Raw genomic sequence first — 57,671 nt, 5'->3', positions numbered from 1 at the left:
GCGAACAAACCCTCGATGCTGTGACTGTTCGAGGCAATCCCAAGCAATGGGAGCGGCACATGCGGCAGTTTAAAAAGCAACTCTTTGGCGAACCCTTTGGCAGCCAGTGCGTGCTGGTTAACAGTGAAGTGCTCAACTTTAAAGAAGATAAAGAGCATCTGTATGCAACAGCTAATGAACCATTAGTTATTGACAATCAGGCGCTGGGCTACCGAATAATCTATGCACTACAACATTTCGATGCGGCTGCGTCAGGCGATGTGTACTCGGCGGGAACGGCTCGTTTCGAAGAACTAAAACCGGAGAACGAACGGCAGGTCAGCCGGTTTCAGCGGAACCGACTGATGGCTTACAAAGGGTCGATCCGGCACTTGATGGCGAGTTTAATCAATAATACGTTCGAGCAGTCCGGCTTTATGGTCTATCAGGAAGATGTTACCAAGATGATATCCCTGGAGAGTCGAACCCTTACGTTGGCCGCTGCCAGTAATGACCTCAAACGGCTGATTCCCATTAAAACGTCAACGGCCATTCTACCCGGTCGATTAGCGACCGAACGCCGCCTCGTTTCGCCCATGAAACTGATTGTATTCTATACGAATGCGACCTCGAATTTCTCCCCTTATCCCGATGCTCGGTATGCCTATACCGAGATGAGGCTCCCTCGTGGTCAGCTGCAAATGACAGTCGATGGGGTGATTACGATGCCGGAAGGGATGGAAGCGAAAGGCTCGATGGGTAATGACCGACTTTCGACGATGTTGCCCGCCGATTGGAAACCCGAAGGGACTGAGAAAGAGGCACTTGCCAACAGCCAGACAATTACCCATGGAAAACTCCTAGCCTCCGACGCCCGTCTGGAACGGATTACAGCCACTTTTAAAGAACGATTCAAGTTGTTGGCTCCCACCCTGTTTGGGCACATCGATAAATCCTTCTACGCCACCGGCGAAATGTTCAGCTAGGCCGACTCTTTCTTGATAAACAAGGCCATTTTGATCTGGAAGCAGAATCAATGGATAGCAAGTCTCGCAATCCAAATGTGTTCTATGAAGTGCTTGCTCAGCAGTTTGATCAGTACCAGACGGTATTTGCTCAAAGTAAAGAGTATCAGATTCTGGCGGCTCTATTAGCCTCTTTCAATCGAAGCGTTGGGTCATCGACGGGCTTGACTGGTTTGGACGTGCTCACCCGGAATAACCTGATTAGTCGTACAAAGAAGTATTGTACGACTTTGTATGGTTGTCAGACCAGTACGTTGAATAGTGAGACACTACAAGTCAATGAGGCTGGTTTTCCCCTTCGCCCAGTTGCTCCGGTAGGGGTTATGGGTCGGTTTACTTATACAATTACTTACCAGTAGCGGCGCCTACCTGACTACTGTTGGGATAGCTGATTTTAAGAGGAGTGCCAGGCAGAGGCTTTACCGATATAGGCGTTGTTCATACAGGGTTAGAGTTACTTTTGGCTCAGGCAGTCATAAACAATTCGTAAAAGCGATAGCCGTTGCATATTAGTTTGCAACGGCTATCGCTTTATTTATTTCATAAATCGCTCGTACACAAGACTACTGAGACTACAGGCGTCTGCTTTCTGATTGGATCGTTTTGTAAGAAGATCAGGTTTTCCTACCCGTCCAGCGTAATTGGAGGCATATGGTCCGTTCGCCCTCTTCATAAGGCAGCTAACTTTCTCTAAAATTGTATAGATTATATTTAGATATTATAGATGTTTATGATGTATTTTACCTCCAGGTAAGTACACTGGCAAAAGTCAGATTATATGTATACTTTTTTATGCAAAGAGAGAATGAATCGGTTGAACCAGGGGATGACAAGCCAGCTTACACTTATTTCTTTTAGGAAGTGCTCAGCCGCGCTCAACAACGCCCGGCTAGTCACGGACAGCCTCGGGGAAGAGCGCTACTTGTCTGGTTAACGACCAACCCTCCAGCCACCCTTGCGAAATGATTGCTTCCCGACGATCCGGCATCACCCGGTCATGAAATTCTACATACTGATGGTGGTAGTCGCTCCTAATTCAGTCAAATGACTGGCGTTAAACCCAGTTAATAAAAGGGGCCGTATCGGCTGCCCGCAGGTTATAGCCAGACCTGCGGGGCCAGTCGAGCCTCGCGATTTTATGATCGATCATTCAGACGAAGCGGCCCGCATCTCGGCCCTGCGCCAGTACCAGATAGCAACCATTTTACCCGACGAAGCCATTGATCGCGTTACCCGATTGGCTTCTCTTTTCTGTGAAACACCGGTCTCGCTGGTGGTGGATGGGAACCACCGGTGGTACTCCGCCAATACCGGTATGCCGGGCTTCGAGACACCCAGACTGGTGGAATTTTGTCAGTATGTCGTGGCAAACGGGGCTTCCCTGGAAGTACCCGATACCACACTGGATGTGCGCTTTCAATACCACGCCCTGGTCACGACGGCCCCGGCCATTCGCTTTTATGCAGGCTTTCCCCTGATCAACCCCGAGGGCGTCGTGCTGGGTACGCTCTGCGTCATGGATCAGAAACCCCGCCAGTTAAGTCCTCTCCAGCACAACGCCCTCCAGGACCTCAGCCAAACGGTCATGGACCTGATTGACCTGATTGACCTGATTGCCCAACGACGACTCCCGCCGCAATGGCAATCGGTTGACCAACTCACTACGCTGGACAATGACCTGATGGTCGTCGCCAGCCGGAACGGCTACTTCAGGACGGTTAACCCGGCTTTTGAGCGCCTGCTGGGCTGGACGACCGACGAACTGCGTCAAGCCGAATGGTATAGCTGGATCCACCCCGAAGACCGGGACGGCACCCGGCAACTGGTGGAGGCCTTACGGAAGGATTCGGTGGAGCTAACGAACCGGTTCCGCGGTAGCGACGGCACCTACCGGCTCCTGCACTGGGTGATAAGCCCTAAGCCGGGCACCGATACCTGGTTTGCCCTCATCGGAGAAGTGACTCCTCAAATTCAACGGGAAAAAGCTCACCGACAAGACCGTCAGTTGTTGGCGCAAACCACCCTGGAACCGGGGCGGGTAGCTGAGCGCCCAGGGAAGCTTCAGCAGCTCCTGGCCCTGCAACGGGCTATCTTTACCCACGGCGGACTGGCCATTATCGTTACGGACCCCACCGGACTGATTCAGCGGGTCAACCCGGCGGTAGAAAATTGGACAGGGTATCGTCAGGATGAGCTCGTGGGGCAGAGCCGTCACCGGTTGCTGGATCCGATGGACCAGCAGCCGATGGCGGCGCAACTCGGGACGGCCCTAGGCGAGGCTTCCCTAACCGACTTCGAGTGGATGCGGCACTACCTGCAAGGGCACCGGGTGTTACAGGGCAAAACCGCCCTGCTTTCGAAGGCCGGCCAGCAGCGCCCCGTTTTGGCTACCATCACGGGGCTTTACGCTGCTGATCAAACCCTATTGGGGTATGTGGACCTAGCGGTCGATATCTCCTCGTTGAAGGAGGTTGAAAGTGCGCTGCGGGCCAGTGAAGAACGGTTCCAGGAAATAGCTGACTACGTCGGGGAAATCTTCTGGGTTCGGGATGTGCAAAGCCAGCGGTTCATATATGTCAACCCGGCTTACGAGACGATGAGCGGGCTTAGCCGCGCCGATCTGTATACTGACCCACGGGACTTTCTACGGTTTGTGGTGGCCGAAGACCACCCCCGGTTACTGGCCGCTCTCCAGGATCCCCAGCCGGACACTCAGCTGCAGTTTCGGGTTCACCACCGGAATGGGCAGGTGCACTGGTTGCAGGCCCGCATGGTGGAGGTTCTTGACGAGTCAGGCACCTTGATTCGCCGGATTGGGGTGGCCAGGGACATCACGGCGGCCAGGGAGAACGAGCAGCTCCTGGAGGAGCTGTTGCAAAAAGAACGGCGCTTGACCGACCATCAGGCTCACTTCATTACCACGGCTTCCCACATGTTCCGTACCCCGCTAACGGCCATGAGTACCAGCATTCAGTTAGCCCAACTGTATCTGGATCGGCTCCCGGATTCGGGTGTCCGGGCGTGCATCGATAAGCACCTGAAGACAATTACCCGTAATATCGATGCACTGGAGGGGCTACTCCGGGATACGTTATCCCTTGAGTCAGTACAACCCGACAAATTGCTAATCAGTATGACCGCCGTCGATTTAGTAGGTCTGAGCGAGTCATTGATCGAGGTTCACGCAGCGTCTGCTGCTCGCCAGGCGCATAGGGTGGACCTACACGTAATAGGACGGCCGGTGCCGGTAGCCGGGGATGAGCGCCTGTTAACGCTGGTGGTATGCCATTTGCTGCGAAACGCCTACACGTATTCGGACGGCTCGCCCCGCTTGCAGCTCAGCTACGGAGTGAGCGCTGTGGTCGTTGCGGTTAGTGATGAGGGGATTGGGATCCCCTTGGAGGAGCAGCCCTACATTTTCGATCGTTTTTATCGAGCCCGGAACGCGGGTGATTTTCAAGGGCTGGGGCTGGGACTGGCTATTTGTCAGGAACAGCTCAGGGTGTTGGGAAGTGAGCTATGGGTAGAAAGTACCGAAGGGGTGGGCACCACCTTGAGTTTTCAGCTCGGCTATGCCGAAAACCAAGCGGGGTCTACTTAAACGCCTATTTTTCTTTTTCCGGAAGTCAGCCAGCGCGTTAAGGCTTATTTGGAGCCAGGAGGCTTGGAGACGTAAGTCACCTTTTGTAGGTAACAGATTCAGGCGGGTTGGACAATTTTAGCCGTTGACACGAGCACAATCCGCTCTCAACGGAGTGAGGGCCAGTAAGCAGATAGAAAAGAAGCGTATTATGAGACGTATAGTTTAACATCTGTCCAACGCGATCACTAACCAACGCAAACCAAATTTATAGTTTTATTTACCTTGCCATATAACATCCAGTAACCAGGTATGACCGGTGATCAACGGCCCGCTAACTCAACTAGGCCACTCAACGAATCGCTCGATATTGACTTAGCCCTGCAGGCAGCGGGTCTCGGCGTTTGGGAAATGAATCCGATCACCAAGCAAGTACGCTGGGATGAGCGGTGCCGTCAGCTTTTTGGCATCCACAGCCATCCGGTTGTCTTCCAGGATACACTGGCTTTTATCCACCCCGAGGATGTCGATCGGGTCAATCTAGCGGTGCAATGGGCTCTGAATCCGGCGTCCGATGGAAACTATCAACTAACCTACCGCACCCTAGGGGAGGATGGCCGCGTCCGCTGGATTCAGTCAACGGGGCGACGGTACCTGGATCAGACGGGCCAGCCCATTCGCTTTGCGGGCGTTGCCCAGGAGGTAACTGAGCAGGCAGAGACCCGGCAACGGGAAGCCGCGGTTCATCAACTGGCCCAGCGCCAGCAGCGGATCTATGAAGCCATTACGGCCAGTACGCCCGATTTGATGTATGTCTTCGACTTTACCTATCGCTTCACCTACGCCAACCAGGCACTCTTGGCCATGTGGGGCAAAACCTGGGAGGAATCCATCGGGAAAACCTTACTGGAAAACGGATATGAGCCCTGGCACGCCCGGATGCACGAGCAAGAAATCGACCGGGTGGTGGTCACCAAACAACCGATCCGGGGCGAGGTATCCTTCCCGCACGCGACGCTGGGTAGCCGTATCTATGACTACGTATTTGCGCCGGTACTCAACGACCAGGGTGAAGTGGAGGCCGTAGCCGGTACCACCCGGGACATCACCGACCTTAAGCGGGCCCAGGAAATCAAAGAAGAAGCGCAACGTCAGTTGCTAGCCTTGTTTGAGCAGTCGCCGGTGGGCTTAGCTACCTACAGTGCGGATGAGGCCTTGGTGATTCAGTGGGCGAATGCATTTTTCGGGGAATTGGTCGCCCGCCCCCCCAGGCTATTACCGGCAAACCCTTGCTGGAAGCCTTGCCTGAACTCAAAGGGCAGGGGTTTGATCAACTCCTGAAGAACGTCATTGCCACGGGCATCCCCTTTAATGCCCCTGAGGTAGCCGTCGAAATCCGCCGCGATGACCACCTGAGCACCATCTATGTCGATCTGACCTACCAGCCCCAAAAAGGGGCTCAGGGAGAAGTGAGCGGCATTCTGGTGGTGGCCACGGATGTGACCCAATAGGTACTCACTCGGAAAAAGATTGAAGAAAGCGAAAGTAAGCTACGCGCTATTCTGGCCACGGCGCCAGCGGGTATCGCGCTGTTTGTGGGACGGGATCTGGTGATTGACAACCCCAATCAGACCTTCATCGATATTGTGGGCAAAGGAGAAGCCATTGTAGGGCTGCCGCTACGGGAGGCCATGCCCGAACTGATCAGTGAAGGGCAACCCTTTCTTCAGATTCTGGACGATGTCTTTACCACGGGTGAACCCTTCGTATCGCCCGGTTCCCTGGTTAAGATTGTCCAGAACGGCGTACTTCAGGAGAAGTATTATAACATGTCCTATTCTCCGATACGGAATGGAGCTGGCGAGATCTATGCCATACTGGATGTCGCCATCGATGTGACCCCCCAAGTCAACACCCAGCAGGCCCTGGCTCAAAGCGAGACACACCTGGAACTCTTACGGGACATGGTGCCCGCCATGATTTTTTATCTCGATGCGCAGCAGCGGTATCAGTCCTACAATAAAGTATTCCGGGACTGGTTTGGGGTGTCGGGCGGGGAAGCCCTTGGCAAAACGGTTCGGGAGTTTCTGGGCGAGGCCGCTTACCGGCAAACCGAATCTCACCTGGACAGGGCCTATGCCGGTCAGCCTGAGCAGTATGAGCTGCTGGCCCCCTCTCGCATGCAGGAAAACCGCTGGCTGAGTATCGTCTATACACCCCATACGGATGAGGCCGGTCAAGTAATTGGCATCATTGTGCTGGCGACGGATATTACCGCGACCAAACAGGTTGAACAGCAGCTACGCCTGAGCGAAGAACGTTACCGGCTGTTATCAGCCGACTTAGAGCAACTGGTCCAGCAGCGAACCCAAGAGCTGGCAACGGCGAATGAAGAGCTGGCCGCCAGTAATGAAGAGCTGTAAGAAGCCAATAGCCAGTTAGTTCGTTCCAATGAGAATCTGCAAACCTTTGCCTACGTGGCGTCCCACGATTTGCAGGAGCCCCTGCGCAAGATCCGGCAGTTCGGGGACTTACTCAAGGCCCGTCAGTGCTCCTTCGCAGGAGACGAAGTAGTCAACATTGAGCGGATGCAGTTAGCCGCCAGTCGTATGTCGACGTTAATTCGGGACTTATTAAACTTTTCCCGGATTTCCACCCAGCGTGATCGTGATGAGCCCGTACCCCTCAATGGCATTGTGGATCAAGTACTGACGATCTTTGAGCTGGTCACTGCCGAAACCAAAGCGGACATCCAGGTAAAGCCCTTACCGACCGTACTGGGGGATGCCTCCCAACTCGTTCAGTTGTTCCAGAATCTGGTGAGCAATGCGCTCAAATTTCACCGACCATCGGTGGCTCCCCTCATCCATATACAGGCTCAATCCATACCCGCCCATGAGCTGCCCCCGGGCGTTAAGCCTGCCCGATTGGTTAAGACCTACTATCGGATTGATGTGGCTGATACTGGGGTGGGCTTTAATGAAAAATATCTGGACCGCATCTTTCAGGTTTTCCAGCGGCTGCATGGCAAGCATGAGTTTGCCGGAACCGGTATTGGCTTAGCCATTAGTGAGCGGGTTGTCACTAACCACGGTGGCGCCATCACCGCCCGCAGTCAACCTGGACAGGGTTCCACCTTCAGCGTATACCTTCCTGCTTAGCACGCTTTGGGTTTCCCGTTGCTATGCATGCGCTATACAGTAAATAGCTCCAATGGATACGTATGTTTGACACAACCTTGACTGACTTTTCGCCGTTTCTCCAAACGCCCTATTTTATGAACAGATTCCTTTTTCACGTCTTGTGCTGAAGTTAATTAAGAGAAAGGTGCATAAACAGCTCAACATTATTTTCATAGACCCCATTGTATCACTCGGCACGTGCCGAGTGATACAATGGGGTCTATATTTGCCCAACGCGTCAACATTGGCTATAAGGAGCATCATCGTTCAGGCCATCGTGACCAATATGCCTGAAATAGGTTTTACCGCCAACTCAATGTAACCCTTCTTACTAGGGTTGCTTGATCCTGTCGGGGGTGGGCAAAAGGGCGGTTTTGATCTTGACGATCTATGGCTGTATAACGAATATGTGGACAGATGCCAGTTTCGGCGCAGTACGCTTCTGGGCTGCGGGCGAACTAGGGGTCAAGTGGCTAATTCAGAAAAGGGCAGCCGGTATGAAACCGACCATTAGCTAGAAGTAAACAGCTTGGTTAAGCACAGGAAACAGCTAACAAGTAATCCATTTTTGAGTTAACTTCTAGTCTAACCAATGTCAACTTATGAAGAATCTATCGATAACCATTCTCGTTGCCGGGACTGTATTGGGCCTGCTTTTGTTTTTTACTGTCAATCAAGCCGATAAAAACCTGAGAAAATCGCTCAACGCTGGATAGTTCTCGGCAAGTGAGACAATTCGTCACTTCGCTGAAGCGAAGTGAAACGTAACATCAATAGAACCTTTAAAGAGAATAGATTTTTGGCCAGAGAGTGCTTCTTAAAATATCTCCCAACCAAACGACACAGGAACCCGGACGTTCGCATGATGCTATACAGGCAGATAAATGGTAAAGGTGGCTCCCTGACCGGGTTGGCTGCGAGCTGTAATGGCGCCCCCATGATTGGTGACGACTTTCTCACAGATGGCCAGCCCTATCCCCGTTCCCCCATATTCACGCTTGCCATGCAGCCGCTGGAAAACCTGAAAGATGCGGTCGAGGTACTTCTCCTCGAATCCAATGCCGTTATCGACTACATCGATCCGGTGATAAGCGATGCTGCTCCGGCCTACTCGGATGCCTTCGGGCAGGTGATCACTCGACACCCAGCCAGCCTGAACGGCAATCCGTGGGATGACCCCAGGCTGACGAAACTTAAGCGCATTGGCCAGTAGGTTCTGAAAAAGTTGCTCCAGTTGCGAGCCATCCCCCGGCACGGTTGGCAAGGTATCGATCGTCAACTGAGCCCCCGTTTCCTGCAGCGTCAGCTCCAGGGTAGACAAGACCTGCCCGACCACCTCCGCCAGGGAGACCAACCGGTTGGGTTCTCGCCGAGTGGAAAGGCGTGAGAAGTCCAACAGGTCTTTGATGAGGGTCGACATGCGCTGAGCCGCCGATTGCATCCGTTCGACATAAGCCCGCTCGTTGCCCACCGAATCGGCATAGTGAGTCATCAACAGATCCCCGAACTGACGAATCTTGCGCAGGGGCTCCTGCAAGTCGTGAGAAGCTACGTAGGCAAACTGCTGAAGATTTTCGTTGGAGCGCTTAAGCAGCAAGTTGGCTTCTTTCAGCTCATCATTGATGCTGGCGTACTCCTGGTTGCTGGCGTCCAGCCCTTCATTGGCGGTGGCTAGCTCTTGGGTTCGTTGTTCGACCAACTGCTCCAGGTCAGCCGTCAGCCTTCGATAGCGATCCTGACTGTCGGCCAGCGCCCGCTGAGCCAGCAACTGCTGGGTGATTTCCAAACTAAAGTCAACGATACTCACCGTGCCGTCGGGCTCCTCAACCGGCTCAAAACTGGCATAGAAGTAAGCGGTTTCGTCTTGGTCGTTGCGTCGTAAGGTGATGGGAATTTGCGACGCTTCAAAGCGTTTGCGGGTCTGGCGAACCCGATCGAAGATCTCTTTGAGTCCTTGTTGAGCCAATTCGGGCAGCGCTTCCAGGAGAGGCTTTCCCTGAATCTGGTCAAGGGTTCGTCCCGCCATCTGAGCAATGCGGTCATTGGCCCATTCGAACACATGGTCGTCCCCCCGCAGCAGCCCCAGACCAATCGGGGCATGATTGAATATCGTCTCCAGACGAGCCTGACTGGTCTTTAAGGCTTCGTTTTCGAGTTGAAACCGCTCTTCACTTTCCTGCAAGATGCGCGTTTTCTGGCGTAATTCTAACAGTCGCATCACTTGCCGGGAAAGAATTTGCAGGTTGGCTAGTTGATCGCCCGTTAGTTGGCGGGTTTGCTCATCAAGCACGCAGAGCGACCCCAGGGCAAACCCCTGGGCATCGAGCAGGGGTACCCCCGCGTAAAACACAATATGGGGATCACCCTTCACCAGCGGGTTATCGGCAAAACGTTGATCGGTGCGGGCATCGGCTACGATCAGGGGCTGATAGGGAGTAAGAATAGCGTGCGCGCAAAAGGAGTGCTCCCGAGGGGTTTGGCGGAGGGAGAGTCCTCGGTTGGACTTAAACCACTGGCGCGCTTCATCCACCAGGCTAATGAGAGCAATGGGGGTCTGGCAGATTTGGGCTGCCAGTTGGGTGATGTCGTCATAATCAGCTTCGGGCAACGAGTCCAGGATGTCGTAGCTGGTTAAGGCAAGCAGTCGGTTGGTCTCCTCAGGTGATAAAGGAGGTTCATGCATCGATTCGCGGGTCATTAAACATACCCTATCATTACTCAAAAGATGGCAAATTGTTTCCCCTTTCAGCTAGGCAAGCAGGGCATTAACTAGCTGACTCGGGTTGCTAAGAGCTTGTTATCAGCATCAGTGGCTGACGAACTTAGCCTCAACTTGAGGAGGGTATTTTGAGATTGAGTGAATTGATCATTTTCTTTGGCATCACTTAAAATCATCACATTATGTAGCTATTTTCATTATAGTCGGGCCTGGTTGGCTGCGGCAGGGCGTCCCCCTTTTCCACCAGTGAACATTTATAAACCGCTCCTATCCTCACGGCCTGACCAGTTGGTCTACCTCATGTTTTCCGATTTGGCTTTCACGGGTAAGGGCGAAACGACCAGCGAGAGTAAACCAACCCTTGTAATTTCTTTGGTGTTCTTCGGTAAGTAGCCAACCAAAGATGACTCACTCGAAACAAGGATCGGTCGATTCCGTCAACACTAACGCCCAGTCACTCAAACAAGAGCCTTTTGATTGGCTAAAGATTGAACGCTTCTTTCGTTTGACTGACCTTACGGGTGCGTATCAGGTTATTTCGGATCGAACCTTTCAGGATCTGGATTTAGACGAGGTGTTCATGTTTATTGACCGCACCCGTTCCAGGATTGGTCAACAGTTTCTCTATTATACCCTGCGAACGATTCCCAACCACCCAATTACGGCTCAACAACTCGAAAAAACCATTGCCCATATTCGGGAAGATGTCACCCTAAAAGAAACGATTGAACGGGAACTAGCCCCCTTAAATTCAACCAATAGCTATTCCATTGCCTCGCTGTTTTTACGGGAGCCTATCCAAAAGCCTGGTTGGTTCTGGGCTATTAAGAGCTTATCGGTAGTGAGTCTGTTAATCGGGCTGGTAGGCATCGCCTTTCACCAGGCTTGGCTTTTACTACTACCTCTTCTGACCATTAATTACCTCATTCACTACTGGAATAAAAATAACCTATATGCCTACGCCGGTTCGATTCCGCAATTAACCCGAATGAACCAGGCAGCTAAGGTAATCCATCAACATCAACGGATGAGGGAAGTCATGCCCGAGGTTGGCCAAGCCATTAAGGCGATTGATCAGCTCGGTCCCCAAACCTCATTTTTTAAAATAGAGGCCAAACTGCAAAGTGAAATTGGTCTGATCGCCGATTACTTCCTGGAACTCCTCAAAGCTTTATTCTTGCTTGAACCCCTCATCTTCTATCAGGTACTTCAACAAATTGCTTTAAAGCGAGCCCAAATCCAGTCGGTTTATCAATACGTCGGCTTGATCGATGTGGCCCTCTCACTTCATGATCTTCGGCAAGAACTTCCTTATTACTGCCAACCGACGTTGACCCCCGATCTAAAACAGCTCACCTTTCAAGACGCTTATCATCCCCTTATTGACCAGGCCGTCGCCAATTCAATTCATCTGGCAGGCCAATCGGCCTTGCTAACCGGATCGAATATGTCTGGCAAAACTACATTCGTTCGTACGGTGGGGATCAATGCGCTACTCGCCCAGACCCTCAATACGTGTTTTGCCCGGTACTGGCAGATGCCTCTACTTAACATTCATTCGGCCATCCGAATCAGCGATGATTTGCTGAGCGCTAAAAGTTATTATTTTGAAGAAGTACTTACGCTCAAAACGTTACTCGAAGCGAGCCAAAGCGCGGGCCATCATCTCTTCTTATTGGATGAACTGTTTAAAGGCACCAATACAGTCGAGCGAATTGCCGCTAGTAAAGCGGTGCTGAGCTACTTAAATCAGCCCACTACGTTTGTGTTTGTAGCGACGCATGATCTTGAATTAGCTCAGTTATTAACGGGGGCTTTCGAACTGTATCATTTTACGGAGGTGGTCCAGCGTGATACGATTCTGTTCGACTATAAGCTCAAACCAGGCATTTTAACCGGTACCAATGCGATTCGCATCCTGGAATTGAATCAATACCCCCTGGCGGTCACCCAGGAAGCCACTCGATTGGCTCAGCACTTCTACCAGATCAAGACGAAGCCCGATGTGAACTGAAGGGCCGTTGAACGGACACTCACCGGCTAACCAGTGCCGGTCATTGAACCAAGCGCATACGACGCTTCATTGGCTCGATCTATGAAAAAAATCATTATTACCGTCACCCTACTAGTTGGCTTGACAGCCAGCTATTTTCTGCTGCTGAGGCCCCATAGTTCATTGCCTGAGCACCTATTATCTAAGCTGCCAGCTAAGTATGGTCGAATCGCGGCTTCAAAAAGCTCCTCGTATTTAATTACCGATGTGTCCGTGATTCCCATGAGCAGGGACACCATTTTAGCGCACCAGAATGTGCTCATCAAGCGGGGACATATCCACCAGATCACTCCCTTGTTAGATCGAATCGATACATCCACTCATCCGGTTCGGATCAACGGGCAAGGCCAATATCTCATTCCTGGCCTAAATGATATGCACGTATATATCAACGACGAAAATAATCTATTACTTTTTGTGGCTAACGGCGTCACTACGGTCCGCAATATGGCGGGTGCCCCTTTTGATCTGATCCTTCGACAACAAAGTAGGGATGGGCAAATCCTAAGCCCTACGCTTTACACGGCGAGTCCTATTCTGGAAGGATCTGATAATGTCTGGAAATTCAGTGTGGTACTAAAAAACAAACAGGAGGCCCGCCAAGCCGTTCTGACCTATAAACAAGCTGGTTATGATTTTATAAAAGTCTATCATACGCTACCAGCGGATGTATACAGAGAAATTTTACGGGTGAGCGATTCGCTGGCGGTTCCGGTCGTGGGTCACATTCCCTTCCAGTTGGACCTACCACAAACATTAGCCTTATCTCAATACTCCCTGGAACATGTTGATCTGAGGCCTATTTCGCCCCAGATCCCCCTTTTTAAAAAATTAGCGATGGTTGGTCAATCCAAAAAATAGCTCTGTCCGACCTTGCTGGTGTATAAAAGCATGCAAAAGCATCCCAATGATCCCTCGATACCAATGGCCTATGAAGAGTATGTATACCCGCAGACCCGTATCTTTTGGCAACAACGACTTCATTATTATAGCTTAGACCATTACCGCTTGCAAAAAGATATGGCCAAGCTCATCTTTAAAAGCGGAGGTCGCTTTCTAACAGGAACCGATTGCTTAAATACGTATGTGCTGGCGGGTTTTAGTCTGCACGAAGAGCTTCAGGAACTCGTCAATGCCGGTCTGCCACCCTATGAGGTGCTGAAAGCGAGTACCGTGAACGCAGCCGAATGTCTAAAGCGCCAGGATGAGGTAGGTACCATTGAACCGGGAAAAATAGCTGACCTGGTCCTCTTAGGGGGTAATCCTGTAGCCGATATTACCAACACGAAGCGCATTCGGGGTGTCATGGTATAAGGGAAGTGGTTCGCGGCTGAGGAATTACATTACATGTTGGAAGATGTAAAGAAGATTTATAAGAAGTAGATACACATGCTACGGATAGAAGTTGACAATTATTAAAACACGCTGTTTCATTAAACGCCCCACTTTGGAAGCAGATCATGATACCTTGTCGTCTCTGAAGGTTGCTTATTCAAGAATAATTACTCGTCTCAAGGATGAGCGTTTTCGAGAGACACTCAACTTTTATTTCTGTTCAATTTATCCGCCGCACCCAAAAACTAAACAAAATTAAACCTTCGATGAATGAACGGTTGTCCGTGACCAATCGTCAAAATCAGACGATGATTTCTAAGCCTGAAATCGTTGACCAAAAGCCTTATTTTTCCTTGATTATTATTGCAAAAAACATTATTAGCGGAAATTATGCCCAATTAATAAGGGGGTTGAGAGGTTATTTCGATTTCTTATCTCTTTATCACCTTATTTTCAATCGAGGTGATAAACTCTTTTCGGTACGTGTCGCCAATCGGTATTTCCTGGAGCTTTCCTTGTCTACGAATACTGATCGTTTCTCTGTTAATCACCTCTGCTTTGCTGATGGGAATAATGAATGATTTGTGAACTCGGATAAACTGATTTTTAGGAAGGCGGGCTTCAATGTCACTTATTGGCAAAGCGCTGTAATACCGGTTTGTTTCGGTACAGAACCAGATACCATTCCGCTCGCTCTCAACCCAGCATAAATCATTAAAATCAACCCGCTGGAAATTTCCGTCAACCCGTACAAACGTATATTTGTCTGTTGCTTTTGTATCGCCTTTTGTCTGAATACTCAGCATCTGTTTCACTCGGTGAATGGCCATTGTGAACCGTTCGAACCGAATAGGCTTTTCAAGGAAATCGACGGCATTATACTCGTAACTCGGAGACGCGTACTTAGGATATGCTGTGGTAAATATATAGTTCTGGGAGTCACCCAGTATTCGGATTACATCCAGGCCATCGAGCGCAAAATTGGGCATTTCCATATCCAGGAAAATGACATCCACTTTTTCATGCTCCAGATATAGAAGGGCTTCGTTTGGATTGGTGAAATAAGCCTTTAAGATTAATGTAGGCACTTTTTCAATGTATTTGCGTAACTGATTCACACAAATTTCCTCATCATCGAGGATTAAACACGTTAAAGCCATTAGCTATAAATAGTTAGGTTACAGGAGAAGGTGTCTTCCGTCTCATTGATCTCGAATGTATAGTTCTCATACGCACGCTCAAGCCGACGACGCGTATTTGTGAGACCGATATGATTACTCTCGATCCGCTTCTTCTTATTTTTTAAGTTAGTTGTAAAAAACGCTATTCGATCCTCATTTGCCTGGATATCAATAACCAGGGGATAGCTCGGATCAGTCATATTGCCATGCTTAAAGGCGTTCTCTAACAGGCCAATAAACAGAAAAGGAAGAATATTCAGTTGCTCAATATCACCTGTAACATCAAATTTTATACAGAGTGAATAGCGAACCTGGTGCAGGCTGATAAACTGCTTCATATAATCAATTTCCTCAAAAAGCCGGGCTGTGTTAAAATCCTCCCGCATGCTATACCGCATGATGGCTGACAGTTTGATAATAGATTCAGCCAGTTCAGGGTCCACCTCCTGTGACCGGATATAAAAATAATTTAAGGTATTATAGAGGAAGTGTGGATTTACTTGTGCTTTCAGCGCCTTTAATTCAGCGCTAAGCGTTTCCTGCTGTTGCAACAGACGTCGTTCTTCGGCCTCTTTAGTGGCTTCGATGGCGCCTTTTATATCATCTGTTACTTCAGGAATTACCTTGAAAAGGTCAAGAGCAATGCCCGCAAAAAAATAGGCTGTAGCTGTGGCAACCACGATAAAAATAAACCAGGTGTTGAAATAGCGCGATGCCTGTGGTGGATTAAGACGGTTCGCCTTTAAAACGGCTTGCCGATCTAACGCCCACGCCTGTTGCCTGGTTAAGGCCTTCTCATAACGCGTCGACTCGGCTGGGGTCAGATAGTTGAACTGATACGAATAACTCAATTGCCCAAACGTCACATAAGCCAAAATTACAATGACAACGCCCGACCAAATCAGCATGACGGTTCGACCCAGTAGCATGGCTGCCAAAACAATAAGCGAATGAGCCAGGGCAAAATCGGTCAACAGCGAATCCGTAGAGGGGTTGCCAACACCGGTCATATTGGCTAAACTCATGAACATGACCGACACAACACTTATCCAGCGTAAAACCTTCTCAGCTTGAGAGCCGCGCTTAAGTTTTGAGGTGTCTATCCGTTTACCAAAAAAAGTGATCTGATTTCCCGTCAACGAGACGAAGGCATAAACTCCCGAAATCAAGTTGGCAAACCAAACAAACCCATAAACGAACCAAAGTCGGTTGTCAGGAACATAGAAGCCGGTGGCCATTTTTTCGCCGACCAGAAAGACAGGTGTCAATGTCAGGTAGGTGATGTTAATCACATATAGTAATCGACGCTGTACATTAGAAAAGGGCTGGGATAGCTGTTGTTGGGAGCGTTCAAGTAACTGTTTTAACTGCGTTTCGGCTTGATTCATTGGACAGCGGCCAGCCGCTATTATTTAGTTGGAGGAGGTAATGGGTAATGAGTGCTTGGCGAAATCGGCGTGGTTTATGAATAGTCAAAACTAGAAACGTAAGCTGGCGATCTGCCTAAGTCAATGCTTGAAGGCAGGTCAACGGCTTTAACCATAACATGCGTTGTAACCCCTGGCTGAAACTGGCTGAGACGGCCCATCTGTCGGCTGTTCAGTTGGTTAATCAGTGGATCTTTTTCGTCAATCTGCCACATAGCGGTATGGACATTGAAATGGGACAATACACTTTCCAGCAAAATGGGTAACAGATCTGTTCGTCCGTCCTCAAAAAAAACACCTTCCAGAGCCACAAACGACTGCCTCGACGGGTTGAAGAACCGCCGGAGGCCTGGCACAAAGGGGGCTATATACCGGATAAATGGCCCCAGCTTACCAGGGATATGGATCAGTTTCCACACGATTGGATTGGCCTGAATCCCAGCCACGATGCGGCCATTTTCTTTTAGGGTAAAGTAGTGGTTTCGGTAATTAATGTTCAAAAAATTTCTGAAACCGTAGGTTGCATATTGCCTTCGGATTGCATTCAGAATGCTGTCGGCATCCGCCACTGAAACCACGTTAAAACGCTCATCGATATGGGGGGAGAATCGCCTGAACATGAATGTTTTAAGTCGAGCCACCGACGCAAAATTTTCCCGAAGCGAAGCCGCTATGGAGCGAGTATTCTTACTTTCGATGTATGAGTAAAATAGGAGAGGACCTGAAACGTTTTGGCTGATGTAATTAACCGCAGTCGTTTTAAGTAGTTGTCCGTATCCGTTGCCTTGAGCATCGTCACGCACGGCCAGGTAACGACCGTAATAGCTATTGACCGTGGCACACGGGAAATCAATTGGCCGCTGGTCCAGGCAATATAATCCTATTAACTCTGTCTGGTCGTAAAGATGAAAGAAATTAGGCTGGTGGAGTTGCTTTAGCTTAATTTCCTGACCCAGTTGACGGTAGCGAATACCTTCGGTGCCGTAGGTCGTCTGTTGAAGTAGCGCAGCAGCCTGTGGGTCAGCGTTAGTTGATACACACAGGGATAAAGAGTCACGTTGGAACAGGATATTCTGTCCTAAGAATGCAAAATGATCTGACTTCACAATGAATTACTCGATTGAACAATTAGATATACAAAACAAGTAGAGTAATTGATTCGTTTCGCAGTGGTCCTTTTGTCAACCGGGGAATAGGTAATACGGGTTTGTCCTGACAAATACCCTGTTTGTCCTCAAATCCGGCCGGATTAGCCCGGTAGCCGATAAATAAATTTATTTGTTTGTAAACTTGTGATGCAATTGTAGCAAATGTGCCGTATAAGAATGTTGAAAATCGAGCTACCCTTGCTGTGAAAAGTATGTTATCTGGATCAACCTATTTATTTAGAGTAGACTCTTTGCATCAATTATCGTGTGATCTGGCCGAGCCCAATTTTGTGCCGACCATTGCGCAGAAACTAATTTTTGAGCAGGCACTGCGACTTTTAGATCTGGAGTTAAGTTTTCAGGCTGCTGAACATCCTGATGTCAGCGAAACACTAAACCACTGGTTAGACCTACCAGGGTAGTTACGCTACCGTCCTCTTTAGTTAAACCTCGATATTGGGCAACTGTGAAGGGAACGATGTAGGGTACAACGTTATCATTTTTCTGTCTTGATTATCAGATCAATCGGGCATCTGCTGGAAATACGTTTTTCGGGTCTTTTTCTTGGTATAAAACTGGGTAGTTTCCATTGTTTCATGGCGCAGATGCTGCTGCACATGTTCTAAACTAACACCTTCTTCTAGTAAGAGTTGGCCTACCGTATGCCGTAAACTGTGGGCAGACATACCTGTTCGTTTCAGGCCATGTTTTTTCAATTGCTTATCGACTATATATCGTATTTGATACGTCTTTAGATTATCAAATAGATACTCCCCACGTTGGCCGTAGGGAAGGGGCCACCGGCCTGTTTCTTCCAGATAAGTTTGTATAACCGTACGACATCCGGCGAAAAATTTAATGGCTTTTTTTGTGCTTTTCCCTTTTCCCAGCACCAGTAACTGATGCTTTTCGAAGTCTAAATCACCCAACTTTAGCCGGGTTACTTCAACGGTTCGTAACCCCTCCAGTCCCAATAAAACAAGCACAGATCTATCCCGTGCCGTCTCAATATCTCCTAAGACCTGTTGCCGTTCCTGGGATTCCAAACTGTCTTTATAAAAGGTTCGCTCGATAGCCAATCCCCTTACGTCTCCAATGTCTCGCAATGCATTGAGTTGATCTTCGACCAACTTGATATCCTCGCGTTTTCGGATACACCAGGCTGCTAACTGCTTAATGGCCGACAGATATAGGTTTATGGTAAACGCAGAGTATTGGTTATCTTTCAGCTGCTGCACAAAATCAGAAACTGTCAATCCACTGAATGAGGCCGGTTGACCCTGCGCAAGCTGCTGATCAACATAAATGAAGAAGGCATTTAGTGCTTTGGTGTAGGTTTCCTTGGAGCGGTCACCCCGCAAATTTTTTGCTTCGCGAATAAATCGCAAGATCAGTTCATTAGCGGCTGGCGGTATTTTAGTGGTCTTTGGGTCGGCTACGACCGCTGGACTACCAATGGTCTGATAGAATAGTAAAAATTTACGGATCGGCGATACCCGGTTAGGGGGTAACTCTGTGGTAAATCGGGTAAAGCTTAATCCATCTATTCCAAAACCTTGCTTAAGACAAAACGCTACATAAGCCCTGGCATGTCGGGGATAATTGCTTGCTTTGGGCAGGTCGGCCGCAAAATAACGAATCAGTTGACTAACGGTATATCGGGTGATTGTCTTGCCGAGGGTCTGGTTGCTTCTCTGGTTTTGGGAATGCTGTAGCGAGATGGATGTATCAGCCATAAAGAGAGAATCTACTTGGAACTTAAAATTGGTGAAATCTTGGTTATTCACCAAATCTCGCAAACTATAATTTATAAGACGGTGAAATAGACTGATTTTGTTCGAGTGTCTTGTGACTACCCAACTTACCGCTTTAACAACTTGATCGTATACAAATGAGTTTTTCCGTCAAAGGGGGAGTTGTACTCCGTTCGTTGCCACACCATAGTCTGAGGACTTTGTTCCGTCACGGTGTAGGACAGCGCATCGTAATTACCCTCTACGCGTAGTTGCCGACCGGTTGTACGCCAGTTCGCTGAGGTAAACCCGAAAAGGCTGTTTAACCTGTTCTGGCAATCGGCTGAGGTTGTAAGCTGTAAGGCGCCGTCAGCTGCAAATTTATACCGAGTCGGCCCGACACAATCTTTGCCAATGTTTTGCTGATATAGCTGGAGAACATCTGTGGTTGTCCCATAGGTAGGAGAGGTAACCGCAGGATCAGCCGTAATTGTGGTAATCTGCCAGCTACCGACTATCTGTGCAGAGTCGATTGCTGGCCCGGCATTCTCTTTTGAACAACCGGCTATTAGAAGCAAACACATCAGCGTGCTGGCTCTTGGTAGTGTCAATCGTATCATAATCGTTGAGTGCTAAATTCACTTAACTCACTTGGTAGCCGAAGCTTTCGGTTTTTTAAATAAGATGCCGGCGATGTACCTGGTTGGATTCGTCTTTACATCAATGAACCCCTTCTGGATCAACACGTCGAGCCGAATAAATTCTTGTAGCAGATTCTCATTACTAATGATTTCACGTATCTGGGCACTGGTAAATCGGTAATGTTGTAACAGAACTTGGGACGCTTTACTCTGAAGTTCTTCAGTCGGTTGAGCATACACCATGTCCATTTCCTCATTGAAGGCATCAAACGCTTTGTTGTCTTTACGAGACTGCCTCTTTATCGTAAAGATCAGCGTGGTGATAAAGCGGCCTTCTCTCTTTTCGGTAACAAAAACTTCGATATCCGTCTTCTGGTTGATTTCTTCCATCGCCCGAGCCAGTACGGTCTGCTTGAAGTTGGACCAGCGAACGTACTGTTGGGCGTCAAGAATTTCTTTTAGATCTGTAACGCTAACCCGCCAAATACCCGTGTCCAGGAACTTACAGAGCCTGGTATATAGATTCTGAGCATACTGGCTATTGAGAGACAAAGCCGCCTGAAGCTGGAGCTTAGTATACCCCTTACTCAGATCGATCATATAAGGCACTAAGTGCTTATTAACCTCGACCGTTAGTACACCCCTGCTGTAGCGAGCCATCGGGAAAACGACTACTGAAGTAAACTCATGCTGCGCGGGAGAATCAAGGTACAGCTGCCGGGATGTAAGTCGCTGGGCAACCCGCTTGTAAGTCGAGTAATTTACCTCAGAAGACGAATTAGGCAGCTGTAAATCAGTGATGGGAATCTTGAATGCCGGAAATTCACTTGGTAGGGTTTCCACCTCAGCGGGTCTCAAGATCTGGAGCTGCTTAATGTGTCTGAGTATCAGCCAATACACTCGTCTTTCTAGTAAATCGAAATTATTTCGAGACAATAATAGCCGGAGCGGCTCTTGAATATGGACGAGTTCTCCCATGTTATTCCTTGGTAAGTCTAGCTCAAAAATATGAATAATCACTACCAAAGCAATATGTAAAGCACCTATCTTGCTTTACGGTACCGCGTAAACCTACTTTTATATTGCTTTATTTATCTATATGTCTGATTATTAAGATTTTGCGTTTAGTTGGTTTTGCCAGCTGCACTTGTCGAAATTTAACGAATAATATGCTACACATATTGTTATCAGGTACTAAAAATGGCAAGTATATAATTAATTAGAATCCACATTTAAAGCATCATGACTGTATATCTTTCTTGCTTTAAACCTACTTCTATCTTGCTCAAACCTACTCCCATCTTGCTTAAGAGGTCAATTGTGGATACTTCTGTCTTGCCTGAACCTACTTTCATCTTGCTTAAACCTACTTTCATCTTGCCTAAACCGACCTCTATCTTGCCTAAACCTACTTCTATCTTGCTTTGTGCTAATCAAAATCATCGCAACTAGTTGTCCCATAGAGAGCTAACTATATAAAAAAGGGCCTACAAGTATCAAATAATCAAGTTTTCAATTTCAGAACAATTAAAAAAAAACAAGTTGTAATTGATCAAAAGGGGTATTGAGGTAGAAGGTATGCTCATGAGTTTGGGATCAAATTTTTAAATCAAAAATTGAAAAAGTATTCCCTTAAAATTAGTTTTACTCTCAGGGTAAAATAAAGAATCGTTTACCTTTATACTAAAACGACTGCTCACCCACTATGAAGAAAAAGACAAAATTCACCGATAAAGAGTACCAGTACCTACTCACAGGCTTATCCGAGCAAATTACTAAAGTTCCAAAGCTGAAGCCCAACAGAGATGAATGGGACATAGAGGGTAATTGGCAGGAATGTGGGGACATTCACTTTGTCGACAGTAAATACATGGCCGAGTTCGCCACTTGGCGGGACTTTGGATGCAAAACCGTGAAACTGATCAACTATGGCCGACCAGCTGTACGCATGAGTTTCTTTAGTAAGCATAAATATTGGCTCAAAAAGCCTCATGACCTCACCGAAGAAGAACGCGATGAACATATTAATGACTATCTTAATGGCTTGTCATTATCAATTAACCAGCTACAGAATAAGATAGACCACTTACCGCCACTGGCCCAGGCTGAATCTCGTCGCAAAATATATGATGCCCAACAGGAGATAGAAGCCTGGCAGCAGGTTCAGCAACAATCAGCTCAATATGAGTTGGCCGTTTCAACCTACCAACGGGGTTATGCCTATTTGTACATTAGTTACAAATTCCTGTTACCAACTGGTGAGTATGACAATGCTTCAGAGCATTTGCTTCACCATATCCGTGATCGGGTTGGTAATATTACCCAAAGTAAACAGAACGTTATTTTTGTCAACATGACAGAAATAAATCGGGTACATCCGCAGCAGAATAAAGAGATTGAGAATTATCTGAACCGGTTTTCGCTCAAGAGTACATCAGGGCCTAAATGGCTTTACGCTCGGCCACGGCCCGAGTTAGAAAGCCAGGAAACGTTCGGTTTACTAACGCCAACGAGTGATCAGGCCCAGTTAGATTTGTTTGATGAACCTTGACGAGTTTAGTGTGCTGGCAATACTTACCAGTAACATAAAGGGGGTATAAGTGAACATCAAACCGTTTGCGATCCTGAATTAGTTGCTGGCAGTTTAATTTCACAAGTTAGCTCAGTACCAACTGTCCCTGAATTTTGCCATTCTATGGTTGCTTTTATTGAAACACTTATTGCTGTTATTGAAATCGGTACTAATACTTCGATCGTGTACTCTAGGCCACCAACATCAGTAGGACCTACACCAGCTATAATCTTCCAAATAGCTTTATTGGAGAATTTACGAGCAAATTGGTATTGTTCAACCTGCGAACTCGACTGTTCATTTCCAGAAACTAAGCCTTGAGTTTGTTGCTCCGAATAAGTGGTTTCATTTATTGCTGATCCTTTTACAATACCACTAGCCATTTCACCAGACACAATTCGCTTTTCACCAATTACTTTTTGATGGCTTGATTGACTACTAATTGACTTTTTGAGTCCGATTGTAGAGAATCCAGCTTCTGGAACCATACGTTCTATCGTTATACCAGCAGATGGGGTCGTTATTTCAATGGCTACCGATACGGTTTGTAGTAAATCATCGTTGGTCTCTTCTACCAAAGTTTGTAGCTGTAACCGATACTTATGGTAGCCATCAATGCCAAAACCAACTGGTGTTTCGAGGTAACGGACAGGGTTGATGTGTAGATCTATACTACCAGGTTTTATTCGCTTCCGTAGGTTTTCCTCCAGTGTTTGAAGCTGATTCAGCAAATTTCCTTGAATTTCTAGCAGTGATTCATTTCGCTTTCCCCGGCTCAGGAACCATAGGATGGGGCGTCTGAGCGGTGTATGCCGAATTGCTTCCCAGAAAACAGATATACTGAACAAACCCACTATCGTACTGACATATTCAGTGTCACGGTCTGGATTAATCAAGAATGGACGTAGCAAGCCTAAAATAGTCTGTGGACTGGCCATACTATGTTTACTGTTTTTGACGATCTCTATGAGCTGCTCATAAGCATCTACGGAGTTTCTGGGTTGAAAATGAGAAGGTGCGTTGTTCTCTTCAGCCTGTTCTACATTGGTGTCTTTCACTGATCAATCATTAATCGTTGTCATTACTTGCTCCTTACAATCCCTGACTTTCACGCTCGATGAATGCCTGGAGCTGTTCTTTGTCAGGCAGGTTGGTCAAATATTGCGATACGAAGATGTCGTGGGCCAAACCGCTGGTGGTATACTTGACTAAGGCGTTGTTCTTGCTGGCGCAGAGAATCAGTCCCACCGGCGGGTTGTCGTGAGGGGTTGATTCATTGTCGGCATAGTAGTTCAAATACATATTCATCTGGCCGGCATCGGCATGATCGAACTCGCCGATTTTGAGGTCAATAAGCACGTGGCAACGCAGGATTCGATGGTAAAAGACTAAATCGATCCGATAGTGCCGGTTGTCGAAACTGATTCGTTTCTGACGGGCTTCAAAGCAGAACCCACGCCCAAGCTCCAACAGAAAGTCTTGTAAATGGTCGATGATGGCTCCTTCCAGGTCATTTTCGGAGTACTCGGCTTTCTCCTCGAACTGCAGAAACTCCAACAGGTAGGGATTCCGGATGTAGTCGGATATTCCAGCTGGCTGATCGTCTTTAACGCGCGAGATAACCGCCGATTTATCGGTCGACAGGCCAGTTCGTTCCGCCAGAAGGGTGGTAATGGCTCGATTCAACTCGTGTACTTTCCAGGCATTTCTGAGCGCTTCTACTTCATAAAACCGTCGGCGAAGTGGATCATCGACCTTGAGCAACTCGACAAAGTGGGTGAACGTAAGCCGCTCGAACAGGAGCGCGTAGTTAATGTCAGGTACGTTGGCTGGTGGTACGTATCGGCTTAGTGCCTTTTGTTCAATTTGCTCAAAATCAGGTAATTGAAATTTTGCAGTTAAGAACTGCAAAATGTTTGGGTAGGCCAGATAGAAGTTTTTGAACAGGTACAGGTTACGATCGGAAAAGCCGCGTACCTGCTGTTGCTTCATCGCTTGTGCGATCTTCGGTATTGGGTTCTGCCCGTATGTGGCCCGGTCATCGCCGTGCTGTTCGTATTCGACAATATGAAAACCAATGAGCCAGTTACGAAGGGTCATTAACTGGTCGGCCTGGCGAATGGCTTGCTGACTAAGTCGCTGATGCACATTGGCCAACGTGGTAATCAACTCCGTAAATTGCATAGGTAGGAAAGGGGGATAACGATCATCAATATACAGCCAAACAACCGGCCTACCGACAAGATAACCGAAGAAATAGCGCAAAATAGGCTATTTTTGATGATCTTATAAATAGCTGGTCGTAGCCCTTTTTATGCCGAGTTTACATTGGATTGGTAAAGAAAAAGTTATCAATCACCATCACGACGTACCCTACCGCGTACTTGACAAACAATACACCTTTTCGGCTGAGGAGAAACCGATTAATGAACCGGAAATTTTTGGGAAGGAGAATAAAACGCAGCCAGAGAAGCCAACTAATTTAATCATTCACGGCGACAATCTAGAAGCCCTGAAAGCTTTGCTGCCACAGTATGAAGGGAAAGTAAAGTGCATCTACATTGACCCGCCATACAATACAGGAAACGAAAGCTGGGTTTATAACGACAATGTCAATGACCCGAAGTTAAAAAAGTGGCTTGGCCAAGTAGTGGGAAAGGAAAGCGAAGACCTCAGTCGACATGATAAGTGGCTGTGTATGATGTACCCTCGGCTTGTCTTGCTGTATAGATTATTAGCTAATGATGGTAGCGTCTGGATATCAATCGACGATAATGAGTACTCAAACCTTAAGCTTATCTGTGATGAGATATTCGGTGGCAACAACTTTATTTCGAATATAATTTGGCAGAAGAATTATAGCCCTAAAAATTCCGCAAAGCATTTCTCGGTAGATCATGACTCTATTCTGGTATATGGTAAAAATGGTGAGTTGTGGCGACCGAATTTGATGTCGCGAAATGCAGAACAAATCAGTCGTTACAAAAACCCTGATAATGATAATCGAGGACCTTGGAAGCCTGGAGATCTGTCAGCTCGTAATTTTTACAGTTTAGGTACGTATCCTATCAAAACACCAAGTGGACGAATAATTGAAGGGCCACCAAAAGGTAACTACTGGCGATACTCGGAGGAAAAACTATGGGACTTACACAATGACAATCGGATCTGGTGGGGAAAAGATGGAAACGGAGTTCCAGCAATCAAGCGCTTCTTATCAGAAGTTCAGGGTGGAATAGTGCCACAAACACTCTGGTTTTACAACGATGTTGGACATACGCAGGATGCTAAGAAAGAAGTGAATAAGGTATTGCATGATGTAGAGACGTTTGCAACTCCTAAGCCTTCAAAATTGATTGAACGTATTCTGCAATTAGCAGCAGGTGAAAATGATGTTGTTCTTGACTCTTTCGCTGGCTCCGGTACGACTGCTCATGCAGTTTTAAACCTAAACAAACTAGATGGTGGTAGCCGGAAATTCATCTTGGTGGAAATGGAAGACTATGCGGAAACCATTACCGCAGAGCGGGTACGTCGGGTGATGAACGGGTATGCCGACAAAGAAGGCACCGGGGGGAGTTTTGACTACTACATCCTTGGCGAACGGCTCTTTGATGATAGTGGCAATCTGAATCCAGCGGTGCCTACAAATAAGATCCGGCAGTATATCTGGTTTACAGAAACGAAGGGTATATCCCTACCCCTACCCGATGAGCACCAGCCAGAGCCATATCGGTTGGGTGTGCATGAAGGCACCGCATACTACTTCTGCTACAAGGCCGAGGCCACCACAACCCTCGATTACGACCTGCTGGGTAAGTTCCTGACGCGGGCGGAACAATACATCGTCTACGCCGACTCGTGTCTGTTGCCCGACGAGTACCTGCAGCAAAAGCAGATCATTTTCAAGAAAATTCCACGCGATATTACCCGGCTGTAACTGCCCCGCTCAACCAGTGCTATATGGAGCTTAAATCGTACCAACAGGGCGTGATTAACGACCTGAATTTATTTCTGGAACAATTACAACGCACCAATGGCCGGGTACGTGACTCATTCTATGATTTCTGGCTTGATAAAGGCTACAAGCCATTTCCCGGCACCATAGTCGAACCCTACAAAAACAACGTGCAGTCGCCGGGCGGCTATCCCGTGCCGCACGTCTGTATCAAGGTGCCTACAGCGGGGGGCAAAACTTTTATTGCCTGCAATGCGCTGCGCCCAATTTTCGATAAAATCGAGCCAGGGCGCAAGGGCGAAGTAGCGCAACTAGCCAACGTGGTCGTGTGGCTAGTACCGTCCAATGCGATTCTACAGCAAACCATTCAAAACCTGCGCAATCTGGATCACCCCTATCGGCAAAAGATCAACTCGCATTTTCAACACCGGGTCGAAGTGTTCGACAAGCAAGCCCTGTTGAGTGGTGCCGGGTTTAATGCCACGGCCGTGCAGGGGCAGTTGAGCATCATTGTCATGAGTTTCGACTCATTACGGGCCAAGAATAAGGAAGACCGGAAGCTCTTCCAGGAAAACGGCAGTAACCTGAGTTTTGCCCACGCTGAGGCCACCAACGGCCACGTCTTGGAAGGCATCGACGAAACGGCGGTCATTAACGTCATACGGTCATTGCAACCCGTAGTTGTGGTCGATGAAAGTCACAATGCCGAAAGCGACCTGAGCGTAGAGATGCTGCGAAACCTGAACCCAGCCTTCATTCTTGACCTGACGGCCACCCCCCGCAAGAATAGCAACATTATCAGCTTTGTCGACGCCCTGGAGCTGAAGAAGGAAAACATGGTGAAGCTGCCGGTGATTGTGTACAACCAGAAGCGCGAGCGCACCGAGGTAATCAACTCGGCGCTCAGTCTGCAACGCCGGCTCGAACTATTGGCTACCGAAGAGCGCAAACAGGGCGGTCGATACATCCGGCCTATTGTCTTGTTTCAGGCCCAGCCAAAGACAGCGGAGGATAACCATACGTTTGAGAAGATCAAAGAAACGCTGATCAAAGCGGGTATACCCAGTGAACAGATCAAAATCAAAACGGCCAGCACCGACGAGCTGAAGGGTATCAACCTGATGGCATCGGACTGCCAGGTCCGATATATCATCACCGTGAATGCTCTGAAAGAGGGCTGGGACTGCCCATTTGCCTACATCTTGGCTTCGCTGGCCGACCGCTCCTCGGCGGTCGACGTGGAGCAGATTCTAGGGCGGGTGCTGCGGCAACCCCATGTCATGAAGCATAAATCACCGCTGCTGAATCTAAGCTTCGTACTAACGGCTTCGTCTAAGTTTCGAGAAACCCTGCAACACATTGTTAATGGCTTGAACAAGGCCGGTTTTAGCGCCCGCGATTACCGGGTTATCGACGAGAATACAGAACCGGAGAAAGCAAAGCCAACCGGCGATCCACTCGAACTGCTGCTGACTTTTCCGGGAACTACACCAGCAGGAACTGGTACGACCGTACCGACGGAGTCCCCTACCCCAACTGCCGATGATCTTGACCCGGCCAACATTCAATATGTACAGGGCTCGGAGGGCGATACGCCTACAACTGCCGATGTGGTTATTGACGACATTGTTAAAAAGGCACAGGACGAAGCCGACGAATTTGAAAAACGAGTGAAACAAATGGAAGGTGAAACCTCTCCCTTACCGGTTGCCCTGGCTGATCTGGTCGACAAGTACAAAATCAAAGATCAGTTTCAGGCGCTGGCCGCCACCATAAAGCTGCCGCAGTTTTATCAACGGGTAGCTACGGGTCTGTTTGGTGATGAGGAAGTATTGCTGAAGAAAGAAGCCTTGCTAGCCGATTTTAACCTGAGAAAAGCAGACCGCAACATCGACTTTGGCAGCGTCGATTCGGAACTGTATAAAGTTGATCTGGAAGAAGGTAACAAGAATGAGTATACACCCCGCTTCAGTCATATCGATGGATCGATCAAGGATGCGCTGCTGGCCAACATTCTGCCGAATCAAACCCGCGACGGTCAAATCAAGTCGATGACAAGTCAGATGATGCGTCGGCTGGGCAATTTCAAGCCCATTTCTGATAAGGACGTAGAGTGGTACGTGCGTCAGGTACTGGAAGACTTAACGGAGGAACAATTTCAGGATCTGATAGCTCAGGAATACAGCTACACCCAGCGAATTAAAGCCAAGATTGATGCCTTAACAACTACTTACGCCGAGAAGACATTCGGACTCTGGCTGGACCGCGATAAACTGTTTCTACGGCCTTCTTTCCCGTTCCCGTCTACTATTTCACCAACTGAGACGGGTAAGGACCTCATCAAGTCACTTTATGTTCGAGAGGGGAAAATCAATTCGTTCGAGGAGAAAGTGATCGATGCCATCGCTAATCTGGAGAGCGTTGCCTTCTGGACCCGGAATCTGGAACGTGGTCGAGGCTTCTCGATAAACGGCTTCATCAACCATTATCCTGATTTTATTATCGTTACCAAGCGAGGTAAGATCATTGTAGTCGAAACCAAAGGCGATCACTTGGATAATACGGACACGGCCGAGAAGATCCGCCTAGGTAACCTATGGCGAAGCAAAGCAGGCAATGACTACCGGTACTTCATGGTTTTCGAAACGAAGGAGGTTGCAGGTGCTAACACCCTGGCCGATGTGGCAAATACAATCCGGGAGTTGTAGGTCCTACTGCATGCCTATGATCAAAATAGCCTGATACATTAAGCAAGATAAAAGTCGGTTTCTACAGATTTACAGGCTAAAAATGGGTTTTAACGAATTGGGCAGTTGATAACTGCCCAATTCGTTATCGGTAATGATAATGTCAAAATCATGGGCTATCAACCATACAGACCATACAATTCAGCGATTTATGATGCAGTTTGTATTAGCTCGTTGCAAATCAGCCACACTAGTTAAGCACAAAATCAGCGGGCAGTAGGCTGAAAATTTAAATTTAGCAAGATTCCTGGCAGTCTCCAACGGCGAAAACCTACTTCTATCTTGCTTTAAGGAAGACGCTGGTTTCGATATTAACTTCACATACAACATCCTGTGAATCAACTACTGCACGAGCCTAGCCAAATAATGATTGTACCTGGGAGGGAGTTCTAGCCATCAAATAGACAGGCAAAACTACGGAGGCTGACAATCATCAATTATTAGTGATGCTTTATCCAAATCTAAAAGCAAGATAAAAGTAGGTTTTCGCCCAATTCATTGTTCCAGTTGAAGTTAAGACTACCCGATGGGTATTTTTTCGTATAGATTACCCCAGTGTAAACCGTGATGTACTACTTTACCAACACAATGATTAAGCCCTAGAGTGGCGCTCTATTAAAGATGTAGCATACAAATCAGCTTGCTGGGTTAGTTAATGACCAAATCCAGCTCTGTAATGTGGCTTTAAAGAAAGGTGTTTTGTTTCATGAATAGGTAGGGAGTCCTAAAGTACTTAATCTACTTTTTAGGAAAACCGACGTTTGTAATGCTTTAATGCACGTTGACGAATCGGATAACGAAAGGGGGCGAAGGCTCCGACTATATCTTCCTGAAACCTTGCCATACCGCCTGACAAGCGGTATTTTTATAGTGTTACTTCTGCGCGGCACCGACGTGTTACTTCGGGCAAAACCAGGATGCGTCAACGCCGACATATCCCCGCTGACCTGCATACGGTCAGCCCGCCCAACTGTATCCAGCTTAGTCTGTTCGGGCTTGTCTCATCTGCCAATGTGCTGACTTTATCGCAGACCGGGGACGACTTAATACAGCGTCTACCGGGCGATCCTTTGAGCGACAAACCCAATGTCATTTTACCATTTTCGAGTGTAGAGTCGGGGTTAAACAGCCGAAATTACCAACTGTCCGCTGATACGTTCCACACCCGGACGGTAAGCGAACGTATAAAGGCTAACGTTAAAGCCATCCAGTTAGCCAGGCACCTTGCCAAAGAGAGCCGGGAAACTACTGCCAACGAGAAAGATGTATTGGTGCAGTTTTCGGGCTGGGGTGGTTTGGCTTCTGCGTTCGAGGAAGGTAGCCGCTACTTGTCGGTTATTGACGAAGTGCTGACGATGGGGGAACGGCAAGCCGCAGCCGCTTCATGCTTAACGGCTTTTTATACGCCCCCTACCCTTATTACCGCTCTTTGGCAAGCCGTTGACCAATTCGGATTTTCAGGTTGCCGCATTTTGGAGCCAGGCGCAGGTATTGGGCATTTTTTGGGATTTTCGCCCCCTTCGGTAAACGACCGCGCCGAATGGGTTGCCGTGGAGAAAGACCCGATTGCTGGGCTAATTCTGCAACTACTGTATCCAGATGCTACCGTCGAGATTGGCGGGTTTGAGCAAGCTAATCTAACTAACGGCTCGTTTGACCTTGTTATTGGTAACGTACCTTTTGGAGCCTACAGCGTCTATGACCGGCAAAACTCCGATATATCTGCCTACCCAATTCATAACTATTTCATTGGCAAATCGGCGCGATTAGTGAAGCCGGGTGGTTTGTTGGCACTTATTACCTCGTCGGGCACGCTCGATCAGGGCGGGGCTGAGTTCCGGCAATGGTTAACCCGTCAGGCTGAAACAGAATTAGTTGGAGCTATCCGTTTACCATCTTGCGCGTTCGAGAGCCATAGCGGTACGAGCGTAACGACTGACGTACTATTTCTGCAACGGCGGGACGGAGTAAACCGTCAGTTTGCCAGTCATTCATTTGAACGTACCATAAGTATTCGGAGCCGTACCGTAGTGGCGGAAGGAGAGGAAACGACCAGTAATTTGTCTGTAAACGAATACTTCGCCGGGCGGCCAGATTTGATGCTGGGTGAAATGGTTTGGGCCGATGAAGTGGGCAAGGGTGGACTTTACAGAGCAGACCGGCCAACCCTTTACTTGGAACAACCATCTGAGTTGGTGGAACGGTTAGCGTGTGCAATCAACCAATTACCGAGGGGTTTTTTGTCGGCGAATCAGAACGGACAACCAACGGAGAAACCAGCCGAAAATCAACTAGCTGATCTATTTTCAGGTGTTGTACGTATAAAAGGCCGGTCGTACAGTCAGGCAACTATTATCCGGCAATACATTCGGCTCCGCGATACGTTGACGGGCTTGTTAGAGGCCGAACGGGAAGGAAAAGACGATTGGGAGATTGCCGTGTTGCGTACCCACCTCAACACACTATACGATGAGTTTGCCGCCTTCTTTGGTCCGTTAACGGGCAACCGTCATCTGTCATTTTTAGAAACGTTTGATGGTCAATTCAGCCGTGTTCAGGCGTTAGAAGTTCCTGAAAAAGTTAACGGGAAACAGGTTCTACAAAAAGCGACCATTTTCCGGGAGCGGGTAAACGTAGCCCTCTCCTATCCTACTTCGGCTGCGTCAATAACCGATGCGGTGAATCTATCAATGTGGTTTTATGGAAGCTTGACATTACCGGCCATTACCGGTTGGCTTGGGTTGTCAGTTGCTGATGTCACTGAACAGTTGTTAGCCGCCGGTTTGGGATTCATTGACTCTGTAACGGGCAGTCTGATTGACCGGGATGCTTACTTATCCGGTAACATTCGGCAGAAATTAGCCCTAGCCGAAGAGAAAGCCCGTCACGAGCCGATTTATCAGGCCAATGTGTACGCTTTGGAACAGATCGTTCCTCCGACGATTCCGGCCGCGTTAATATCATTTGGTTTAGGGTCGGTGTGGTTGCCGGATGAATTAGTAACCCGATTTATTCAGGAGACCTTACAACTGCCAGCAGTAACGGCTATTTACAACAACCGTAGCCGACAGTACGAGATAGAAACGCCAACCTATTTTTATTCATCGTTGAACCAGTCGTTGGGTACGTCAAACCGAACGGCCCTACAATTGATTGAGTCTGCCTTAAATAGCCGGAGTGTAGTAATTACCAAAACCATTACCCAGGATGGTAAAGAACGTTCCGTTCGCGACGTAGAAGCAACGAGCCAGGCGATTGCCGCGCAGGAACGTTTGAATGAACTGTTCGTTGATTTTGCCCGACAGCATTATGAACCTGTCATTGAAGAGACGTTTAACCGCTTGTATAACACGCATGTTCCCCGGCGTTTTGCCCGGCCATCGTTCAGCCAGTACCCAAAAGCTAACCCCGCCATTTCATTACGTGACCACCAGTTTCGGGCAGTTGAGCGCATCAAGATTCAGGATACGATGTTGGCCCATGCCGTAGGTAGCGGAAAAACCTACACGATGATTACCGGGGCGATGGAGTTGAAACGGCTAGGTATTGCCCGCAAACCTCTGTTAGTCGTGCAGAACTCAACGGTTGACGATGTGGCCCGCAGTTGGCGGCTGTTATACCCGTCGGCGGTTGTGTATGTGCCACAACGGAGCGATTTGGAGGCATCGGGACGCAAACGGTTCCTGCAACGAATTGCGACCAACCACTTCGACGGGATTATTATTCCGCAAAGTTTCCTCAAGCTGATTCCCGACGATCCGGCCAGCGAACAGGCTTTTTTGCAGGAGGAAATAAACCGGGTAGAAGCCGCCGTTGCCGCAGCGTCCCGGCAGACCGAACGCGGCCCGAACAAGAGTAAGAAGTCATTAGTAAAGCGGCTGAATGAATTGCGGTTGCGGTTAGAAGCCCGGAGACTGCGGCAAGCCGACCGAAAAAAAGATAACATCCTGTCGTTTGATGAATTGGGCATCGACGCGCTGTTTCTGGATGAATGCCACAAATACAAGCGGTTAGGCTTTTTTACGTCCCGGCGCGGCATCAAAGGCATTGACCCGGCAGGATCGGAGGATGCATTGAGCGCGATGTTTAAATGCCGCTTGGTGCAGGCCCGGCAAGGGCGGGTTGTACTGGCTACAGGAACACCAATCAGCAACACAATGGCCGAGGCATGGACAATGTTACGTTTTATCGCCCCTGACCGCTTGGATGAAGCACGGATTGCCACGTTTGACCAATTCGCCGGAGCATTCGGACAGCTAATTGCCTCATTCGAGTTAACGACTACCGGCCAGTTTAAAGCTGTTTCAAGGTTTGCCCGGTTTGTCAATGTCCGTCAGTTGTCAGAGTTATACCGTGCTCATGTTGATGTGGTGCTAAATGATGATGTAGTCGAGTTTCAGAGGGACCAAACCTTGCCGACGCTGAAAGACGGTGGATTTACGAAAATAGTACTACAACAGACCGAAAGCGTACAGGCTGAGTTAGACGCGATTCGTGAACGGCTACGGTGGTTTGATGGATTAACAGGCAGTGAGAAGCGGGAGAGCAGCCATTTGCCGTTGGTACTCTTTGGGCAGGCCCGAAAAGCTACGTTAGACATTCGCTTGTTGAACGCCAGCAACGAAGACGAGCCAGGCTCAAAGCTAAACCGAGCCGCAGCGGAGATTCTAAGGCTGTATCAGCTCTCTGATTCATATAAGGGTACTCAGTTGGTTTTTGCCGACGTATACCAGTCACCGGCAAACTTATTTGCTGATGAAGACGAGCGACTATGTGTTGGGGCTCGGTTTAATCTCTTCGACGACCTGAAAATGAAACTCGTTTCCGAAGGTATTCCGGCCTGTGAGGTGGCCGTTTGCCCTGCCGAAGCAGATAAACGAGAAGCTGTTTTTGCCAAAGTCCGAATGGGCGACGTTCGGGTAATGCTGGGTACGTCCGAGCGAATGGGCGTTGGGGTTAACGTGCAAGAACGGCTAGTTGGCTTGCATCACCTGGACGCGCCGAACCGCCCGACCGATTTTGAGCAACGCAATGGGCGTATCATCCGTCAGGGGAACGCACATGCCGCCTGGAATATGCCAATTGAAATTCTTACCTACGGCGTTGATAAAACACTCGATGCGACTGCCTACGGACGATTGGCGATCAAACAAAAGTTCATTAACCAAGTGCTAAAAGGGCATCTGACCGACGATGCCGAACGCGGCCCGGGTATGAATGACATTTCGGCTGATGATGATTTTGCTGCTATGTCGTTCGATCAGATGATGGCAACCCTTTCGGGCAGTCAGTATGCCTTAGCCTATGCCGCTAAACAACTTGATTTGTCTCGATTGCTGACTGCTCGTAAGAACTGGCAACGGGACGTTTTGGATGCTCAGATGCAGGTAGAACGCGCCCGGCGTACGTTGTCGGTGCAGGTGCCTCTACTGCCAACGCTCCAGGCAGAGAGCGCCATACTAAAGACTCGGTTTATTACTGACGGAGAAGAGTACAGAGTAAATGAGGTGATAATTGAGAGCGAAACCCATACCGAAAAGTTTGGTGGACCAGTGCAACAGATGCTGGACAAAATGCGCGGCCAGCTAAAACGTCGGTTGACACCGCAGGCAATCGTTACGGTAAACAGGCTACCTCTGACATTGACCGGCGAGATTCGGCAAGACCCCGTTTCATTTCGGAACGAGTACGTATTTACCTATCAATGGGGAAGCAGTTTGCAGGGCGAAGTAATGAGTGGTCCCGGTTTGTTTCAGTCCTTACGCCAGTCGGTGGCCCATGCTGCCCACTTGCCCGCGCAATGTCAGCAACGAATTGAACGAGCCCGCGCCGACGAAGCAGCTTTTCTGCAAAAGGTTAATGAACCGTTTCGCCACAGCGAAAAATTAGCTCAGTTGGAAACGGAGATTGCCGAGTTACAAGAAGCCATGTTGGCCGAATCAGAGCCAGAAGTCGAAGCGGTATTGGCAGAGTAAGAAAAGAAACACAGTAGGCCGGGGAACACCCGGCATACAAATAAAATTTGCCTTACACGGTTCGTACCACTGCCCTCCCTTCTATTGTCGGTTAGTGAACCATGCGAACTAATTAGTAGCAGGACATCGCCTATGGCGAAAACCTGCTGGCACGCACACTTCCACCTGCCACGATAAAAACACGGCTAAAGCAACCAAAAAACACTGCAAAAGTACTTGACGAAAGGGATCAGGGTTTTAGTGTAAAATACTATAATTCAGTTAAATAGCTTGTAGGGGTGGCGCTGTTTTCGTATCTTTATAGTGTTCCCATTGCGCGGCACCGACGTGTTACATCGGGCTAATCCATGATGTATTCAGTAGCGACATGCCCGATAAGGCGGGGTATTGACAACCGCCTGAATCGCGACCTGATTGCCCAGGCGCGGGAGCAGGGATTTGTGTTCTCTGACCCTTTTGCTGATGCTGATATGTGGCGGGGACTAGAAGCCGCCGACATAGAAAACCCGGCTCACCAATGTGACCCAGACGAAGCGGATTGGCTATTCGGTAAAGCCATCGAAGCCACCTTGTTTTTCCTTTATCAACAAACCCGTCGAGTTGGCGGCCAATACTCTCAGCTATGAACGGCAACTATTCTATTTGCCAACCGAGACAGGCAATGAAACCATGTGTCCAGGCAATTTATAATCAAATTGGTCAGGTTGCTTTCGCTCGAATGAAGGCAACAACGTTGAAGCCAGATAACCGGAAGAATGCGTTGCAATGGAAATTGAAAGGCACCCTATTTACATCGATTCGGGTGGAAGGTCAGCAGAACGGAGTAGGCTATCAGGTTAGCTTTTTCATTATCAACCATCAGCAGTTTACCGAAATAGTCATTGAGCATATACAGGCGCAGGAACTGATTTCTACGATTGAGCGAATAACGGGTTTAGTACTATCGTACACCCCCACCGATTTGGTGAATGATGTTGATGAGAACTTCACACCTAAAATGTAACTCTCAAGCCCATGGAAGCAGCACAAGCAAATTTATGGAATCGACTAACTGCAGACCCTACTTACGTGGCCTTTCACATGGCCCGAATAGCCCCAGTTTTCGCCATTACCCCGGCTGACCTGATATGCCTTGTAGCAGGGAATGAAAAGCTGATTCGTTTGGCCGCTTATCGGGTTGATGCGCAGATCGGACAAGCATGGATTGAGCAGGTTAGTCAGTATACGGGTATAGACAGTGAAACAATCGATCTATACCTGGTCCCCATGATTCAGGGCTATTTTGATACAGTTACCATGAATGATCACTAAAACCATTTAACGCCTATCTACGGACCGGTCTTCCCTTTTGGAGTTAGGCAACCAAAATAATGGTCAACACACAAAACTCCCAGGGGGCAGCCTACTCCGCTCCTACCCCACTCGCCAGAACGCTGGAAGAATTCAGGATTCGGGTTGCAGGTATGAACAAAGACAACCAACTGACCGTGGCAGGTAAAGACCTGGTCAAGGGGTATGAGTGGAAATTTGCTGGTGAAGAGTACTGGCAGGCGTGGCGCTATTTGTTCAACCGTGCCGGGCAACTTGGTTTAACTTACTGCAAACATTTTAAGCGGTTCTATAAACCACTACCCCCAAAACCAGCCATTGGTGACCGAGTGCGGTTAACTAGTACTGGTTCCACCGGCATCGTGACCGGCTATAGTCGTTTCAATGTTATAGTCAATATCGACCAAGAACAACGCGAAGCAGAAGTTAGCGTCGAGTATCTCGAAAAGATATAGGTAGCGAAAAACGCCTGAGCCAGATAGCATCTGACTCAGGCGTTTTAACTTTCTGCGGGCAGCACACGCGTTTCACGGGTCATACCACTCCTTGCGAGCTGCGGAGCCGTATGACCTAATTCTACATCCCGGATAGCCACTGAAGAGTGGCCCTCCGTTCACGATGCACGCTAACACTAAAGCACATACACCTTTTGCCACTGGAGATACAAAGCTTAAAGACGAAAGGGGGCGAAGGCTTTCGCATAAACTTCTGTATGTCAGTTATATATGTTGTAGGGAGGCCAAAAGTGCCGTATCTTTATAGTGTTCTAATTGCGCTGCACCGACGTGTTACATCGGGCGACTATAATGCAAAATGCAAAGGCTTCCGCACAGCGAGGCAATAAGACCGGGGTCGCGTCCGACCTATACGCCCGTGTTACTGACCTCATCGTTTCTGAACTTGAAAAAGGCTTTATCCCCTGGCGTAAACGGTGGGGCATCCTGCAAGATGGCCGGGTCGAAGTTGCTCAAAATTACATCAGCAAACGTCCATATACAGGGATAAACAGCGTACTGCTAGGGTGCGCAACGTATGAACGCCCGTACTTTCTGACGTTTAAGCAAGCTGCTGAATTGGGTGGTACAATCCGTAAAGGTGCGCCGGGTAATCTGGTTGTTTTCTGGAGCGTTCTGGAGAAAGAAAAGGAGGTAACGAATAACAAAGGCGAGACCAAAACCAAAAAGGTGGGCGTCCCGCTCCTTAAGCATTATTTCGTTTTTAACGTGGCCGACGTAGAAGGGGTAACAATTGATTTGCCAGAGTTGAAAATACCCGATGCCCTTGACGAAGTGTATAGCTACAATGCCTGTGATGCCTTATATGCAGGTTATTCAAATGCACCCGAAATCGTGCATGTCGATCCATCCCGTGCCTATTACAGCCCGTTTTTAGATGTCGTCAATATGCCCCGTCCTACAGCTTTCGATTGCCTTGAGGCCTATTACTGCGTATTATTTCATGAACTGATTCACTCAACTGGCCACCGCGATCGCCTGAACCGGGAGGAGTTAGTTCATTCGGATGGTTTCGGAGGGGAGCGTTACGCGAAAGAGGAATTGACGGCTGAAATTGGAGCCTGTTATTTAGCCAGCAGTTGCGGCCTTGACCTGACGGACCACCGGCTTTTGACTAATGCAGCTGCGTACCTGCAAAATTGGTTGTCAGCTTTAAAAGGTGACAAAACGCTTATTTTCCGGGCATCGGGGCAAGCTCAAAAAGCTGTCAATTATGTGATAAATAATGTAACTGAAGAAGTTGAGCAGGAGGTTGTATCGGCCTAACACGAATGTGGCCGGGCGAAAGCCCGGCCATATAATTTCATAAATTAATTGGTACCTCACAGATAAATAATTACGTTAAGATAGGCAAACAAAACACAATCTGAGGCATCTATATGCGGTTTTTCACCCAACGAAAAATAGTTAAACCGTAATTTGTTACTGCTGAAAAGAAGGTATTATGCTGAGCACAGCAGCTATGAAGAATTGAACAGTCATCTCTCAAATAGAGCATATAACTACCACCTAATTTATTTTTTACCAAAAACTGTTAACATTATAGATAGCAACTGGTGTTTTTAAATAATTTTACGAACCTTAAGCGTACTTAAAAACGGTAAAAATGGGTCATAACGTCTCTTTATCTCCAACCTCCTCTTGGCTCACGGCTGATAGTCAGCTGGAAATTATACACTGTCCACGCTGTAAAGAACAAATCTCCATCGAGCGGGTGTCAAGAGGAGCGGTGGTTCGTTCGGTGCTGTTTTTTCTGCCTCTTCGCGCGTACAAATGTCAGCGATGCCGCCGTAAATTCTATCGGCTTAAACGCACTAAATAATTGTGGTGAACAGCCGTTAGAGGCTCGTCATCCAATGGGGTAGAAGCTGGTCGGTTTGTCATTAACCTGACCGTACTGACAGTACTTCGTACGGCTTTAATCTATTTACCTACTACCAACCTACTGCTAATCTTTCTTACTTCCTTTACAAAAAATTTGGGCTGGCCGTTTTTCCTAATCACCCTCTGCAGTATGTCGCTCAGCGTTCAGGCGTCCTGCAGATGAACTCATAACCCAGAAGGATCCGATGACACAAACCCATTACCATATCGTCTACCGTCAAGATAGCCAATATAGGACCCTTCCGATTGAGGATGAGTACGAGGTCCATGACCGAATTTATAATCTATCGACAAAGCCGAGGAGGGACGTGTTAGGCGTGTACGATACGCGGGACCATCAGTTTTACTGGCATATTGAGGAGCCCTGTCGAGAGGAGCATAGAGATAAAGTGGTGATGATTTGCCAGGCATTTGAATCGTTCTAATGGCCGGCTGCTTCCTACAACAGTTTAGCAACCCCCGCCCGGACGTTCACTGGACGTATGCAACTAATTGTATTAGATAGATCGTAAAAAGTAAGTGTCTCGTAAAAACGCTCATATCTTTATGCTGCACCACTTAAAAGTGCATAGAAGCCGAAGGCTCAGTGCGAGGACATGGAATCTATTTTACCCCTTTCTTCTAAGACAGTTGGACATACGATGTGCTTTTTGCCTTTCTTACTAAATTCTCAGACTGCTTTACAGGATGGTAGTTATACAACGTAGCTTACTAAAGTACAACGTAGTCTTATGAAACTACGTGAACATTATTGTACTATTTTACTATGACTTCGTTAGCCATCTGTCGTCTTAAAATAAGTTAACCGACCGACTTGTATCATGAAATCCTTAACTACCGAATGCGTCTTCTTAGTTGATGACGATGAAGACGACCGCTTTTTGGTTGAAGCCAGCTTCAACCAAAAAGCCCGGAGTGTCGGCTGAAAGCCCTTTTTAATGGCGAAGAGCTCCTGCTAGCGCTAGAAACGAGTGTTGCTTTACCCACCTTGATCTTGCTCGATCTTAACATGCCGTTTATGGGTGGTTTTGAGGCCCTTCGTTTGATGCGGCAACAGGCAAGGTATGACGCTGTGCCCGTTGTTATCTTAACAACCTCCGATCAAGCTATTGACCGCCAAGAGGCGATAGCTTTGAAAGCGGACGGCTTTATTACCAAACCCGCTACGGTGGAAGGGTTGAACCAAGTGGTGCTTCACTTGCGCCAGGCGTGGTTAGACGGTAAGTGTGTCAGTGTTCAGAGCTGTAAAAGCTAAGTGAAGTGAATGGCAAAGTACAGCGCCTGGTCATTGATTGAGGTAGCCGGGGGTTGTCCTTTTTAAAGGGGTCGTATGCTACGCATAGTCATTAACAGATATTGAAATAACTGACCAATTAACCCCCGCATCAATGAGCAGATGCATGACTACTTTGCCGTTTCAGGCAGGAGCCCAATCATGATCGTCCTTTGTCTAAAGGAGGAGGGTATTTTAAGACTTCAAGGGTTAGGACGGTTAACGCCAATTACATTCTGTCAAGGTAAAGGTAGCAAGTGCACTAGAATTGATTCAGTCAAGATGAGTAGCCCTTGTGGCGTCAATCAACGTCTAACCATTCATACTGTTCAGCTACCTATAAACCTGTTTCTGTTGGTGCCCAACCAGGAACGGTGTTCCTTTAGGCCAGCTTAATTCTGAGAGATAAGTAGACATGGAGCAGCCTTACCCAATGGATTCCTTGAAAGTAGCCCAATCCGACATGAGCAGCACCTACCGAAATGGGGCAGTGGGTGTGCTGGTATCGGGACTGGTATGGTTGACAGCAGCCCTTGTCAGCTACGGCTTCTCTCCCCGCCAAGCCATCTGGGCTCTACTGGTCGGTGGCGCTTTGATCCACCCTATCAGCACACTGGTCATTCAACTACTTGGTGGGACTACTTCGACCCACAAAGACAACCCGTTGGTTCGTCTGGCCATGGAGGGAACCCTGTTTATGCTGATGAGTATTCCGCTCGCCTATGGCCTTGCCAGTCTGCATCCGAGCTGGTTCTTTCAAGGCATGTTGCTGATCATCGGGGGCCGCTACTTAACTTTTCAGACGCTGTATGGGAACAAACTATATTGGCTATTTGGGGCCGTTTTAGGCGTATCGGGCTATGGGTTATATATTACCAATACCCAGCCGATGGTCACCTTGCTCACCGGCGGAATCATCGAAGTCGGTTTCAGCGTGCTGCTGTTTTATGACTTCTTGACCAAGAAAAAAGCGAGGGCTGCCAGCCTGTCTTCGTTGGACACGTTTATCCCTAAATTACCGTAACGGATGATGCCTGGCCCCGAGCCGGTCCATAAAGTTTAGATACATGAAGATTCGTCCGTCTCGTTAAGAGGAGCGTATTTTGAGATTTTATTCAGTCAGTAACAACGCGTCAAGTTAGCGCAGCACTCCCGCTCCGTAGCATCGCGGACACGAACTGAAAGATTTATAATCCTTACCTAAATAACCGTCAGGCTCCTTGCCGGAACCATGGCACAAATCACAAACTTTTGCTTGGTATTTGTTGCTTTGGCCCGATGACGTACCATCGGCTGCCATCAATCCAAAAAGCATTAATAAGAGCAAGGCACCGGCGGCCTTATCGGTTTTGGACTTTACTTGAGCTTGGCTTGTAGATTGTTTGGGTGTCCGTTCCTGAGTGCTAAATACAAAATACGAATCCAGAGTGCTTGGAGATACGCGGAAGTATTGTGTTTCATTATATACTGAAGCTCCGTCTGAATAGAAAATGTTAGCTTTATTAGTCTTGCGTAATACCTTTTTTAGGTGTTCCTGAAAGGCATCTGAGTTACTGAATTTTAACGCTTTGCCGTTTAAGTCTGTAAAGTAGCTATTTTCAGGAATGAGGTTGAAAAACATCTTATTGTTTCCACTAAATTCATACTGACATGAAATAAATGAATCATCAAACTTAAAACTTAGAAAGTTCTCACTACTAAATTGAGCGGTACTTAAAAAGTAAACCTGAACATCACTTGGATAGACCACTCGCTTGGAACCATAATAATCATCATCTCCCACTTCTATATAGGTAGCTTTAAGAACATTTTCGTTGGTTTTCTGAACATTGACAATTGATTTTTTAGTAGTTGATAGCCAGGTTCCGACTAAACGCTTGTCATACTGATTCGTATTGGTAGAGATAGGAACATCCGTATTCAGGGCGCAATTTTCTAGCAGCTTTACCATTAAGGTAATTAGTAAAAAAGGTGCAATTTTCATACAGTGAGGAGATTATTGGTTTAGAACTTATAAATTGATGGAGACAAATGGTAATGGTTACCATTAGAATATTTTGAATTGGGAATGGCAACTTCAAGCACATGCCTATTTTCAACGTACAACAACTGCCAGCTAATTAACCATTTAGAGTTTGGTTCTTTTGTTCCTAAGCTTAAAAGTACAACCGCCGGTTCATCGATTGACCAAGGGCAAATTCAACTTTAGGTTACTTGTTCGCAATGGGAAAAACACCCGTTTTGAATACTATAAAAATCAGCGTTTTTGCAAGACATATATTTTAATATCTGTCAAACGCCATCAGTCGTATACGGTGAACCGGAGCGGAATAGTTGTTAACAGGTTATCTTAAAAGAAGCAAGGTGAACTGAGATAATCTGTTGGCAGAAAAGCCTTATCTGTTGAATCTAAATAAGGCTTTAACTTGCTGAAAACAATGCAGGTGTAGTCACCCTTTAATCGAGAGGTTTTACGGTTTATGCATAGTTCTTAAATTGATCTTAGAGACCTTTTCACCCGGCACAAATACATACAGCGTCTTATTTGTGCCCTGCTCCGGTATTATTAGTCGAAAGGAAGTGTGAAGAAAAATTCTTCTAAAGAAATCCTCCATATCGGTATTGCGCGCACCAGTCTGGGTATTGACACATTCACATAGCTCAATTGAAGTACCTTGTTCGTCAACGTAGTAGGTCTGATTATACTTTCCTCTATCGAAATATGAAAGGTACTCCGGATAATCCTCCTGAACCTGCTTAAGAATACTTCTCCGAACCCCATCATCCAAAACAGTTGCTTTCCACACACCCTTGTACCGAATGTTACACTCTTCTCGTTTTTCTCCACTCTTTTTGTACTCGGAAATCACATAGGTAAAAGATGCTTCGTTAGGCTGGGAATAGGTCACTGTAATCGTATACTGTTGATTAAAAAGGCCGCTTTCAGCCTGTTTGTATGTCCATGTGCCCAAATGAAGGGATTGGCTAAAGGAAAGCGCTGGCATCACAACCAGTGCGAATAGTGTATTTTTCATAGTATAGTATGTATTTTAATAGTAGACGATTGCTTACAATAGTTGATTGATAAATTTTACTGTAATTCATTGCCGTCGGAAGCAAACCCAGACTGAATGAAATGAAGTGAGGAAGTTGACGATTTTTGTACGATTTGGAACATCAACTCTGTTCCGATTCATCAGCGTATTCGACTAACTATCAAACCGAAAAATCCGTCTTTAACTTCTTCAAGCATCTTATACGGTTTTACTTTGAACTTATAAATACCTGAACTGGCAGGTCGGAATGTACAGGCAGCGATATTCTTATCATCAGGGTCTTTAGCAACTTCGCTGCCATATTCGTTCAGCACATAAAGGTCAATGTCTCTGATGCGGTTATCGTCACCGATGGCTATCACACGATAACGATTGTCAGAGGAAAGGTGTAGACTCTGAGTCGCCGAGCCATCACGTGTTACGTAATCAATCATCACAAAGAGAACCTGGTCCGTATCGTTATTTTCCACAACATTAGTAATTTCATTCACTCTTTCGCGAACCCGTCGGGTGGAAACCTGCGCTTCGGCGACACTAACGTAAAGTATTATTAGAAGAAGTATCAGGATAGGGTTGAATAAACGCATAGCTTTTAGTACCGAAAAAGGTTGGTCGATGAAATAGTTGTTGTGTGGTTAGAATCAATGGCATCGCGAAAAATCCCATTCGCGCGGGTCGATCCAGATAACGTCATTAGTTCGCCAGACGGTTGTACCGGGAAAGTTGAATTTGTTAATCTCAGTGTCACCGTTTCTGAACATGTCGGCAATGCGAATTTTAAACCGGCTATGGTCTTCATTAAGATCTTCCACAAAGGCTCGAAATTTATACTGGGCTTTTTCTTCGTTTGTAAATATCCAGATCGTTGTCGTACTGGTGCCGTCGGCTACCATGCAGATGTTATCACCCCGCACCCATGATCTGGATTCACGAAGCCGCCGTTCGTCCTGGTCTCGTTTCACTATCGCCCGGTTTTCTTCTAATCGTTTTACTTCTTCCAGATTTCCTTTTCGGGCAGCTACTGCGTTACGAAAAACCGGCCGGGCGTTGGGCCAGTCGCGCTGAAACAGTTCGCAATCTTTAATAGTGCCCCGCATAGCTTCGTAATATGCCTGACATTCGGCCCACATCGCCCGTACTTCGTCGATGTGTTCACCAGACGGGTACGTACTGAGGTAGATAGTATGTGCGTCCATGACGCCTTTTAGTACGTTCTGGTAGGCTGCTATCTCGGCGCGTTCGGCAGCTTCGCGTCGTTCGCGCTCGGCCCGCTCCTGCAATTCACGCTCCGTGCGCTCATAGCTGGTTATCTGATTGCGAGGAACAATCAGATAACCAGTTGCCGTATTCTGACTGTATTTTACGTAGTGCTGCCCGGTCTGACTATTATATTTACGCAACCACTCATCGAAGCCGGTTTCGCGAACGGCTTCGGTACGAATCGAAACGTTGCGTTTCGAAGCAGCTATACCAATAGTTAACCCCAGACCCACCGTCCCAACCATACCACCAGAAATCCGTCTTGAACTAACGTCTTTCTGAGTCGAAATTTTACCCGCCTGGGTAGGGGGTGGCGTGGTAAGCAGAAAAATGCTGAGTCCCAGTAATCCGCCTGTGTATAAGGCAGTTGGGAGCGATACCCGCTTTTTTCGCACTTCGTAATACGGTGAAATCCGTTTAGCTGAGTTATGTAACTGAGCCAGTTCAGTGGCCTTTGGTTTCGACGTAGTGCACGAGACCTGCGTGGACAAGATGACGACGCCAACCAGAAGTAGTGATTTGTTTTTCATGGACTGTGGAAAACAGTTAAAACCGACCAGAAACTTACTTTAACGTAATGAGCTGCGCTTGTTAATTTGCTGTGCAAATTTGCCCGGCTGTTTTTTTTGCATCAACCCTATGATAGGGGTGATTTACCGCTGAAAATAGGCCTGGTTATGAGCCACAATCTATACGAAGATGAGTACCTGGGCATTCGGCAGTTTATGGCCCAGATTTTCCCCGAGCCAACTAAACTGCGACTGATGGTACCCGCCGAAGTACAGGCGCAGGAACTGGAGCGGATACGAATTGGCTGCCGGGCTGAGCAGTTTGCCATCGTCACCAATTTGCTTACGCTCTCAGTCGAAAAGGCGTTCGGGTTAGAGGAAATCGGCTTTGCTGATACTACGTTCTCGTTTCGTCAGTATTTACGCTGTATGTCCAATCCTGGGCATTTGCGCAGTAGCATACTTCTATCGAAGCAGATATTTTCCTTGTTGAGCGAACTACCCCAAATGCAGTTTCTGAAACCACGTTTCATTGCTAACATTCCGATGCAGAAGGCAAATGGCGAAATTTTGCTGGTAAAACGTACTCTCTCGCCCTGGCAATACACCAGCACAGGATTAATTACCGAATATTTGTCTGAATTTCAGATTATTAAACCCTACGAAGGCGAACCAATGAGTCCTCGCTTTCTTGATGTTCCCACCCATCTGAAGGCGAACTTTTACAAAGCCGTTTACCAAATTTTTGCTAACCTATCGGCTCAGAAAAATCCGTTTACGCTGCGGGAGTTGGATTTAATGCGGATATATATTTCGCAGCCTGCCCGTAAACGCCCTTCCTCTCAATTCATCGCCGACTATACCAACTTACGTGTACTTACGGTAAAGGAATATAATAAATCAATTCTGGCGAAGGCCAAAGGACTCTATGGGGAAGACCTGCCAGTTGAGACGGCGTTTGACGTAGCTATTTTCCTACATAAGAATGGACTACTTCCCCCACAGAATCCCTGATTTGGATCAATTTTGATTGTGTTCGATCACACAGCTCGCTTAGCCGTCCGCAACGTTCGAAGCGTTGCTAATAGATGTTTTTTTATACCGAGAGAGACGTAATACCAAATTTTTCGGAAGAAGAAATCGACTGACTAATAAATTGGTTGCCCGGAGCGGTAAACTGTTTAATGGACCTGCGTAAATCGCAACCAGTTGATCGGCTTTTGTGGATAGTGTGGTACTAGGTAGAAAACCAATGAATATGTCAATGGGTAGCAGCAAGCGATGGATTTTTCGGATACTCTTCAGGACCGACCCACCTAGTAAGTAACGTTTGCCCATTCGTCGACCAATCCTCCACGAGTCGATCAGCATACCAGCGTAGAATATTGCGGTAAAAATCATGGGTAACTTCGCCTTCCATATACAACTGATTTCGAGCATCTCTTCCTCACGCAGGCCCTTGTCGTTCAAAATAGCGTTGCTCATGGTCGGTGTGAATAGCATTAAATAACGCAGAGGGTTCCATTCCGATACATTGATAACATAACCACCGATAGACCGGGTGCCCCAGAAGAACATGGCAACATAAGCATTGCTCAAATAGTCGCACGATACTTGGATTCCTTTTGATCGTTCGAGAAACTCCCGTTGGTAAATCAGTAATGCAGCATGATCGGTTGGGTTAAGAACTACCCGATAAAAAGGCAAAAATCGGCTGCTTATAAGCAGAGGGACGATGGTTAAGAGCGTAATCATGATTGCATTTGCTTAGGGTTAATGTTTATGTAAGTATATAGTACTAACAATTAACCGACTGATAACCAACCGGAAAGACACTTTGTGTCCGCAATTGCTTTGATGTGTGAAATATATTTTCTTTATTTTTAAAAATCAAATTTTTGCGCAATTTTTATAAAAATTTCACATTTTGTTTCTTATATTTCAATTTTCACATAAAATTAGAAAATACATTTTATTATCAATAAGTCAGATAAATATTGTTTTGATGTTAATTTTACCGTTATTTGACAACTAATCTAATGTGAGATATGGCATTCACAAATGAAGAAAAATTGGCCATCTATCTAAGGCATTACCTTGATAAGTCGCCCATGAAGCAGAAGGATTTCGTGGACAAAGCGAATAAGTTTTCGCTTAAGTCAGATGAAAAAACGAATCAGCTAAGTGGACAGGATGACAAGCCAGTTGAAAAATTAGATCCCGCTGTACTAAATCGTATCCTCAAACACCGTACGAAGGCTCGTCCTGAAACGCTATTGGCCATCTCACGGGTAGTCAATGAGCGAGCAGACGCTTCGATAGATGATTTATGGGCAAAGGTTAACGCCGACGATATTCCGGGCCAGGATGAGTCAGGGCTACTTTTGGCGTCTAGTTTCGCCATTTGGGCGGCTCAACTGCTGGCAGCCATGGGTATCGTCGGTGAAGATGGCCGTTCAAAAGTACCACCCGGCATCAAATTTGCCTTTTCAGCTCGCAATGAGCAACCCCATTGGATTGAAAATTTAACCAGTATTAATACCCTTCGGGAAAGTATATCTGATGTCAATAACGTGTACGTTGCTGAGGATCTTGAGCAGTTGGTTAAGGAGGGTAAGATCGACGGATTTTTCATGTTGCGTGATACGTTCGAGTCTATATTTCGAAACATGCCCGAAGAAGAAAAACCAATTCGCGTATGCCGGATATCCGATGGGTACGGAACGTACTGCTACCTGATTGGAAAGAAAGAAGAGTTTGAAAAATTCGAACCTTTGAAAGAACCGAGTGGGCGAAATAGACCTTACTACCCCGATGCTTACTATTCTGTTGCTCAATTAGATTACCTGAACGACCAGTTTACTAAAAACCATCCGCACATTTACCATTTTAACAATACGACCGTAAATAAGCACCTAGAGGAGTACTTAACGTATCCTAATGTTCGTGATTCATTACAGTTAGGTTACACGACCAAATCGTTTAGCTTAAAGAAGGCAGAGAAATCAGAGAAGGCAGATCATATCGTTTCGCTAGACAGTATGAACGCTTTGCTGAATAGTATGATGGAAACTATTAACAAACCGAAAACTATAATCGCACTAGTAGGATTTGAGCCTATCCTGAACAGCATTTACCATAAATTTCTGGTCTCGCTACCCAAAGATATCCGCGAGCAGGTCAGGCACGAGTATTTAAACCTATCGAGATTAATTAACAAAAAATCAACCTACAACTTGTATTGTACGTCGAAAGCACTTAACGACCCGTATAAACTTGCTAAATTGAACGATTTTGTTTCCTTAATAAAGAAGCAGCAAAGCTTTCACAGCTTGATCAACAGTACAATTACAGAGTTGCTTTACCCACGGAATGATGCTATCAGACGGCCCGAAGAAGATGAATTGAATCATAATCGAATTCTACGCAACGATGCAGACCTCTCATTACGTAATAGTGCCCTGGATTTCATCGACTTGGCCTCACGTTTGTTAGTTGATGCGCTGTGATATACGGGTGATTAGTTCAGCACAACTTTCTTGTGTTTTAGTTTTATCATCTATCTTTTGAACATACGTCGAAATTTTACTTCGTTTGATTAACTATACCCAACATTGAGCAAAGAATAACTAGTAGAATAACATATCTTCAAACGCCCCATTTTTGAAGCAGATATCTGAACGATCCTTCGTACAAGCGGGAGCCAAAACATGAACACTCTTATGTCTCGCTGAGGAGCCTTTTGTGAGATGATGGTTCAGCATCGGCAAACTAGTCTCCGCAGCACATGACTCAGATGAACTAGTTTTACCCGACAAGAAATCGCAGATAATCTGTCAATCGTATATGACTCGGTATCTGCTTAACAACCTGAATAAACCGCTACAGATGAATATACGGATTAACCCCGACGAACTGAACGCGGTGGACCAGTATCTTCACCAGGCCAGCCGTGACCAATTACAACAGCAGCTTCGCTACGCGACGTATTCCAGGCAGGAATTAATCCTTGTTTTTCCCGCCATCCGTAAGCTGCTGGACTTTGGGGCCAGCCAAAACAAAACCTTGCCCCCTCAGGCCATCCGCCACAACTATGCCGCTATGCACCAGGCTGGCCAGGACAACCCCCGCTACACCTTTATGCTCGTGCTGACCCACACCCAGGTTCTGAAAGAGCTGCTGGCCGCCTACAGACTTGCCTGGAGAGCCTCCCGTCGGCAGGCGGCCAATTCCCGTTTCATCGAGCAGAAACAGAAGCGTGACTGGCTATTTTCGCTGGCCATCGCGGACATGAGCGAAGCGCAGTACCGTCAGTTTCGCCAGCTCATTGGCGGTTAAGCGGGCGATTTCAGGCTCGCTGGTCACCCTTGCCGACAGGTTCAGCCTATGGCCCTACCCGCACGCAGGGGCTGAAAAAGCCAGGGGCCTTCCTAAAAAAACAGCCATTAACCAGCGGTTAATGGCTGTAAGCACGCACCGTAACTTAATCTACATACCACAAAGGCCTACACAAATGAGTTAAGTAGGGACTTAACATACCCGGTGAAGGGAGGGTTAAAATGAGCCGATTTACGGAGAAGACTACCTCGCAGCGGCCTGCACTTACTGCAGCTTTGGACTACCTTCTTCTTTAAAAACGCCCCTATCCTTTGACTAAAGAAGTGAGCGTATCCCTACAACTTCTCCAATCGTTTCACACGGGTCCCCTGGAGCTCGAACCCTCAGGGACCCTACCCGGGCGTAGGGACAACGCGCTTGTTGATTCCTATCGATACGTTCTGCCTAAGCTGACCGAAAAGATGATCAACGCTGCCCGATAGATTCACTCCGCCCACTCGCCTGGCGGCTTGTTGCCCTGGATAAAGGGGATAAAACCTCTGTAATCTGATCCGGGCCGTTCAGTCCTAACCGGCTATCGTAGCCGCCACCCGTGCCCCAAGTTCGCATCCAGATTCAAATACACCTTCTCAGGCGGGTTGGTGAGTTTAGGAGCCACGGGGAAAGGTACTCCCTTCTAAAAGGAGAATTCGATACGCTCCCCCGAGAGGGGCTCAAAGTTATCCAGCACAACGTCAGTGGGCAGGGTAGCCAAGTTGACATTCCAGGTAGCCGTTAGCCGCACGAGCTGCTTTGGCGCTGATTTACTAAAATTCAGGGTTAACGCGGTAATGGAGGGGGCTCCCCCATAATAGGGAATCTGCCCCCAACCGTGGCGTACCACGATCCAGCGTAACTATTGCCTTTACCATCGGTAGCCGTAACTACATTTTTAGTGAATACAAATTTGTACCCACTGTAATCGGATGTATTCTCGCTAAATGATCGGTAGTAGGCTTTGACCCGCCAGGTGCCGGATGGCATTACCGGGCCCAGGTCATTGATGGGCGTGGCTGCGGGTGTTAAAACGGGGAGTGCTGTAGGGACTGGGGTGGGCGAAGGAGACGGAGCCGGATTGGGCGACCCTTGACGAGCGCCAATGATCGGATTAACAATTTCCTGTGAGCGGTTGCAGGCGAGCGCTCACAAAGTGAGCAAAGCGGATACGGACACGATAATGAATTTCATCTAGTAATTAGTTAAGGGTTCTCTGGCAAATACGGGTGATGCTTAGTTTGGGTTGCGTGCGGGGCTTTTTTTATTAAGTATTTTTACGCATATTGCCTGTAAGTACATGAAAGGTTATCGGCCAGCTTCCATCAGGCTGCTGATGAACTAGGCCTAAGGCGACTGTAGCCAGGCGTTAAGCGGGGGTGACTGGCAGACGGGTGCCAGTCAAGTAGCCGTTGAGCTGAAGATTTCAGGGCCGTTGACCAGCGGCCCACCGCAGTGGTCGATTTTGTAGCACCCCCGCCGGGAAGCGGTCAACTTAAGGTGAAATCACCCCTTAGCCGAATCCGAAATCTGCTGATCAACCCTGCCGAAATGTCCAAGTAGACATAGACATTACAGCGGCATTGACCAGCGCACAAGTCCTGGGTGTTGATGAAGGCGATGAAACCGATACAACTTGATCAGGGACGTTTAGCCCTTCCCGGCTATGGCACCCCCCAACCGGTGGCCCAAATCCGCTGGCTGGAAGGGCAGGGTAACTATACCCGAATCTATTTGAGCGGGCAAAAGACCCCCTTACTGATTAGCCGGACTCTGAAAGCGTTTGAGGCGCCGCTACCGGAGTTTCTGCGGGCTCGCAAGGGGGCCTTGATCAACCCCGCTTACGTAGAGGCCGTCAGCCGGATTAACGCCAAGCAGATGAGCTTAACCTTGCTTGATGGGCCGCTCATCCGGGTGGCTCGGCGTCGGATCGAGGAGATGGCCACCAAACTGGCCCTTGCTCCTGAGAAGCCGATTTCGGATCGGATGCAGGCCGGTCTAACTCAGGGATACCCTTATCCCGAAAACTTACGCAAAGCCTACTGGTAGGAACCTCAACCCTGGCCCGCCCGGCTACCGTGTCGGTATCCTTTTTCAATTAGACAACGAATAGACATGTACGGGTAGTCCTTGAGGGTTAGTCCAATAAAGGTCTTGTTTAAAAAAGCAGGTGCGTAAACTTCACTTGTCTCAAGCAGGAGCGATTTATGAGAACAGATAATTACAAAAATTGACAACCGCTAAGGGGTCTTACTTAACTGGGCGATCTGGTTGGCCGCGTTCTGGTTCGTTGCATCCAGTTCCAAAGAGCGCTTATAGTTATGAATGGCGTTAGCCTTATCTCCCATCGTCGCATACGCTTCGCCTAAGCTGTCATAGGCGTTCGCGCTTTGCGGATACAACGACACGATCAGGTTAAAGATCGCCAAAGCCTCTGGCCCTTTTGTTTCGCTCAATAAGTAATAGCCCCAACTATTCAGTTGATCCCCCCTCAAGTGGAACGATGCATTTTTCTGCTGCAACATTTTCGCGATGGGGATTGCTTTCGCAAAGCCCTTCTTGAGTAGTTCGGTCCGTAATGTTTTAAGCGAGGGGGAGAGGCCAAAGCCGTTCGCCTTATGCATTTCAGGGTAATAATAGCCAGCAATCTCGTCAATAAACCACTCGGGATTGGCCCCCTGAAGATTAGTCAGTACCACAATCGACAAGTTATCCCTGGGATAGACAAATAACGCCGACCGCCCACCACCCACGGGAGCAACGGCGGGGTGTTCATCTCGGGTGACCGTCGGCCAACCCAGCGCGTACCCATTGGTCAGCTCATTAAAACCACCCACTTGGCCATTGTTCAATCGAGCCGGTGTCCATAGGGCTTCCAGGCTTTCTTTCTTTTTAAGCAGCTTACCGGACTGTAACGCCATTAGCCAATGAGCCATGTCCTGAACTGTGGACAGAATACCCGTGGCCGTTCGGAAGAAGGTGGGAAACTCCGCGAAGCCAACACCAAGCGGGTTTTTCGCATCACGAGCCAGCCATTTACCGTTCACATTTCTTAGTTTAGTATATACCCCCGCACTATTCGGAATGACATCGCCCGAGTCACCAAATCGTGTAAAGTTCATGCCAACTACCTTAAACTGATTGTCGTCAATAAACTGGATGAAGGGTACGCCGCTTACCTGATCAATGATTTTGCCTAAGATAACATAGCCGGTTTGATTGTAGCTAAAGCGATCACCGGAAATGAATTCAAGGGGTAGCGCTTTTACAGCTAGCCAAGCAGCTTGTTCTTGTCCCCCTCCAAGTACGTGTTCATCCTGATCAATAATATTAGGTAAGCCGGATGTATTAGTCAGTAATTGCTGTATCGTTAAGCTTTGCCAAGCCGTTGGTAGGCTATCTATGTACTGCGTGATAGGCGTATCAATTCGTAGTTTTCCTTGTTCAGCTAGCTGCATAATCGCCACGCCAACAAAGGCTTTAGTGATTGAATTGATAGAGAATACACTTTGATTAGTCGTCTTTATGTTATGCTCGATATTGGCCAACCCGTAGGCACTCAATTGATTAATCTGGCCGTTGCGAAGGATGGCGAGTTGAAGTCCAGGAATATGCCTCTCCCGCATTTGTTGGTGGATAAAAACATCAATGCTGTCTTTTCTAGATTGGGCTAATACTTTGAAGAGGACTAAATTTAAGATAACGATAAGCGCAACCCGCACAACCCGCAGGTAATTGGCTGGCACACGAATAAGAAAAAGGGCCATTAGCGTTCTTTATTTAAGGTACTTATCGATCGTAGCATGTGCTTATAGTGATTATGGTCGCATCTCGCCTTTTCGTAGCTTGCCCTGTGATTGAAAGTTTAACCGGTTGGTGCGACCTGATACGCTTGCTGATGTGTAAGTGCCTGGCAACTAGTTCATCTTATCGCCGAAGTAGGAACTGGCATTTAGTCGCTACCCCTTTGCCATTAATGGTGCCTGGATTCCAGCGTGGCATCGAGCTACCCACCCGGGCTGCTTCTTTTTTCAAGGTTGGATCAGCATCATAGGTTGGGACTAATTCGGTGACTTTACCGGTTTCATCAACGGTAGCTGTCAACCAAGTCTTTCGACCTAGTTTAATCGGCGTTTGTGCTTTCTCAATTTGATGGAGAACAAACGCATTTAGCTTGTCTTCCCCGTCTGGGAAAGAAGGCGGAGACTGTGTTTTAATGATAGGTAAAGGGCCATACGTATTATAAGTAATAATGGGTTTACCGCCATTAAGTCCGCTTTGGGCAAGTAAATCTGACCCAAGAGCGGCCAAAAATGTAACACAAAGTAGGAATGACAAGGGTAGATTTGATTGGCTAGTCATGGTTTTTATGGTTCTTTTTTAGGAAGATGCCGCCAGTGATCAGTTGGTTGCCTACCTCGACAAAAGTATTTACTAGCACTTGACCATATTAATCCCGCGTCACGACAAATGTCTGTTTTCGTCTGTCTTATTTAGTTTCGAATTGTGATACGGCTATCGCCAAAGTTACTCTAAGCTCTTCCTCAATGCTTATACTTATACCCTCTTTAGCCGAACTTCAATGTCGGGATTTTGAGCGAGCAGTTCAGCGATAAAGCCTGTTTTGTCCTCTGGAGAGAGGAGCACACTATCGAATCGATTATAGATTAATTCAATTCGATCCAGCGAGAGAGCGGGGGAGCTAATGGGGTTTCGGGTTGCGATGATCTTTTTGATGGATGCAATGGGCATCTCTTTGTGAAAGAAAAAACCGGATTGAATATTAAGGGTGTTTTTGTCCAGTTTATAGCGTGTTGTCCTAAACAAGTGCAGGATCAGTAGTGAAACCACCAGGATAATACCGACTCCTTCCCAAAGCCCTTGGTAGGCCATCAAGCTACCCAAACCAACAAATAAGCCAGCTAAGGGAGTCGCTAGCTCAAGTCCTACTTTAGATTTATAGGTTTTCATCGATTGCTCCTTTTCATCGTTTTGAATAGCACCACAGGAGTAAGATAGGGAAAAAGGCAATAACAACGCAGCTATGAATGAAGTATGGTTAATGATTCGTCTCCTTCGGGAGCGATTTATGTAAGACGGTAAGTTCTTAATATCTGTCCAGTGCAATCTGTCGCCTACGACCTGTTGTATAACTAAAGTGGCTGCGGTCCGCCGCTGCGGTTGCAAAAATCAACAGGCCTGCAGCCAGGTATGCCATTTTTGCCTTGTAAATAGTGATAAATTGGCAACTAAGCTAAGGCCGCTACACTCATTCTAGACTTTTGCAACCGCAGCGGCGGACCGCAGCCACTAACTTTATGTTAAGTGATTTATCTTATTAAAGGACAGCTTGACTAGTATTGAGAAATATTGCTTTCAGACAATTTACTGGATGATTAAACTGTCTAGTTTCTTCATTAGGTTTAGTCGATGATGGCGTAACCCACTTTCTGACGTCTCAGCCCCTCTTTGCTCAAAAACTAACTGTCCATTTTGATTGTAAATTCGGGTGGTTGGTACTGCTTCGAACTTGAACAGATGCTTCAAAAGGGTAGCGGCTTTTCGGTCACTTAGCCGAACACTGCCGTTTTCTATCTGATAAGGAGAGTTGGTGCCAATCAGTACAGGTAGGGCAAGTTGTTTGAGGCCTGAATGCACAAATACTTTTCGGTAGATGTCGGCACTATCAGAGGTAGACGAAAAGCGAATCAGTTCCTGATTCGTATTCAGAGCTAAGGTCAATACAGTCACTCGCTTATCGAGTTTGTAATGCTCATACACACTTTGGAGCTCCGGTAATTCTTTGAGGCAGGGGCCGCAGAAAATTGACCAAATAGTTAAGAGGGTGACTTTATGTCTAGACACCGCCTGTAGATCAATGGTATCCGCTCTGAACAGTTTGGCCTTGAAATTGGGGATTTCTGTTTCTGAGTGGTTTTGGCAACTAAAGAATATCACAAGTGAGAGAACTAGCCAGTATAATCTCCTCATCTAATCTGTTGTACAAGTGAGCATTATGTTAATCCAGCCTATTTAACAGAGGACAAATACAGGTAGTAAATCTGTTCTCCCCCCAATCGGGGAGCGACTTTACCCGACGTAGTTCTGTACTCACCCGTAAACGTAACCTCTTTGCCAACGGTCTGATAACTGGTCGGCAAGTTGCAGGTTAAGCCCGTCCACTGACTATCAATAGTTCCTGGGACATGATAGTTGATCGTGTACACCCCTATATCCTGTCGATACCCAATGATGCCTTTCAGGTTCTTAGCCTGATGACTGACCGGATTATTGTCAAAGCAACCAGAATGAGCCGATGCGGGTACTGGCAACGTGTCTTTTTGACAAGCTACACTCACACCAATCAGTAGCGTACTCAGTAGATAACCAGGCTTCATCGTAGTAAAGTCAATCCATTTCATGACAGATTCCCCCAATCCCTCAAAGGTTGTAATTAAAGCTCTGGAACTGTGTAATCACTTGTATGTTAAATACTACATTCTATAAGACAAAAAAAAGTACTGTCTTACAGATGTAAGACATAAGCAAAAGTCATAATTAGTCTAGGGAAAGAGTGTTTCAAATAACTCCCATTTTGGACGCAGATGCATGAACACTTCGTCGTCTCTGAAGGATGCTAATTCAAGAATGATTACTCGTCTCACTAAGGAGCATTTTACGAGACGAATATTTTTTAATAACCGTCAACTCTAGTCAGTAGCATACGGGGTTGATCTGGCCAGGACTAGTTTACAAAAAAGACTGACTTTGCGCCTGAGAAGGCCGGGTCAGTCTTTTTTGTAGCCTCGGATTTCTCTCTCGTCGTCCGAGATTACCACCTGGCGCTGCGAAGTGCCAGAAACAGGCCCGCCACCACAACGGCGACACCTACACCAATCAGTACGTTGTTTGGGTGCTTCACCTCCACTGGGGCCTCAGTCCGCTCCGGTTGAGCCTGATACGTTCCGTCGGTCACGTCCAGAATCAGTTGTATTGCTTCTTCAGGAACGTCGAGTTGGGGAAAGTGACCCGAGTTGGCGAACCAATGCAGTTGCGCATCGGGGAACAAACTTAGTGCGAGCTTCGACTGACCGGGCAGACAAACCAGGTCCCGGCGTCCCCAACCAATAACTAACGGCTGTTGAATGAGACCCGCCGGGGCACCCTGCTGTTTTTCGCCATGGGCCAGATTGTCCAATAGTTCGTTGAATGCGGGCGTGGGCACAAACGTTCGCAGTTCCTGTAGCGCTACCGGAGCGGGGATTTTCCAGGGAGCCGCCGAAAACTGAGCGAACAGCAAGGTCCGGCCAACGGGGTTGCCGGTCAGCAAAGGCAGTGCGGGTTGTAATGTGCCGACGAGCTGGGCTGATAACCGCACGGAGTGGTAAAAGAACGGAATTTCCCAGCCCTGCCAGAAACCACCCGGGTCGAGCGACACGACGGCCCCCAGCACCCCGCCCCGCCGGGCTAGTTCGATCACTAACCGCGCGCCCATCGAACTGCCGACGGCGTCGATGCCCGTCAGATTATTATTGGCCAGAAAATCGGTCACGGCGTCGGCAAGGGTACGAATGGAGGTCTCGCCCGTCAGGGGCGGTGTGGCTCCGAAGCCGGGTAAATCTACCGCGATAACGTCGCGTTTGGTGGCCAGGCCGTCGATGATCAGATCCCACGACCGGTGGCTGCTACCAATCCCGTGAACTAAGAGTAAGGGTGTGCCGGTGCCTCGCCGGACGTAGTGCATTGTCATGGGTCCTTTCGGTTTAATGGATCGTTTTGTCAGGTGACAGACCCGCTGACTCAACTCCGATCAGGACGCGTTGGTTTTAAAAGTGATTCCGGGTCAGGTTTGATGGGCGGACGATTTTGCAACTCGTCCATGTTTATACGTAGGTCTGAACTGCAAAACGGGCCAATATGAAAATAGGGAGTTAGAAAACTCAATATTCGACACAGCTTAGCTTATTTTGATTGTTTGACCAAGTTATGTGCCTTGAAATAGAACAAAATAAGCTGTATTCAGCGTGTTAATCCAACAGTAAAGTAAAGGACCGTTTTCTTTACTGACTATTAAAACTAGCGATTTGTGATACGGCTATCCCTAAAGTTAATCTAAGCTCTTCTTCAGTGCTTATACTTATACCCTCTTTAGCCGAACTTCAATGTCGGGATTTTGATCGAGCAGTTCAGCAATGAAGTCCATTTTGTCCTCTGGAGAG

At 47.5% G+C, this 57,671-nt stretch carries 47 protein-coding genes (1 of these 47 running past the window's edge); 26 read left to right on the top strand and 21 right to left on the bottom strand.

Annotation, left to right across the window (positions count from 1 at the left end; translation table 11 throughout):
• The 7 genes from NT073_RS00440 to NT073_RS00410 form a co-directional block, all read left to right on the top strand.
• Positions 1-965 carry the 3' portion of a carboxypeptidase-like regulatory domain-containing protein gene (locus tag NT073_RS00440; RefSeq protein WP_297367048.1) on the top strand. Its footprint begins 322 nt before the window's first position, so 965 of the gene's 1,287 nt are visible here — the last part of the coding sequence; its start codon lies off the left edge, out of view; its stop codon occupies positions 963-965.
• A 50-nt stretch (positions 966-1,015) separates the two neighbouring features.
• Positions 1,016-1,363 (top strand): hypothetical protein, encoded by a 348-nt coding sequence (locus NT073_RS00435; protein WP_297367046.1) that lies wholly within the window; start codon positions 1,016-1,018, stop codon positions 1,361-1,363.
• Between the two features lie 779 nt (positions 1,364-2,142).
• Positions 2,143-4,605, top strand: a complete 2,463-nt coding sequence (locus NT073_RS00430) for a PAS domain S-box protein (RefSeq protein ID WP_297367043.1) — start codon at positions 2,143-2,145, stop codon at positions 4,603-4,605.
• Positions 4,606-4,896: 291 nt separating this feature from the next.
• The gene (locus NT073_RS00425) at positions 4,897-5,925 is read left to right on the top strand and encodes a PAS domain S-box protein (protein ID WP_297367040.1); all 1,029 of its coding nucleotides are present in this window, start codon (positions 4,897-4,899) and stop codon (positions 5,923-5,925) included.
• Positions 5,886-6,095 carry a hypothetical protein gene (locus NT073_RS00420; RefSeq protein WP_297367037.1) on the top strand — a complete coding sequence of 70 codons (210 nt, stop codon included), beginning with the start codon at positions 5,886-5,888 and terminating at the stop codon, positions 6,093-6,095. Before NT073_RS00425 ends, NT073_RS00420 begins: the two co-directional genes overlap by 40 nt.
• A gap of 18 nt (positions 6,096-6,113) precedes the next feature.
• Positions 6,114-7,007, top strand: a complete 894-nt coding sequence (locus NT073_RS00415) for a PAS domain-containing protein (protein ID WP_297367081.1) — start codon at positions 6,114-6,116, stop codon at positions 7,005-7,007.
• Positions 7,008-7,043: 36 nt separating this feature from the next.
• Positions 7,044-7,745, top strand: a complete 702-nt coding sequence (locus tag NT073_RS00410; RefSeq protein WP_297367078.1) for an ATP-binding protein — start codon at positions 7,044-7,046, stop codon at positions 7,743-7,745.
• A gap of 889 nt (positions 7,746-8,634) precedes the next feature.
• Here NT073_RS00410 and NT073_RS00405 read toward each other — a convergent pair.
• A complete protein-coding gene (locus NT073_RS00405) occupies positions 8,635-10,449 on the bottom strand; it encodes an ATP-binding protein (protein ID WP_297367033.1) in 1,815 nt (604 codons plus the stop codon).
• A gap of 439 nt (positions 10,450-10,888) precedes the next feature.
• Here NT073_RS00405 and NT073_RS00400 point away from each other — a divergent pair, with 439 nt between their 5' ends.
• From NT073_RS00400 to NT073_RS00390, 3 genes are all read left to right on the top strand, one after another.
• Positions 10,889-12,499, top strand: coding sequence for a DNA mismatch repair protein MutS (locus NT073_RS00400; RefSeq protein WP_297367030.1), 1,611 nt, complete (start codon positions 10,889-10,891; stop codon positions 12,497-12,499).
• 81 nt (positions 12,500-12,580) lie between these two features.
• Positions 12,581-13,399: a hypothetical protein gene (locus NT073_RS00395; RefSeq protein WP_297367027.1), complete on the top strand. Its 819-nt coding sequence runs from the start codon at positions 12,581-12,583 to the stop codon at positions 13,397-13,399.
• 30 nt (positions 13,400-13,429) lie between these two features.
• A complete protein-coding gene (locus NT073_RS00390; protein ID WP_297367024.1) occupies positions 13,430-13,852 on the top strand; it encodes an amidohydrolase family protein in 423 nt (140 codons plus the stop codon).
• Positions 13,853-14,304: 452 nt separating this feature from the next.
• Here NT073_RS00390 and NT073_RS00385 read toward each other — a convergent pair whose 3' ends face one another.
• The 6 genes from NT073_RS00385 to NT073_RS00360 form a co-directional block, all read right to left on the bottom strand.
• Entirely contained in the window at positions 14,305-15,033 is a 729-nt protein-coding gene (locus tag NT073_RS00385; protein WP_297367019.1) for a response regulator transcription factor, read from the bottom strand.
• Positions 15,033-16,442: a sensor histidine kinase gene (locus tag NT073_RS00380; protein ID WP_297367016.1), complete on the bottom strand. Its 1,410-nt coding sequence runs from the start codon at positions 16,440-16,442 to the stop codon at positions 15,033-15,035. The genes NT073_RS00385 and NT073_RS00380 overlap by 1 nt, the downstream gene beginning before the upstream one ends.
• Positions 16,443-16,516: 74 nt before the next feature.
• Complete coding sequence (locus NT073_RS00375; RefSeq protein WP_297367013.1) at positions 16,517-17,587, bottom strand: GNAT family N-acetyltransferase; 1,071 nt, start codon at positions 17,585-17,587, stop codon at positions 16,517-16,519.
• A gap of 563 nt (positions 17,588-18,150) precedes the next feature.
• Positions 18,151-19,365 (bottom strand): tyrosine-type recombinase/integrase, encoded by a 1,215-nt coding sequence (locus NT073_RS00370; RefSeq protein ID WP_297367010.1) that lies wholly within the window; start codon positions 19,363-19,365, stop codon positions 18,151-18,153.
• 125 nt (positions 19,366-19,490) lie between these two features.
• A complete protein-coding gene (locus NT073_RS00365) occupies positions 19,491-19,982 on the bottom strand; it encodes a lipocalin family protein (protein WP_297367007.1) in 492 nt (163 codons plus the stop codon).
• A gap of 27 nt (positions 19,983-20,009) precedes the next feature.
• A complete protein-coding gene (locus NT073_RS00360) occupies positions 20,010-20,981 on the bottom strand; it encodes a replication initiation protein (protein ID WP_297367005.1) in 972 nt (323 codons plus the stop codon).
• Between the two features lie 727 nt (positions 20,982-21,708).
• Between NT073_RS00360 and NT073_RS00355 the strand changes: the two genes are divergently transcribed.
• A complete protein-coding gene (locus tag NT073_RS00355; RefSeq protein ID WP_297367002.1) occupies positions 21,709-22,554 on the top strand; it encodes a hypothetical protein in 846 nt (281 codons plus the stop codon).
• 56 nt (positions 22,555-22,610) lie between these two features.
• Here the strand turns inward: NT073_RS00355 and NT073_RS00350 are convergent, their stop codons facing one another.
• Both NT073_RS00350 and NT073_RS00345 read right to left on the bottom strand, forming a co-directional pair.
• Positions 22,611-23,633, bottom strand: a complete 1,023-nt coding sequence (locus tag NT073_RS00350) for a hypothetical protein (protein ID WP_297366999.1) — start codon at positions 23,631-23,633, stop codon at positions 22,611-22,613.
• A 34-nt stretch (positions 23,634-23,667) separates the two neighbouring features.
• Complete coding sequence (locus NT073_RS00345; protein WP_297366995.1) at positions 23,668-24,759, bottom strand: PDDEXK nuclease domain-containing protein; 1,092 nt, start codon at positions 24,757-24,759, stop codon at positions 23,668-23,670.
• 130 nt (positions 24,760-24,889) lie between these two features.
• Between NT073_RS00345 and NT073_RS00340 the strand changes: the two genes are divergently transcribed.
• The 10 genes from NT073_RS00340 to NT073_RS00295 all read left to right on the top strand — a co-directional run bounded on the left by NT073_RS00340 (position 24,890) and on the right by NT073_RS00295 (position 41,280).
• Complete coding sequence (locus tag NT073_RS00340) at positions 24,890-26,515, top strand: site-specific DNA-methyltransferase (protein ID WP_297366992.1); 1,626 nt, start codon at positions 24,890-24,892, stop codon at positions 26,513-26,515.
• A 23-nt stretch (positions 26,516-26,538) separates the two neighbouring features.
• On the top strand, positions 26,539-29,241 hold the full coding sequence (locus NT073_RS00335; RefSeq protein ID WP_297366989.1) for a DEAD/DEAH box helicase family protein: 2,703 nt from the start codon (positions 26,539-26,541) through the stop codon (positions 29,239-29,241).
• A 956-nt stretch (positions 29,242-30,197) separates the two neighbouring features.
• Positions 30,198-35,255, top strand: a complete 5,058-nt coding sequence (locus NT073_RS00330; protein ID WP_297366985.1) for a DEAD/DEAH box helicase family protein — start codon at positions 30,198-30,200, stop codon at positions 35,253-35,255.
• Positions 35,256-35,602: 347 nt separating this feature from the next.
• Positions 35,603-35,881, top strand: a complete 279-nt coding sequence (locus NT073_RS00325) for a hypothetical protein (protein WP_297366983.1) — start codon at positions 35,603-35,605, stop codon at positions 35,879-35,881.
• A 35-nt stretch (positions 35,882-35,916) separates the two neighbouring features.
• The gene (locus tag NT073_RS00320; protein WP_297366980.1) at positions 35,917-36,258 is read left to right on the top strand and encodes a hypothetical protein; all 342 of its coding nucleotides are present in this window, start codon (positions 35,917-35,919) and stop codon (positions 36,256-36,258) included.
• 11 nt (positions 36,259-36,269) lie between these two features.
• Positions 36,270-36,566: a hypothetical protein gene (locus NT073_RS00315; protein ID WP_297366978.1), complete on the top strand. Its 297-nt coding sequence runs from the start codon at positions 36,270-36,272 to the stop codon at positions 36,564-36,566.
• A gap of 59 nt (positions 36,567-36,625) precedes the next feature.
• Entirely contained in the window at positions 36,626-37,039 is a 414-nt protein-coding gene (locus NT073_RS00310) for a hypothetical protein (protein WP_297366975.1), read from the top strand.
• Between the two features lie 351 nt (positions 37,040-37,390).
• Positions 37,391-38,365, top strand: coding sequence for a zincin-like metallopeptidase domain-containing protein (locus NT073_RS00305; RefSeq protein WP_297366971.1), 975 nt, complete (start codon positions 37,391-37,393; stop codon positions 38,363-38,365).
• Between the two features lie 1,540 nt (positions 38,366-39,905).
• Entirely contained in the window at positions 39,906-40,238 is a 333-nt protein-coding gene (locus NT073_RS00300) for a response regulator (RefSeq protein WP_366107204.1), read from the top strand.
• 451 nt (positions 40,239-40,689) lie between these two features.
• A complete protein-coding gene (locus NT073_RS00295) occupies positions 40,690-41,280 on the top strand; it encodes a hypothetical protein (RefSeq protein WP_297366969.1) in 591 nt (196 codons plus the stop codon).
• A gap of 114 nt (positions 41,281-41,394) precedes the next feature.
• Here NT073_RS00295 and NT073_RS00290 read toward each other — a convergent pair whose 3' ends face one another.
• From NT073_RS00290 to NT073_RS00275, 4 genes are all read right to left on the bottom strand, one after another.
• The gene (locus NT073_RS00290) at positions 41,395-42,240 is read right to left on the bottom strand and encodes a hypothetical protein (RefSeq protein ID WP_297366966.1); all 846 of its coding nucleotides are present in this window, start codon (positions 42,238-42,240) and stop codon (positions 41,395-41,397) included.
• A 487-nt stretch (positions 42,241-42,727) separates the two neighbouring features.
• On the bottom strand, positions 42,728-43,291 hold the full coding sequence (locus tag NT073_RS00285) for a hypothetical protein (protein WP_297366963.1): 564 nt from the start codon (positions 43,289-43,291) through the stop codon (positions 42,728-42,730).
• A gap of 161 nt (positions 43,292-43,452) precedes the next feature.
• A complete protein-coding gene (locus NT073_RS00280; protein ID WP_297366960.1) occupies positions 43,453-43,899 on the bottom strand; it encodes a hypothetical protein in 447 nt (148 codons plus the stop codon).
• 54 nt (positions 43,900-43,953) lie between these two features.
• On the bottom strand, positions 43,954-45,102 hold the full coding sequence (locus tag NT073_RS00275) for a hypothetical protein (RefSeq protein WP_297366958.1): 1,149 nt from the start codon (positions 45,100-45,102) through the stop codon (positions 43,954-43,956).
• A gap of 147 nt (positions 45,103-45,249) precedes the next feature.
• Here NT073_RS00275 and NT073_RS00270 point away from each other — a divergent pair, with 147 nt between their 5' ends.
• On the top strand, positions 45,250-46,095 hold the full coding sequence (locus tag NT073_RS00270; protein WP_297366955.1) for a hypothetical protein: 846 nt from the start codon (positions 45,250-45,252) through the stop codon (positions 46,093-46,095).
• A 39-nt stretch (positions 46,096-46,134) separates the two neighbouring features.
• Here NT073_RS00270 and NT073_RS00265 read toward each other — a convergent pair whose 3' ends face one another.
• Positions 46,135-46,836 carry a hypothetical protein gene (locus NT073_RS00265; RefSeq protein ID WP_297366953.1) on the bottom strand — a complete coding sequence of 234 codons (702 nt, stop codon included), beginning with the start codon at positions 46,834-46,836 and terminating at the stop codon, positions 46,135-46,137.
• Between the two features lie 374 nt (positions 46,837-47,210).
• Between NT073_RS00265 and NT073_RS00260 the strand changes: the two genes are divergently transcribed.
• Together NT073_RS00260 and NT073_RS00255 are read left to right on the top strand one after the other, a co-directional pair.
• On the top strand, positions 47,211-48,590 hold the full coding sequence (locus NT073_RS00260) for a hypothetical protein (RefSeq protein WP_297366950.1): 1,380 nt from the start codon (positions 47,211-47,213) through the stop codon (positions 48,588-48,590).
• A gap of 337 nt (positions 48,591-48,927) precedes the next feature.
• A complete protein-coding gene (locus NT073_RS00255; RefSeq protein WP_297366947.1) occupies positions 48,928-49,419 on the top strand; it encodes a hypothetical protein in 492 nt (163 codons plus the stop codon).
• 676 nt (positions 49,420-50,095) lie between these two features.
• Here the strand turns inward: NT073_RS00255 and NT073_RS00250 are convergent.
• The gene (locus NT073_RS00250) at positions 50,096-50,302 is read right to left on the bottom strand and encodes a hypothetical protein (RefSeq protein ID WP_297366944.1); all 207 of its coding nucleotides are present in this window, start codon (positions 50,300-50,302) and stop codon (positions 50,096-50,098) included.
• A 114-nt stretch (positions 50,303-50,416) separates the two neighbouring features.
• On the opposite strand from NT073_RS00250, the gene NT073_RS00245 reads away from it, so the two are divergent.
• Together NT073_RS00245 and NT073_RS00240 are read left to right on the top strand one after the other, a co-directional pair.
• Positions 50,417-50,548, top strand: a complete 132-nt coding sequence (locus tag NT073_RS00245; RefSeq protein ID WP_297366941.1) for a hypothetical protein — start codon at positions 50,417-50,419, stop codon at positions 50,546-50,548.
• A 524-nt stretch (positions 50,549-51,072) separates the two neighbouring features.
• On the top strand, positions 51,073-51,501 hold the full coding sequence (locus tag NT073_RS00240) for a LytTR family DNA-binding domain-containing protein (RefSeq protein ID WP_297366938.1): 429 nt from the start codon (positions 51,073-51,075) through the stop codon (positions 51,499-51,501).
• A gap of 191 nt (positions 51,502-51,692) precedes the next feature.
• Here the strand turns inward: NT073_RS00240 and NT073_RS00235 are convergent, their stop codons facing one another.
• The 6 genes from NT073_RS00235 to NT073_RS00210 all read right to left on the bottom strand — a co-directional run bounded on the left by NT073_RS00235 (position 51,693) and on the right by NT073_RS00210 (position 57,202).
• A complete protein-coding gene (locus NT073_RS00235) occupies positions 51,693-53,219 on the bottom strand; it encodes a serine hydrolase (protein ID WP_297366935.1) in 1,527 nt (508 codons plus the stop codon).
• Positions 53,220-53,379: 160 nt separating this feature from the next.
• Entirely contained in the window at positions 53,380-53,814 is a 435-nt protein-coding gene (locus NT073_RS00230) for a hypothetical protein (protein WP_297366932.1), read from the bottom strand.
• Between the two features lie 195 nt (positions 53,815-54,009).
• Complete coding sequence (locus tag NT073_RS00225) at positions 54,010-54,423, bottom strand: PH domain-containing protein (RefSeq protein ID WP_297366928.1); 414 nt, start codon at positions 54,421-54,423, stop codon at positions 54,010-54,012.
• Between the two features lie 414 nt (positions 54,424-54,837).
• Positions 54,838-55,443 (bottom strand): TlpA disulfide reductase family protein, encoded by a 606-nt coding sequence (locus NT073_RS00220; protein WP_297366925.1) that lies wholly within the window; start codon positions 55,441-55,443, stop codon positions 54,838-54,840.
• A 38-nt stretch (positions 55,444-55,481) separates the two neighbouring features.
• Positions 55,482-55,850, bottom strand: a complete 369-nt coding sequence (locus NT073_RS00215) for a hypothetical protein (RefSeq protein WP_297366922.1) — start codon at positions 55,848-55,850, stop codon at positions 55,482-55,484.
• 434 nt (positions 55,851-56,284) lie between these two features.
• Positions 56,285-57,202, bottom strand: coding sequence for an alpha/beta fold hydrolase (locus tag NT073_RS00210; RefSeq protein ID WP_015333068.1), 918 nt, complete (start codon positions 57,200-57,202; stop codon positions 56,285-56,287).
• Positions 57,203-57,671 lie beyond the last annotated feature (469 nt).

The sequence above is a fragment of the Spirosoma sp. genome (assembly GCF_026391055.1).
Taxonomy (GTDB): domain Bacteria; phylum Bacteroidota; class Bacteroidia; order Cytophagales; family Spirosomataceae; genus Spirosoma.
The sequence above is the reverse complement of the archived record's forward strand: the minus strand, read 5'-3'. Positions and strand labels throughout refer to the sequence as shown.

Coding starts and splice junctions, on each gene's coding strand:
- NT073_RS00385 (WP_297367019.1), bottom strand. CDS start 15,033: ATGGCTTTAACGTGTTTAATCCTCGATGATGAGGAAATTTGTGTGAAT.
- NT073_RS00230 (WP_297366932.1), bottom strand. CDS start 53,814: ATGACTAGCCAATCAAATCTACCCTTGTCATTCCTACTTTGTGTTACA.
- NT073_RS00225 (WP_297366928.1), bottom strand. CDS start 54,423: ATGAAAACCTATAAATCTAAAGTAGGACTTGAGCTAGCGACTCCCTTA.
- NT073_RS00275 (WP_297366958.1), bottom strand. CDS start 45,102: ATGAAAAACAAATCACTACTTCTGGTTGGCGTCGTCATCTTGTCCACG.
- NT073_RS00305 (WP_297366971.1), top strand. CDS start 37,391: ATGCAAAATGCAAAGGCTTCCGCACAGCGAGGCAATAAGACCGGGGTC.
- NT073_RS00330 (WP_297366985.1), top strand. CDS start 30,198: ATGCGTCAACGCCGACATATCCCCGCTGACCTGCATACGGTCAGCCCG.
- NT073_RS00395 (WP_297367027.1), top strand. CDS start 12,581: ATGAAAAAAATCATTATTACCGTCACCCTACTAGTTGGCTTGACAGCC.
- NT073_RS00365 (WP_297367007.1), bottom strand. CDS start 19,982: ATGATACGATTGACACTACCAAGAGCCAGCACGCTGATGTGTTTGCTT.
- NT073_RS00435 (WP_297367046.1), top strand. CDS start 1,016: ATGGATAGCAAGTCTCGCAATCCAAATGTGTTCTATGAAGTGCTTGCT.
- NT073_RS00325 (WP_297366983.1), top strand. CDS start 35,603: ATGATGTATTCAGTAGCGACATGCCCGATAAGGCGGGGTATTGACAAC.
- NT073_RS00370 (WP_297367010.1), bottom strand. CDS start 19,365: ATGGCTGATACATCCATCTCGCTACAGCATTCCCAAAACCAGAGAAGC.
- NT073_RS00310 (WP_297366975.1), top strand. CDS start 36,626: ATGGTCAACACACAAAACTCCCAGGGGGCAGCCTACTCCGCTCCTACC.
- NT073_RS00280 (WP_297366960.1), bottom strand. CDS start 43,899: ATGCGTTTATTCAACCCTATCCTGATACTTCTTCTAATAATACTTTAC.
- NT073_RS00220 (WP_297366925.1), bottom strand. CDS start 55,443: ATGAGGAGATTATACTGGCTAGTTCTCTCACTTGTGATATTCTTTAGT.
- NT073_RS00290 (WP_297366966.1), bottom strand. CDS start 42,240: ATGAAAATTGCACCTTTTTTACTAATTACCTTAATGGTAAAGCTGCTA.
- NT073_RS00265 (WP_297366953.1), bottom strand. CDS start 46,836: ATGATTACGCTCTTAACCATCGTCCCTCTGCTTATAAGCAGCCGATTT.
- NT073_RS00355 (WP_297367002.1), top strand. CDS start 21,709: ATGAAGAAAAAGACAAAATTCACCGATAAAGAGTACCAGTACCTACTC.
- NT073_RS00360 (WP_297367005.1), bottom strand. CDS start 20,981: ATGGGAGAACTCGTCCATATTCAAGAGCCGCTCCGGCTATTATTGTCT.
- NT073_RS00215 (WP_297366922.1), bottom strand. CDS start 55,850: ATGAAGCCTGGTTATCTACTGAGTACGCTACTGATTGGTGTGAGTGTA.
- NT073_RS00255 (WP_297366947.1), top strand. CDS start 48,928: ATGACTCGGTATCTGCTTAACAACCTGAATAAACCGCTACAGATGAAT.
- NT073_RS00335 (WP_297366989.1), top strand. CDS start 26,539: ATGGAGCTTAAATCGTACCAACAGGGCGTGATTAACGACCTGAATTTA.
- NT073_RS00210 (WP_015333068.1), bottom strand. CDS start 57,202: ATGACAATGCACTACGTCCGGCGAGGCACCGGCACACCCTTACTCTTA.
- NT073_RS00285 (WP_297366963.1), bottom strand. CDS start 43,291: ATGAAAAATACACTATTCGCACTGGTTGTGATGCCAGCGCTTTCCTTT.
- NT073_RS00295 (WP_297366969.1), top strand. CDS start 40,690: ATGGATTCCTTGAAAGTAGCCCAATCCGACATGAGCAGCACCTACCGA.
- NT073_RS00400 (WP_297367030.1), top strand. CDS start 10,889: ATGACTCACTCGAAACAAGGATCGGTCGATTCCGTCAACACTAACGCC.
- NT073_RS00270 (WP_297366955.1), top strand. CDS start 45,250: ATGAGCCACAATCTATACGAAGATGAGTACCTGGGCATTCGGCAGTTT.
- NT073_RS00425 (WP_297367040.1), top strand. CDS start 4,897: ATGACCGGTGATCAACGGCCCGCTAACTCAACTAGGCCACTCAACGAA.
- NT073_RS00390 (WP_297367024.1), top strand. CDS start 13,430: ATGCAAAAGCATCCCAATGATCCCTCGATACCAATGGCCTATGAAGAG.
- NT073_RS00340 (WP_297366992.1), top strand. CDS start 24,890: ATGCCGAGTTTACATTGGATTGGTAAAGAAAAAGTTATCAATCACCAT.
- NT073_RS00345 (WP_297366995.1), bottom strand. CDS start 24,759: ATGCAATTTACGGAGTTGATTACCACGTTGGCCAATGTGCATCAGCGA.
- NT073_RS00405 (WP_297367033.1), bottom strand. CDS start 10,449: ATGCATGAACCTCCTTTATCACCTGAGGAGACCAACCGACTGCTTGCC.
- NT073_RS00380 (WP_297367016.1), bottom strand. CDS start 16,442: ATGAATCAAGCCGAAACGCAGTTAAAACAGTTACTTGAACGCTCCCAA.
- NT073_RS00240 (WP_297366938.1), top strand. CDS start 51,073: ATGAAACCGATACAACTTGATCAGGGACGTTTAGCCCTTCCCGGCTAT.
- NT073_RS00315 (WP_297366978.1), top strand. CDS start 36,270: ATGGAAGCAGCACAAGCAAATTTATGGAATCGACTAACTGCAGACCCT.
- NT073_RS00430 (WP_297367043.1), top strand. CDS start 2,143: ATGATCGATCATTCAGACGAAGCGGCCCGCATCTCGGCCCTGCGCCAG.
- NT073_RS00320 (WP_297366980.1), top strand. CDS start 35,917: ATGAAACCATGTGTCCAGGCAATTTATAATCAAATTGGTCAGGTTGCT.
- NT073_RS00235 (WP_297366935.1), bottom strand. CDS start 53,219: ATGGCCCTTTTTCTTATTCGTGTGCCAGCCAATTACCTGCGGGTTGTG.